Raw genomic sequence first — 56,195 nt, 5'->3', positions numbered from 1 at the left:
CCAGTCCCACCGCTGGAACCCGAAGATGCAGCCGTACATCTTCGGCACCCGCAACAACATCCACATCATCGACCTCGCCCAGACCGTGCCGGCGCTGCACCAGGCGCTGCAGGCGGTGAGCGACACCGTCGCCAAGGGCGGCCGCGTGCTGTTCGTCGGCACCAAGCGCCAGGCGGCCGACACGATCGCCGAGGCGGCCAAGCGCTCGGCCCAGTACTACGTCAACTCCCGCTGGCTGGGCGGCATGCTCACCAACTGGAAGACCATCTCGGGCTCGATCTCGCGCCTGCGCAAGGTCACCGAGACGCTGGAGACCGGCGGCCCGGGCCTGACCAAGAAGGAGCGCCTGATGCTCTCCCGTGAGAAGGAGAAGCTCGAGAAGGCGCTCGGCGGCATCAAGGACATGGGCGGCGTGCCGGACCTGCTGTTCGTGATCGACACCAACAAGGAGCAGCTGGCGATCAAGGAGGCGAACCGCCTCGGCATCCCGGTGGCCGCCATCGTCGACACCAACTGCAACCCGGACGGCATCAGCTACATCGTCCCGGCCAACGACGACGCCGGCCGCGCGATCGCGCTGTACTGCGACCTGATCGCCAAGGCCGCCATCGACGGCATCTCGCGCGCCCAGGGCTCGTCGGGCATGGATATCGGCGCCTCCGAGGAGCCGATGGCCGAGGAACTGCCGGCGAACGACGACGCGGCCGTCACGGTCGAGTCCGACGCCCTCGACCCGGCCGACGTGGCGATGCTCGCCGAGTCGACCGAGCACTTCGAGCTGCTCGCCGCCCCGCGCGGCGCGCCGGACGACCTGACCAAGCTCAACGGCGCCGGCCCGCAGATCGTGCAGAAGCTCAACGACGCCGGCATCTACCACTACTGGCAGCTCGCCGCGATGACCCCCGAGGACGTCGCCAAGGTCGATGCCGACCTGAAGCTCAACGGCCGCATCGACCGCGACTCGTGGGTCTCGCAGGCCCGCGGCTTCGTCGAGGCCGCCGCCGCGGCCTGATCCAACGGGGCTTCGCGGCGGCACCGTCATCGGGCCGTCGCGGATCCAGGCATACCGGGCCCGGCCGCTCACCCGCGCGCCGGGCCTCTCGCATCCAGACCACACGAAAGGGACCGCCATGGCCAACATCACCGCCGCGATGGTGAAGGAGCTCCGGGAGAAGACCGGCGCCGGCATGATGGACTGCAAGGGCGCGCTCAACGAGACGCAGGGCGACATCGAGGCCGCCGTCGACTGGCTGCGCAAGAAGGGTCTCGCCAAGGCCGCCAAGAAGGCCGGCCGCGTCGCCGCCGAGGGCCTCGTCGCCGTCGAGTCCGCCGGCCGCCACGCCGCCGTGGTCGAGGTGAACTCCGAGACCGACTTCGTCGCCCGCAACGACGCCTTCCAGGCTTTCGCCCGCGAGGCCGCCAAGATCGCGCTCAACACCGACGGCACGCTCGAGGGCCTCCAGGCCGCCCATTTCCCGGGCGCCACCGAGACCGTCTCGGAGAAGCTGCAGGCCCTGATCGCCACCATCGGCGAGAACATGAACCTGCGCCGGGTCACCAAGCTCGAGGTCAAGAAGGGCGTCATCGCCTCCTACGTGCACAACCAGATCTCCGAGGGCCTCGGCAAGATCGGCGTGCTCGTGGCGCTCGAGTCCGAGGGCGACGTCGACGCGCTCTCGGCACTGGGTCGCCAGATCGCCATGCACATCGCGGCGACCAACCCGGTGGCGCTGGACGCCTCGGGCGTCGACGCCGCCACGGTGGAGCGCGAGTCGAACATCCTGCGCGAGAAGAACGCCGGCAAGCCGGACCACGTGATGGCCAAGATCGTCGAGAGCGGCCTGAAGAGCTACTACAAGGAGGTCACCCTTTTGGAGCAGCCCTTCGTGCACGACGGCTCCAAGACGGTGAGCCAGGTCCTCAAGGAGGCCGGCTCCAAGGTCGGCGGCCCCGTGACCCTGACGGGCTTCGTCCGCTACGCGCTGGGCGACGGCATCGAGAAGGAAGAGGGTCCGGACTTCGCCACCGAGGTCGCCCAGCAGGCTGGCCGCGCCTGACACCGACCGCGAGCGCCCGGTTTGCCGGGCCGTCGTGAGATCAGCCCCGTCCGGCACGCGCCGGGCGGGGCTTCGCGTTTCCGGAGGCGCCCGATCGATCCGCGCAGGGTCGTGTCGCGCCGCACACCCCGCCGTGCGGCGCCGCGCTAAGTTCCGGGCATGCCTCTGAAGCCCTTCTCCTACCTCATGATCGGCGTGTTCGCCTCCGGCCTCGCCATGACCGTCTTCGGCGCCGTCGGCGTCCTGGCTGGCAGTTGAGAACGGGCGCCGGCGCGGCGGATCGCCGTCACGCCGGCGCCGCATCGACCGGGATTTCACCGTTCCGCACCCGAACCGCGAAGGCGGCGCAGACATCCTCCACGGCCGCGCGCCGTTCGCGCGGCGCAGGCCTTGTACCCACGATCCCCGCCGGATCCGGGCCGGGCCCCTCGACGGCGCTCGGGCGGTTGACGTAGAAGCCTCCCCGCTCACGCGATGCGGGATGGAGCCGGGGGCCCAGATGCCGGAGACGACGCCGTTTCGCCGTATCCTCGTGAAGCTGTCGGGTGAGGCGCTCGCCGCTCCCGACGGCTACTGGTTGCATCCGCCGACGCTGGCGGCGCTCGCCGAGGACATCGCCCGCACGATCGAGTCGGGCGCCGAGATTGCCATCGTGGTGGGCGGCGGCAACATGATCCGCGGCGCGCGGATCTCCGCGGCCGGCTGGATCGACCGGGCGACCGGGGATTCGCTCGGCATGATGGCCACGGTGATGAACTCGCTGGCCATCGAGACGGCGCTCAACGCCGCGGGCGTGCAGGCGCGGACCATGTCGGCGGTGTCGATGCCGACCATCTGCGAGACCTACGCCCGCCAGCCGGCCCTGCACCACCTGGACAAGGGCCAGGTCGTCGTCCTCGCCGGCGGCACCGGCAACCCGTTCTTCACCACCGACACCGCGGCGGTGCTGCGCGCCGCCGAGCTGCGCTGCGACGCGGTCCTCAAGGCGACGCAGGTGGACGGCGTCTACTCGGCGGATCCGAAGAAGGATCCGAGCGCCACGCGCTACGACCGCATCACCCACGACGAGGCGATCGCCCGCGACCTGAAGGTGATGGACACCGCCGCCTTCGCGCTGGCCCGGGAGAGCCGCCTGTCGATCGTGGTCGGCTCGCTCCACCCGCCGAGCTCGATCGCCGCGATCCTGTCGGGCGACGCGCCCTCGACCCTCGTGGCGCCCTGACGCGCGGCACGACCGGGCCGCGACCGTTTGCGGCCCTGAAAAAATTCGTCCATTGAGGCCGCGACTGCCCGCGCCGGGCTCAAGACCACGTCAGACGTCTCGGGACGACCCTCATGGCCACACCGGAATTCGATCTCAACGACATCAAGCGCCGCATGCAGGGCGCTGTGTCCTCGCTCTCGAAGGATCTCGGCTCGCTGCGCACCGGGCGCGCCACGCCGTCGCTCCTCGACCCGATCCAGGTCGACGCCTACGGCTCGATGATGCCGATGGCCCAGGTCGCCACCGTCAGCGTGCCGGAGCCGCGGCTCCTGTCGATCTCGGTCTGGGACCGCAGCATGGTCACGGCCGTCGAGAAGGCGATCCGCGAATCCGACCTCGGCCTCAACCCGCAGACCGAGGGGCAGACCATCCGGCTCCGCATCCCCGAGATGAACGAGCAGCGCCGCAAGGAGATGGTCAAGGTCGCCCACAAGTACACCGAGGAGGCCCGCGTCGCCGTGCGCCACGTGCGCCGGGACGGCCTCGACCATCTCAAGAAGCTCCTGAAGGACAGCGCCATCTCGGAGGATGACGAGAAGCGTCAGGCCACCGACGTGCAGAAGGCGACCGACCAGTACATCGCCGAGATCGACGGCGTGCTGGCGTCCAAGGAGAAGGAGATCATGCAGGTCTGAGGCGAAGGGCAGGACGCGCGTGACCTCCGCCGCCGCACCGGCCACGCGTCCCTCGGGACGGCGCGAGCTGTGGCTGCGCGTCGCCTCGGGCCTCGTGCTCGGCACCGGCGTGCTGGCCGCTCTGGTCTATGGCGGCTGGCCCTTCGCGGGGATCTGGCTCGCCGCCGGCATCGTCGGCTTCGCCGAGTGGATGGTGATGAGCCGCACCGAGCCCCGCGAGGTGCTGATCGCGCTGGGCGCTGCGACGCTCGGCGCCCTGCTGCTCTGCCAGCGCGGCGGCGCCCCGACGCCGGCCTGCCTCGCGGTCCTGCTGCTCGGCGCCGCGGCCTGCGCCACGGTGGCGCGGACCGGACGGGGCCGGCTCCGCGCCTTCCTCGGCGTGCTCGGCGCGGCGGCGATTGCGGCGGTGCCGGTGGCCCTGCGCGACGACCCCGCCATCGGCCTGGTCGGGCCGGCCTGGATGTTCGCGGTGGTCTGGTCCACCGACATCGCGGCCTACTTCGCCGGCCGGAAGATCGGCGGCCCCAAGCTGATGCCCCGGGTCTCGCCCAACAAGACGTGGTCGGGCGCCCTCGGCGGCCTCGTCGGCGCGGTCGCCGCCGGGACGCTGGTCCCGGTGGTCGCCGACCTCGCCGGGATGACCCTGCCCAGCGCCGCCTCTCTCCCGGTCGTGGCGGGCGTGAGCGCGCTCGCCTCGGTGCTGAGTCAGGCCGGCGACCTGATCGAATCCGGCCTGAAGCGCCATTACGGCGTCAAGGATTCGGGCAAGATCATCCCCGGCCATGGCGGCGTCATGGACCGGCTCGACGGATTCTTCGCGGTCGCCGTGCTGGCGGCCGTCTATCTCGCCCTGCGCGGCGGCGGTCTGATCACGTGACGATGAGGGAGTTGAACCCGTGACCCAGGTCGTCACCGTCTTCGGCGCCACCGGCTCGATCGGCCGCTCCACCGCCGACCTCCTGGCGCAGCACGCCGACCGGTTCCGCGTCGGCGCCCTGGTCGGCGGCAAGGATCCCGTCGCCCTGGCCAAGGTCGCCCGCGAGCTCAACGCCTCCTTCGCGGCGCTCGCCGACGAGGCCGCCGGCCCGGCGCTGGCCGAGGCCCTGTCGGGCTCCGGCATCCCGAGCGGGGCGGGGGAGGCGGCCGTCATGGAGGCCGCCGCCCGCGACGCCGACATCGTCGTCGCCGCCGTGAGCGGGGCGGCCGGGCTGAAATCGACCCACGCCGCCCTCCGGCTCGGCCGCAAGGTCGCGCTCGCCAACAAGGAGAGCCTGGTCTGCGCCGGCGACGCCTTCATGCGCGACGCCGCCCGCTACGGCGCCACGATCCTGCCGATGGATTCCGAGCACGACGCGCTGAGCCAGGCGCTGGCCGGCCGGCCGCTCGCCGACGTCCGCACCATGATGATCACGGCCTCGGGCGGCCCGTTCCGGACCTGGACCCGCGAGCGGATCGCCGCCGCCTCCGCGGCCGAGGCCGCCGCCCATCCGACCTGGTCGATGGGCATGAAGATCAACATCGATTCGGCGAGCCTGATGAACAAGGGGCTCGAGCTGATCGAGGCGCACCACCTGTTCGGCATCGAGCCCGAGCGCCTCGACGTGGTCGTGCACCCGCAATCGGTGATCCACGGCATGGTCTACTGGCTCGACGGGGCGGTGACCGCCGAGCTGGCGCTGCCCGACATGCGCGTGCCGATCTCGCACTGCCTCGGCCTCGGCGACCGGCTGACGATCGAGCGGGGCCGGCCCCTCGACCTCGTGAAGCTCGGTTCGCTGACCTTCGAGGCCGCGGACGAGGCGCGTTTTCCGTGCCTGCGGATCGCCCGCGCGGCCCTGGCCGCCGGCGGCGCGGCGCCCACCGTGATGAACGCCGCCAACGAGATCGCGGTGGCGGCCTTCATCGCCGGCCGGATCGGCTTCTACGGGATCAGCGATCTGGTCGAGCGCGCCTGCACCCACTTCGCCGGCCAGTACCGGGCCGCGCCCGCCGACGTCGACGAGGCGCTCGCCATCGACGCCCACGTGCGGATCTGGAGCGCCGAGGCCCTGCCGGAGCTGCGCGCCGCCGGCTGAACCCGGTCATTGCGAGCGCAGCGAAGCAATCCAGCGACGCCACGCTCGCAGAATGTCGCGCCGCTGGATTGCTTCGCTGCGCTCGCAGAGACGTTTCCCGCCTGAGCCGCGCCTCAGCGCGTGGGGCCGTACCCGGCCAGGAACACCCGCACCGCCTCGTCGACCTGATGGCGCATCTCGGCCTCGCCGGCGATGCCGCCCGCCGCGAACAGCAGGCGGGTCAGCAGACCCGCCTGGCAGAGATGCAGGAAGTGCCGGGCCGCGAGCTCGGTGTCGGCGATCGTCAGGCGTCCCGCCTGGACCTGCGCGTCGAGGTAGCGCGAGAGGCGCTCGACGCCGCAGGCCGGACCGGCTTGGTAGTAGACCTGCCCGAAGCGCGGAAACTTCTCGCTCGCGCCGATGACCATGCGGACCAGCGAGACGTGCGCCGGCCGGCACATCTCGGTCAGGAAGCTGCTTCCGAGCCGGGTCAGGACGCCCGGCACGTCGGGATCGTCCGCGTCCAGGGTGAACAGGGCCTCGGCGAGGCTGGCCTTCTCCTGGATGGTCAGCGCCTCGAACAGGTCCTCCTTGTTCTCGAAGTAGACGTAGAGCGTGCCCTTCGAGACCCCGGCCGCCCGCGCGATCTCGCCCATGCTGGCGCCGTCGAACCCCGCCGCCAGGAACACCGTCCGCGCGCCCTCGAGGATCTGCTGCCGCTTGTCGCCCTCGTGCTGGGCCTGACCCCGCTCCAACGCCGCACCCTGAGCCATGATCCCGCTCCGCACCGTGACACCGTCACGCTTGACCGAACCGTTCGGTCAAAATAACCTGCGGCTTCTTCGGGGGCGCGTCAAGCCGTGCCTCGTTATTGACCGAACGGTTCGGTCATTGATGTCGAGGCGCTGATATGTCCCTTCGCGAGGACGCCGATCGGCCGATTTCCGGTCTCGATGCCGCTATTGAGGCCCGAATCGAAGCCGGAGACGAGGCGCGCGCCGAGCGCACGGCGCCGGCCGCGCCGGCCCCCGCCGCGGCGTCCCTGCCGACGCCCGTGCCGGTCGAGGCGCCGCCCGCCCGCAAGCGCTCCGTGAAGCGGCTCGTCCTGCTCGGACTGCTGGCGGCCGCCCTGGGCGGCGGCGCGTATCAGGGATGGCAGTGGTGGACCGTCGGGCGGTTCTTCGTCTCGACCGACGACGCCTACGTCCAGGCCGACATCTCGGTCCTGGCGGCCAAGATCCCGGGTTATCTCCAGTCGGTGCCGGTCGTGAACGGCCTCGCCGTGAAGAGGGGCGACGTCATCGCCAAGCTCGACGACGGCGACTACCGCCTCGCGCTGCAGGCGGCGCAGGACAAGCTCGCCACCCAGGAGAGCACGATCGCGCGGATCGGCCGGCAGGCCGAGGCGGCGCAGGCCCAGGTCGCCCAGGCCGCCGCGCAGCTCGACGCGACCCGCGCCGACGCCATCCGCGCCCAGGCCGACTTCGCCCGGTCGACGCAGATGCAGGCGGATTACGTCGCCAAGTCGCGCATCGACCAGACCCGCGCCGACCGCGACCGCACCGAGGCCTCCGTGAAGGCCATGGAGGCCGGCCTCCTCGCGGCCCGCGCCAACGTGGACGTGCTCCAGGCGCAGAAGCGCGAGGCGGAGAGCCTCGCGGCGGAACTCCGCACCGCCGTCGACCGGGCCCGGCGCGACCTCGACTTCACGGCGATCCGCGCGCCCTTCGACGGGGTGGTCGGCAACAAGGCCGTCGAGGCCGGCGCCTATGTCGGGCCCGGCACGCGGATCGCCGCCCTGGTCCCGCTCCAGAGCGTCCGGATCGACGCGAACTTCAAGGAGACCCAGGTCGAGCGCATGCGTCCCGGCCAGCCGGTGACCGTGACGGTCGACGCCTATCCGGACCGCGAGATCCACGCCGTGGTGGAATCGTTCTCGCCGGCCTCCGGCTCGGTGTTCAGCCTGCTGCCGCCCGACAACGCCACCGGCAACTTCACCAAGATCGTCCAGCGCCTGCCCGTGCGGGTGCGCGTGCCCGAGGAGGTCGCCCGCGAGGGCCTGCTGCGGCCGGGCCTGTCGGCGGTGGTCCGGGTCGACACCCGCACCGGCGCCGACCGCTCCGTCCTCGACCGCGCCTCCGCGCCGCGGCCGGTCAGCACCGCCAGCCGCTGAGACCGGCGATGGCCGCCAGTGCCGCTCTCGCGCCCGGCGCGCCGATCCGCGCCGCCGAGCCGCCCCTCGACCGCCGCCGCATGGTGGCGTTCGTCTGCATGGTCTTCGGCATGTTCATGGCGATCCTGGACATCCAGATCGTCTCGGCCTCCCTGAACGAGATCCAGGCCGGGCTCTCGGCCTCCGGCGACGAGATCCCCTGGGTCCAGACCAGCTACCTGATCGCCGAGGTCATCTCGATCCCGCTCTCCGGCACCCTGTCGCGGGTGCTCTCGACGCGCTGGATGTTCGCCATCTCGGCGGGCGGCTTCACCCTAATGAGCCTGATGTGCGCCACCTCCTCGTCGATCGGCGAGATGATCGTCTGGCGGGCGCTCCAGGGCTTCATCGGCGGCGGCATGATCCCGACCGTCTTCGCCGCGGCCTTCACGATCTTCCCGCCCTCGAAGCGGACCATCGTCTCGCCGATGATCGGCCTCGTGGCGACGCTGGCGCCGACGATCGGGCCGACGGTGGGCGGCTACCTGACCGACCTGATGTCGTGGCACTGGCTGTTCCTCATCAACGTCGTGCCGGGCATCTTCGTGACGGTCTCGACCTGGATCCTGGTCGATTTCGACGAGCCCAATTACGGCCTGATCCGGTCGTTCGACTGGGCCGGCCTCGCCTTCATGGCCGGCTTCCTCGGCTGCCTCGAATACGTGCTGGAGGAGGGCCCCAACCACGACTGGCTGCAGGACGAGGCGGTCTTCGCCTGCGCAATCGTCTGCGGGACGTCGGCGCTGCTGTTCTTCTGGCGGGTCTTCACGGCGAAGCAGCCGATCGTCGATCTCAGGGCCTTCTCGGACCGGAACTTCGCCAGCGGCTGCGTGGCGAGTTTCGTGCTGGGCATCGGCCTCTACGGGCTGACCTACATCTACCCGGTCTACCTCGCCCGGGTGCGCGGCTACTCGGCGCTGATGATCGGCGAGACGATGTTCGTCTCCGGCCTGTGCATGTTCGCCACCGCGCCGATCGCCGGCCGGCTCTCGGGCAAGGTCGATCCCCGGATCATGATGGGGATCGGCTTCGTCGGCTTCGCCTGCGGCACGTGGATCGTCACGGGCCTCACCAAGGACTGGGACTTCTACGAGCTGCTCGTGCCGCAGATCCTGCGCGGCTGCTCGCTGATGCTCTGCATGATCCCGATCAACAACATCGCACTGGGCACGCTGCCGCCGGCGCGGATGAAGAACGCCTCAGGGCTGTTCAACCTGACCCGCAACCTCGGCGGCGCGGTCGGGCTCGCGCTGATCAACACGATCCTCAACGACCGCTGGGACCTGCACCTCGCCCGGCTGCACGAGCGCTTCACCTGGGCGAACACGGCCGCGCTGGAGCGGCTCGACGCGATGCAGCGCGGCTTCGACGCCTACGGCAGCGCCGCCTCCGACATGGCGCTGAAGGCGATGACCAACACGGTGCGGATCCAGGGCCTCGTCATGGCCTTCGAGGACGTGTTCCTGTCCCTCACCGTCCTGTTCCTCGCGATGGCCTGCGCGGTCCCCATGATCCGGCGGCCGAAGGCCGGCGCGGGCGGCGGCGGCGGCCACTGACGGGCGGTCCCCGACGGGCGGGACCGACCCCGCGCGATCGGCCGGTGCGGAATCGGACGGCGCGTGCGACCTTCCGCGGCCGGGCCGCAGGATTGCGTTGGCGGTCGGCACCGCCGATCTGCTAGACAGGGCGGATGGCCGGCCCGAGAAGCCGGCGCCGAGACGGCCAGGATACGGCTTATGGACTTCCTCAACGCGATGGGCGGAACCGCCGGCGGTTTCTTCGGCGCCGTGATCCCGTTCCTGTTCGTGCTCACCGTCGTGGTGTTCGTGCACGAGATGGGCCACTTCCTGGTCGGGCGCTGGTGCGGGGTCGGCGTGCACGCCTTCTCGCTCGGCTTCGGTCCCGAGCTGTTCGGGTTCAACGACCGGCGCGGCACCCGCTGGAAGGTCTGCGCGATCCCGCTCGGCGGCTACGTGAAGTTCCACGGCGACGTGAACGGCGCCAGCATGCCCGATCCCGAGGCGGTCGCCCGGATGAGCCCGCACGAGCGGGCGATCAGCTTCCCGACCCAGCCCGTGTCCAAGCGCGCCGCGATCGTCGCCGCGGGCCCGGTGGCCAACTTCATCCTGGCGATCCTGCTCTTCGCGGGCGCCATCTGGCTCGGCGGCCGCTACGAGCTGCCCGCCCGGGTCTCGTCGGTGGAGCCGAACAGCGTCGCCGCCCAGGCCGGCTTCCAGCCCGGCGACGTGATCACCGCGATCGACGGCGAGAAGATCGGCGACTTCAACGCCATGTACCGCACGGTGACCGGCAGCGCCGGGACGCCGCTGACCTTCACGGTCGAGCGCAACGACCAGCCCATCACTATCCAGGCGACGCCGGCCACCTTCGAGGAGAAGACGCCGTTCGGCCGCCACCGGATCGGCCGGCTCGGCATCCGCTCGCCCGCGGGCTCGGAGGCGCGGCTCGTGCAGTACGGGGCGCTCGACTCGCTCAATCTCGGCGTGAAGGAGACCTACTTCGTCGTCGAGCGCACCTTCTCGTATCTCGGCAAGCTGGTGACCGGGCGGGAATCCGCCGACCAGCTCTCGGGTCCGATCGGCATCGCCCGCGTCTCCGGCGAGGTCGCCAAGACCGGCGGCGTCGGCGGCCTGGTCGGGCTGATCGCCCTGCTCTCCGTCTCGATCGGCCTGCTCAACCTGTTCCCGGTGCCGCTGCTCGATGGCGGCCACCTGCTGTTCTACGCCTTCGAGGTGGTGCGCGGCCGCCCGCTGAGCGAGCGGGCCCAGGAGATCGGCTTCCGCATCGGCCTCGCCCTCGTGCTGATGCTGATGCTGTTCGCCGCCTGGAACGACATCCTCAACCTCGGCGCCTCCTGGCGGAACACCTGATCCGGGGCCGGCGGGGATCCGAGGATCGCCGCCGGATCTCCACCGGAAACGCTGCCCCAATCCCGCCGCGATCTCGCCCGGACACCGCCCGGATGACGCCGCGCCGACGCGCCGAAACAGGGTTAACGGAACGTTCGCGCGACCGCGAGCGGCGCGAAAAAGGGCCGGTCGCTCAGGCGTTTACGGCGCGTTCACCATGATCCGCGGTTTGCCCGTAAGCTGACCGCACCGTTAAGTGGCGCGAAGGCCACGACCCCCCAAAATCCCCTGACGATGGCCTCCCGCGCGTTTGCTTGGCAGGGGAATCCCGCTAAGAGCTACGCTTGGACCGAAGCCACGCTTGGACCAGGTGACGGGACGGCCGATCAACGGTCGCCCGTGACGGGCTAACCCCCGCGACCAGAACAGAAACGGGCGATTGCATGATGTCGTTGACGGGGAAGCCCCGACGTAAGTCGGTGCGGAAAACCATCGTCCTAGTCACTGCCGGTCTGGGTGTCGTCCTGAGCGGGGCTGCCCAGGCGCAGCAGATCGTCGTCCAGGGCAACCAGCGCGTCGATGCCGACACGATCCGGTCCTACGTGACCGGGACGGCGTCCGGCTCCGCCGAGGAGGCCCGCCGCAACCTGCTCGCTAGCGGGATGTTCTCCGACGTGAAGGTCGCCCAGTCGGGTGGCCGCACGGTGGTGACCGTCCGCGAGAACAACCTGATCAACCGCGTGGTCTTCGAGGGCAACAAGAAGATCGAGAAGGCCACCCTGGAAGGGGTGGTCGAGGCCAAGTCCCGCGGGCCCTACAGCGAGGCGATCATCAACGCCGACCTCGCGCGCATCCGCGACGTCTACAAGCGCTTCGGCCGCGGCACCGCCAAGGTGACCTACCGGACCGTCGACCTGCCCAACGGCCGCGTCGACGTGATCTACCAGATCGACGAGGGCGACAAGACCGGCATCCTCTCGATCAACTTCGTCGGCAACAACGCCTACTCGGAACGGACGCTGAAGGGGCTGATGAGCTCCTCGGAGATGAACTTCCTGTCGTTCATCAAGACCTCCGACGTCTACGATCCCGACCGCATCACCAACGACCTCGACCAGGTCCGCCGCTACTACCTGAAGAACGGCTACGCCGACTTCCAGGTGGTCAGCGCCGACGCGCGCTACGTCGAGGGCGACAAGTCCGGCTACGTCATCACCATCACGGTGAGCGAGGGCGAGCAGTACCGGGTCGGCGCCGTCCAGGTGGATTCCCGCCTGCCGGGCCTCGACACCGCGAAGCTCGACAGCGACATCGCCACCTCCGTGGGCGACGTCTACAACGCCGACGACGTCGAGAAGACGCTCAACAACGTCACCCGCCAGGTCAACCGCGCCGGCTACCCGTTCGCGCAGGTCCGCCCGACCGGCCAGCGCGACCCGGCGAGCCACCAGGTCTCCCTGGGCTTCGTGGTCGAGGACGGCCCGCACGTCTACGTCGAGCGCATCAACATCCGCGGCAACACCCGCACCCGCGACTACGTCATCCGCCGCGAGCTCGATATCGCGGAGGGCGATGCCTACAACCGCGTGCTGACCGACCGCGCCGAGCGGCGCCTGAACGGCCTGGGCTTCTTCAAGAAGGTCCGCTTCTCGAACGAGCCGGGCTCGGCCCCGGACCGGGTGGTCATCAACATCGACGTCGAGGATCAGCCCACGGGCTCGTTCTCGGTGGCGGGCGGCTACTCCACCCAGGACGGCATCATCGGCGAGGTCTCGGTCTCCGAGTCGAACTTCCTCGGTCGCGGCCAGTACGTCCGCCTCGCCGGCACGGGCGGCCAGTACTCGCGCGGCGTCGACTTCTCCTTCACCGAGCCGTACTTCCTCGGCTACCGCCTCGCGGCGGGCTTCGATGCCTTCTACAAGTACTCCGACCTGACCCGGTACTCGCGCTACGAGACCACGGTGTACGGCGGTCAGCTGCGCCTCGGCCTGCCGATCACCGAGGAGTTCGGCATCACGCTGCGCTACTCGCTGTACAACACCGAGCTGAAGGTGCCGAACACCCTCAAGCGGCCGTACAACGACTGCTCGATCCCGATCCCCGGCTACACCGCCACCTACGCGGCGGGCACGATCGACCCGAACACCGGCCGCAACATCGGCGGCCAGTCGATCTACCCGAACTGCGCGTATGACGGCGAGGCCTCGATCGCCATTAAGGGCTCGCAAGGCAACACGCTGACCTCGCTGGCCGGCCTGACGCTCGCCTACTCGACCCTCGACGTGATCGGCGCGCCCCGCAACGGTCTCTACGCCGAGCTGAAGCCCGACGTCGCGGGCCTGGGCGGCGACTCCAAGTTCTTCCGCGTGACCGCCGACGCGCGGTACTACAAGGAGATCTTCGAGGACGTGGTCGGCTTCATCCGCTTCCAGGGCGGCCACATCTCGTCGCTCAACAACGACCCGCTGCGGGTGACCGACCAGTTCTTCCTCGGCCCGTCGCTGGTCCGCGGCTTCGCGCCGAACGGCATCGGTCCGCGCGACGTCGGCATCGCCGACGCCCGCTCGAACGCCATCGGCGGCTCGACCTACGTCGGCGGCACCCTCGAAGTGCAGTTCCCGCTGCCCCTCGTTCCGCGGGATCTGGGCCTGAAAGGCGCGCTCTTCGCCGATGCCGGCACGCTGTTCGGCTATCACGGCCAGCGGAACTTCAACGTGAACGGCGACGCCTTCATCAACGGCATCTCGCCGACGACCGGGAAGTGCAACTTCAACGCCTTCACGATCGGCGTGGAGCCGGAATGCGTGAACGTCCGCGACACGGCGGCGATCCGCTCCTCGATCGGCGCGTCCATCCTGTGGAACTCGCCGCTCGGCCCGATCCGGTTCGACTACGCCTACGCTCTGTCCAAGGACGAGGGTCAGAAGGTGTTCGTCCCGATCCTCGGCAAGTTCGGCCATATCGGCGCGGATCAGGTCCAGGCCTTCCGCTTCTCCGGCGGCTCGCGCTTCTGATAAAAAACACGCGCGCCGGCCGGATTCTCCCGGCCGGCGCGTTGTCGGACATGACAGATCCCGTCTTCTTCACCGCCGCCACCGGCCTCACCCTGGCCGAGATCGCGGCCGCCGCCGGCCTCGGCCTCCCCGAGGGAGCGGATCCGGATCGCCGGTTCAGCGGCGCGGCCTCCCTGGAGAGTGCCGGTCCGGACCACCTCGCCTACATGGACAACGCCCGCTACGGCGACGCCCTCGCGGCGACGCGTGCGGGCGTGTGCCTCATCTCGCCCCGCTTCGCGGCGCGCTGCCCCGCCGGAACCGTCGCCCTCGTCAGCCGCGATCCCTACCGCGCCTACGCGGCCCTGCTCGGCCGCCTGCACCCGGACGCGCTGCGTCCCGGTTCCCAGTTCGCGGTCCGCGGCGTCGCCTCCGGCGCCCACGTCCATCCCGAGGCCCGGCTCGAGGACGGGGTCACGGTCGATCCCGGCGCGGTGATCGGGCCGGGAGCCGAGATCGGCGCCGGCACGGTGATCGGGCCGAACGCCGTCATCGGGCCGGGCGTCCGGATCGGGCGCGACTGCGCGATCGGCGCGGGCACGACCCTCAGCCACGCCCTCCTCGGCAACCGGGTGATCCTGCATCCGGGGGCCCGGCTCGGACAGGACGGGTTCGGCTTCGCCATGGGCGCCACCCACCTCAAGGTGCCGCAAGTCGGGCGGGTCATCGTGCAGGACGACGTCGAGATCGGTGCCAACACCACGGTCGACCGGGGCGCCTCGCGCGACACGGTGATCGGGGAGGGCACCAAGATCGACAACCTCGTGCAGATCGCCCACAACGTCGTGATCGGGCGCCACTGCGTCATCGTGTCGGGGGTCGGCATCTCGGGCTCGACCACGCTGGAGGATTACGTCGTCCTCGGCGGGCAGGTCGGCGTCGTCGGCCACCTGCGCATCGGTCGCGGCGCGCAGATCGCCGGCTCGTCCAACGTCAACCGCGACGTGCCGCCGGGCAGCCGCTGGGGCGGGACGCCCGCCAAGCCGGTGCGGGCTTGGTTCCGCGAGCTGACGACGCTCGCGCGGCTCGCGGAACGCTCGGGCAAGGAGCCCGCCGGAGACGACGCCTGACCGGGAAGGCCTTGCGCTTCCGGCGATTTCTTCCGAATAGGGCGGTCGGCGCCCCGGTGGCGGCCGGATTGCGGGCCGCCGATGGCGGCAAGTCGAGGTGCGGATTTCGATGAGTGAGGCGGCGCGCGAGACCGGCAGCGAGCTGGGCATAGCCGATATCCAGACGCTGCTGGAGCTGCTGCCGCACCGCTACCCGTTCCTGATGGTCGACCGCATCGTCGAGATCGACCGGGACGAATCCTGCGTCGGCATCAAGAACGTCACGGCCAACGAGCCGCAGTTCATGGGCCACTTCCCCGACATGCCGGTCTTCCCGGGCGTGCTCCTGATCGAGGGTATGGCGCAGACGGCGGGGGCGATCTGCTGCCGCCACATCCGGGCGGACGGGCGGAACACCAAGCAGGTGTTCTTCATGACCATCGACAAGTGCAAGTTCCGCAAGCCCGTCACCCCCGGCGACCAGGTGCGCTTCCACATGACGAAGCTGAACCAGCGCCGGACCATGTGGTGGTTCCGCGGCGAGGCCCGGGTCGACGGCACGCTGGTCGCGGAGGCCGAGATCAGTGCCATGCTGGTGACGGAGTGACCGCCCCCGTCATCCACCCGAGCGCGGTGATCGAGTCCGGCGCCCGCATCGGCGAAGGGGCGCGGATCGGCCCCTTCTGCCATGTCGGGCCCGAGGTCATGCTCGGCGCGGACTGCGAACTCATCAGCCACGTGGTCCTGGCGGGCCGCACCGCGATCGGCCCCCGCACCCGGATCTTCCCCTTCGCGTCCATCGGCCACCAGCCGCAGGACCTGAAGTACCGGGGCGAGGCCTCGACCCTGACGATCGGCGCCGACTGCCTGATCCGCGAGGGCGTCACCATGAACCCGGGCACCAGCGGCGGCGGCCTGGAGACCGTGGTCGGCGACCACTGCACCTTCCTGGCCAACTCGCATGTCGGCCACGATTGCCGGGTCGGCGCCCACGTGATCTTCTCCAACAACGTCATGCTGGCGGGCCATTGCAGCGTCGGCGACTACGCGATCCTGGGCGGCGGCGCCGCCGTGATCCAGTTCGCGCGGGTCGGCGCGCACGCCTTCGTGGGTGGCCTGTCGGGCCTGGAGAACGACTGCATCCCCTACGGCATGGTGCTCGGCAACCGGGCCTACCTGTCGGGGCTCAACATCATCGGGCTGCAGCGCCGCGGCTTCGCCCGCGAGGACATCCACGCGCTGCGGCGCGCCTACCGCCTGCTCTTCGCCCCCGAGGGCACGCTGATGGAGCGGGTGGAGGACGTGGCCGCGACCTTCGAGTCCCACGCGGCGGTCGCCGAGATCCTCGACTTCATCCGCCTCGGCGGCAAGCGCTCGATCTGCACGCCGCGCGAGGTTCCGACCCCGATCAGCGCCGCCTAAGCGGCCGTGACCGAGGCCGATCCCGCCCCCGCCCCAGAGGGGGCCCTGGTCCTGATCGCGGGGGCGGGGCGCCTGCCGGAGCTCGTCGCCGAGTCGCTCCGCCGGGCGCGCCGGCCCTTCCGGGTGATCGCGCTGCGCGGCTTCACCGGCCCGGCCCTGCGCGCCGGCGCCGACGCCACGGTCGACCTCCTCGATCTCGCGGCCACCCTGAAGCTGCTGCGGCTCTGGGGGCCGGCGACCGTGGTGCCGGCGGGCGGCGTCTCCCGCCCGAGCCCGGCCGCGATCCTCAACGCGGGCGCCGCCCTGCGCAACCGCGAGGCCCTGCGGGCGATCGCCGGCGGCGGGGACGACCGCCTGCTGCGGGCGGCGGTCACGCTGGTCGAGGAGGCGGGCCACCGGGTCGTCGGCGTCCACGAGGCCGCGCCGGACCTGCTCTGCCCGGACGGCCCGCTCGGGCGCCGGGCCCCGGACGCGGAGGCGGCCGCCTCGATCCGCACCGGGCGCGGCGTCCTCGACGCCCTCTCGCCCTACGATCTGGGGCAGGCGGTCGTCCTGGCCGGCGACCGGATCCTCGCCGTGGAGGGGCCGGAGGGCACGGACCGCATGCTGGCCCGGGCCCGGGCCCTGGGGCGGCGCCCCTTCGGGTTCGGCCGGGCGATGCCCGCGACCGTGCTGGTGAAGGCCCCGAAGGTCGGCCAGGACCGCCGCATCGATCTCCCGGCCGTCGGCGCCCGCACCGTGCGCAACGCGGCCCGGGCGGGCTGCGCCGGGCTCGCCCTGGAGGCCGGCGGGACCCTGGTCATCGACCGGGCGGCGACGGCCGCGGAGGCCGACCGCCTAGGCCTGTTCGTGGTCGGGTACGGAGGGGCATCGTGACCGGTCGGGCCCCGACGATCTGGCTCGTGGCCGGCGAGGATTCCGGCGACCAGCTCGGCGCCAAGCTGATGCGCGCCCTGCGCGAGGCCGCGCCCGACACCGTCTTCGGCGGCGTCGGTGGCGAGGCCATGGTGGAGGCGGGGTTCGCGTCCCTGTTCCCCCTCGATGACGTGGCGGTGATGGGCTACCTGCCGGTCCTCGCCCGGGCCCGGACCCTGCTCCGCCGCATCCGCGAGACCGTCGAGGCGACGATTCGCGCGCGGCCCGACGTGCTGGTGATCATCGACAGCCCGGGCTTCACCCACGCGGTGGCGCGGCGCGTGCGCAGGGCGGCCCCCGGCATCCCGATCATCGACTACGTGTCCCCGAGCGTCTGGGCGTGGCGGCCGTGGCGGGCGAAGGGCATGCGGCCGTTCATCGACCACGTGCTGGCCCTGCTCCCCTTCGAGCCCGACGCGCATCTGCGGCTCGGCGGCCCGCCCTGCACCTATGTCGGGCATCCGCTGATCGAGCGCCTCCCGGAGCTGCGGCCCGGCGCGGCCGAGCGGGGGCGGCGCGAGGCCGTGCCCTACAGCCTCGTGGTCCTGCCGGGCTCCCGCCGGTCCGAGATCGAGCGGCTGATGCCGGTCTTCGGTGCGGCGCTGACCCGCGTCGCCGAGGGCCTGGCGGTCGAGGCGGTGCTGCCCGCCGTGACCCGGCACCGGGCCCTGATCGAGCGGCTGTCGGCCGGGTGGCCGGTGCCGGTCCGCATCGTCACCGGCGAGGCGCCGAAATACGCGGCCTTCCGGGAGGCCCGGGCGGCGCTCGCCGCCTCCGGCACGGTCACGCTGGAGCTGGCGCTCGCGGGCGTCCCGATGGTCGTGGCCTACAAGGTCTCGCGGGCGGAGGAGTTCATCGCCCGCCGGCTGATCCAGGTCCCGAGCATCGTGCTGCCGAACCTGATCCTCGCCGAGAACGCGATGCCGGAATTCGTCCAGGCCGACTGCACCCCGGAGCGCCTCGCCGGCGCCCTGCGGCCGCTCCTGGCCGGCGGTCACGAGCGCGACGTCCAACTCGCCGCCCTCGGCCGCATCGACGGGCGGATGCGGCTCGCCGCGGCGGACACGCCGAGCCGGGCCGCGGCGCGGATCGTCCTGCGCGCGGCCGGGGGGCAGGGAGCGGATCCGGCGGCGTGACGGCGCCGCTCAGCCGGCGCGGCGGCCGCAGCGGATATAGGTCGAGGTCCCGCGGCTGCTCGACCAGGTCAGGTGCTCGCCGTCGACCTGCAAGCGGACCTGCGACGACCAGTGGCGGCCGCGATCGCTGCACTCGGCGGCCGTGACCCAGGCGCCGCCGCTCCGCCGCACGTCGTGGAACAGGCACAGCGTGCGGCCGGCGCGGGCGCGGTCCTGCGTGATCGTGGCCGGGATGTAGCCGCGGCGGCGCGAGCGCGCTCCGCAAGCCTCGGGCGTCGGGCCCCAGACACCGACATACTCGGCGGCGGGCACGGCGGCGGCCGGAGCGGCGCCCGGGGCCGGGCGGGCATTCGCCGTGGTCGCGGGCGGCGCCGCGGCACTCTGCGGGGCCGCCGGCGCCGGCGAGGCCGCCATGGCGGTCTGGCCGGGCGGCTCGGCCGGGGCGGTGAGCGGGTCGGGCTCGTCGAGCATCACGACGCGGCGCGCGGGGCGCGGCGCGGCGGACCCCGCCGCGGACGGGCTCGCTTCCGGCGGGGACGGGCGGAACGGCAGGTCCTCGGTGAGGTAGGCGGCGCTGTAGGCGAACAGGCCCACCCAGCCGAGGATGAGGAGGGTCGGCAAGGCGAAGCGACGCCAGGAGCCGGAACGCGCCCCGTCGCCCGGATCCGCCAGAACGACCGCCCCCATGGTCCGCCCCCCTCTCGTCCGCTCAGCGGCCGAAGATGCCCTTCAGGAACTGCGCCGTGCGGTTGCGCTTGCGCTTGCGCTCCAGCTCCGACGCGTCCCTGAGCCACGCCACCTGGACCACGCGCCGCTCGCCCTCGAAGGGCTCGTGGCCGTGCCAGGAATTGTCCGCCCGCAGGAACGCGAACATCGTGCCCATGGTCGGCGGGACCTCCACCGCGAAGGGCTCGTAGTTGCGGCCGTCGTAGAGCACCCGCAGGCGGCCGGCCGCCGGGGCGTCCCAGGCGTCGTTCATGTAGACGAGCAGGGTGAGCACCTTCGACGGGCCGTCGGTGTGGATCGAGCCGTATTTCAGCTGGCTGCGGCGCATGATGGTCGTCAGGCGCGGGCAGGAGACGAGGTCGATGCCGAACTTCTCGCCGAGGATCTTCGAGAAGGCGTCGCTCTCCAGCTCGTCGATCAGCGCCTTGAACCGGCCCTTCAGGGTGACCTCGTCGACCGTGAGGTAGCCGGGCTTGGCGATGTCCGGGAAGTCGCGCCGGATGTCGTCGATCGCGTCGGGATTCAGGACGTTGCTGCCGAGCGTGTAGGCGTAGGGCTCGCGGGAGACGGGCGCGGCGCGCACGGCGGAGATGTCGAGGATCGAGAGAGCGGACATCGCTGGGTCCCTTGGCTCCGGCGCCGGTCGGCCGGCACGCGGGGCGCCGGAGACGCGTGCCGGGGGGCCGGTCCAGCCGTCGTGCCGGGGTCGCCCGCGCAGGCGTCCACGACCACAAATCTACAGCTGCTTCCGGCGATCCCGGAATCTCCTAATCCGCCGATTGCGGCGGTCCGACGGCGAAAGCGGCCCGGTGGCGCATTCCGGTGACAGTCTCGGGCGGCCCGCTTGTGCAGGATGGCGCCAGACCCGCGGGCTTTCTTCCCGGGTGCGTACCGGAACCCGTGCCCGATGAGGCCGTTGGCCCTCGCTCTGCTGTTCGCCCACCTCGCCGCCGTCGCGGCCGGGGTCGAGGCCCGTGCGCAGTCGCGGCCGCCGCGCGGCTCGATGACGGCCCGCATGACCTGCTCCGAGGCGATGGCCCTGGTGAAGAACGAGGGCGACGTGATCATCGCCGCCGGAGCGGCGCCGGAGCGGTTCGTCAGCAATCCCGGCCAGTGCAGCGGCGCGGAGATCGCCGAGCTGCGCTTCGCCCCGACGCGCGACAACCCGCAATGCCCGATCGGCTACCATTGCCGCGAGCCCGGCTTCGAGGAGTGGAACTGGTAGCCGCGGTGCCCGCGTAAATCGCCGCACCGCCGGAACGTGACCAAAGTTTCACGCGACAGCGCGGGCCGAGTGCCACTATCTGGCCATCTGCCGGGGCCAAGGCCGCCGGCGGCGCCCCGGGCGGGCGCGCACGGATGGGGGATCGACGGTGGCAGCACTCAGGACCGGACTGGGCATCCAGGCCGTGCTCACGGCCCTGGCCGCGCTGATCCTGCTGGCGCTTCCCGGAATCCCGAGCCCGCCGCTCTACGTCTCCCTCGCCGGCTTCGCCATGGCGGGCATCCTGATCGCCTCGAACGGCATCTCGGCCTACCTGAAAGTCTTCGTCTCGGTCTACGGCGTCGGCTACCTGCTGCTCGCCGGATCGAAGACGATCGCCGCCATGGGGCTGCTGCCGCCGGTGATCGCCGCGCTGCTCCCGCCGGCCTTCGCCGCCACCGGCGCGGTGGTCTTCGCCGCCATCGTGCTCGGCATCTCGCATCTCGAGCCGATCCGCGCGATCACCAACATCGCCGACCCGTACTTCGCCAATCGCGACAAGCCGACCAAGGAGATCGGCTTGTTCCGCTGGTTCGGCACCACCGAGGGCCGGATCGGCCGCAACCTCGTGGCGCTGTCGATCTTCGTGAATTTCGCCGACGTGGCGCTGACGCTGCGGTTTAATTTCTTCTACCGCGACATCTACAACTCGCTCCAGGAATACGACGCGAACGCGTTCTGGTACCAGCTGCTCTGGGTGTTCGTGCCGCTGGCCACGCTGAACATCGCCATCGGCATGTTCGACCTGTTCGTCGATTCCTCGCTGCTCATCCGCTGGCGCACGTGGCTGACCCACAGCCTGTACGAGCGCTGGCTCGGCAACGGCACGCATTACCGGATCCCGTTCACCGACGAGGAGGCGGACAACCCGGACCAGCGCATCCAGGCCGACGTCAACAGCTTCATCGTGCAGACCACGACGCTGTCGATCCGGCTCCTCAGCCAGGCCGCGCAGCTCGTGTCGTTCATCGTGATCCTCTGGACCTTGTCGCGCGACTTCGTCGTGCCGTTCACCGACACGGTGATCCCGGGCTTCCTGGTCTGGCTGGTGATCGCCTACGCGGTGGTCGGCACGTGGCTCACCCACCTGATCGGCCGGCCGCTCATCGGGCTGGACTTCCGGCAGGAGCAGGTCGAGGCGAATTTCCGCTTCGCGCTGGCCCGGAACCGCATCTACTCCGAGCAGATCGCCCTGCTGCGCGGCGAGCGGGCGGAAGCCTCGCGGCTCTCGAGCCTGTTCCACAGCGTGATCGACAACTACGTCGGGATCATCTTCCGCCGCATCAAGCTGATCGCCTTCACGTTCAGCTACCGGCAGGCGAGCGTCATCTTCCCGATGGTGCTGGCGGCCCCGTCCTTCTTCGCCAAGAAGATCACGCTGGGCGCGCTCCAGCAGACGTCCCAGGCCTTCAGCCAGGTGCAGAGCTCGCTGTCGTTCTTCGTGGACTCGTACACGACGCTGGCCGCCTACAAGGCCAATACCATCCGTCTCGGCTCGTTCCGAAGGGCCATGACGAAGGCCGAGGCGCTGGAGGCGGCGGGCTACGGCCTCGTCCAGGGGAACGAGAGCACCGGCGACGTCACCGCGCGCGGCCTCGTCCTCGCCCTGCCGAACGGGAAGCCGATCGTCACCGCCGACGCGCTGACCCTGCCGCGCGGCGGCGCGACCCTGGTCACGGGTCCCTCCGGCTCCGGCAAGTCGACCCTGTTCCGGGCGATCGCGGGGATCTGGCCGTTCGGCAAGGGCCGGGTCGACGTGCCCGCCGGGCAGTCGGCCCTGCTGCTGCCGCAGCGGCCCTACATTCCGCAGGGGACCCTGCGCGGCGCCGTTGTCTACCCGAACACCACCGACCAGTTCTCGGACGCGGCGATCCGGGACGCCCTGACGGCCGCGCAGCTCCCCCACCTCGTCGACCATCTCGACGAGAGCGACACCTGGGAGCGGCGGCTGTCGGGTGGCGAGCAGCAGCGGCTCGCCATCGCCCGCGCGCTGCTGGCCAAGCCCGAATGGCTGTTCCTCGACGAGGCGACGGCCTCCCTCGACGAGCCCTCCGAGGCCGCCCTCTACCGGATGCTGCGCGAGCAGCTCCCCGGCACGACGATCGTGTCGATCGGCCACCGCTCGACGCTGGACGCCTTCCACGACCGGCGCATCGCGCTCGAGCCGGAAAGCGGTGTCTTCGTCCCGCGGGTGCAGAGGCAGCCGCTGCCGGCGGAGTGAGGGGCTGCAACAGCTCCCACCTCTCTGCGGGCGGGGCCGCGCCCTCTCCGTCATCACGAGCGCAGCGAAGTGACCAGGGCAGCGCGACATCCTGGAGATGTGGCGCGACCCTGGATTGCTTCGCTTCGCTCGCAAGGACGTCGGTTGCGGGGCTTACGCCTTGCGCAACCCCGCGGCGGCCCGGGCCGCCCGCTCGATCGCCGCCGGATCCGGCGTGCCGGGCTTCACCACCCAGCTGCCGCCGACGCAGAGCACGGACGGGATCGACAGCCAGTCCGGGGCGCTCAGCTCGGTGATCCCGCCCGTCGGGCAGAACCGCACCGCGCCGAACACCGCCGCGTGCGCCTTCAGCGCCTTGATCCCGCCCGCGGCCTCCGCCGGGAAGAACTTGAACCGGTCGAGCCCGTGGTCGAGGCCGCGCATGATGTCGGCCGCCGTCGCGACGCCGGGCAGGTAGGGCACGCCGTTGGCCTTGGCGGCGTCGGTCAGTGGCTCGGTGAGGCCCGGCGAGACGATGAACTCGGCCCCCGCCGCCAGGGCCTTCTCGAGATCGCGCGGGTTGAGCACCGTCCCGGCGCCCACCACCGCGCCCTCGACCCGGGTCATCTCCCGGATGACGTCGAGGGCGGCCGGGGTCCGCAGGGTGACCTCCAGGGCGGTCAGGCCGCCCTTCACCAGGGCCTCGGCGATGGGCCGCGCCTGCGCCGCGTCGTCGATCACCAGGACCGGAATGACGGGCACGGAGCGCATCAGCGCGTCGATGCTGGTCAGATCGTTCATGGTCGGCAACTCCCTCTCGGTTTCAGAGGCCGGCGGCGGCGAGCATCGCCGAGGCGCCCCGCTCCGCCGTGTCGGCCCCCTGGCGCATGAACGCGAACAGCTCCCGCCCGGTGCCCTGCGCCGGCTCCGGCGCCTCGGCCTCGGGGCGGCCCGCGAGTTCCGCCTCGTCGACCAGCACCTCCAGCAGGCCGTCGGCCGCGCTGAGGCGGACGACGTCGCCGTCGCGGATCCGCCCGATCGGGCCGCCGCCGAGCGCCTCGGGGCTCAGGTGGATGGCGGCCGGCACCTTGCCGGACGCGCCAGACATCCGCCCGTCCGTCACCAGGGCGACCTTGTGGCCGCGGTCCTGCAGCACGCCGAGCGGCGGCGTGAGCTTGTGGAGCTCTGGCATGCCGTTCGCCTTCGGGCCCTGGAACCGGACCACGACCACGACGTCGCGCTCCAGCTCACCGGCCTTGAACGCCTTCAGCACCTCGTCCTGGTCGGAGAAGACCCGGGCCGGGGCCTCGATGGTGCGGCGATGCTCCTCGACGGCGCTGGTCTTGAACGTCGCCCGGCCGAGATTGCCCTTCACGAGCCGCATGCCGCCGTCGGGCTGGAACGGGTTGCCGGGCCGGCGCAGCATCGTGTCGTCGAGGCTCTCCGGCACGGCGTCCTCGAAGACCAACTCCTCGCCGTCGAGCTTCGGGTCGCGGGCGTGGTCGCGCAGCGTCTGGCCCGACACGGTCAGGATGTCGTCGTGCAGGAGGCCCGCGTCGAGCAGGGCCGCCATCACGAAGCTCATGCCGCCCGCGGCGTGGAAGTGGTTCACGTCGCCGGCGCCGTTCGGGTAGACGCGGGCGATCAGCGGCACGGCGCTGGACAGGCGGTCGATATCCTCCCAGTCGATGACGATGCCGGCCGCGCGCGCGATGGCCGGCAGGTGGATCGCGTGGTTGGTGGATCCGCCCGTTGCGAGCAGGCCGACCGCGGCGTTGACGATCGCCTTCTCGTCGACGCAGAGGCCCAGCGGCCGGTAGTCGTTGCCGGCGCCGCCGATCTCGGTGAGCCGATGGATCGCCGCCCGGGTCACGGCCTGGCGCAGCTTGGTGCCGGGGTTGATGAAGGACGCGCCCGGCATGTGCAGGCCCATCATGTCCATCATCATCTGGTTGGAGTTGGCCGTGCCGTAGAACGTGCAGGTCCCGGCCGCGTGGTAGGAGGCAGACTCGGATTCGAGCAGCTCCGCCCGGCCGACCTTGCCCTCGGCGTAGAGCTGGCGGATCCGCTGCTTCTCCTTGTTGGCGAGGCCCGACGGCATGGGCCCGGCCGGGATCAGGATCGTCGGCAGGTGGCCGAAGCGGAGCGCCCCGATCAGCAGGCCCGGCACGATCTTGTCGCAGATGCCGAGCAGCGCCGCGCCGTCGAACATGCCGTGGCTCAGCGCGACCGCGGTCGAGAGCGCGATCGTGTCCCGGGAGAACAGCGACAGCTCCATGCCGCTCTGCCCCTGCGTGACGCCGTCGCACATAGCCGGCGTGCCGCCCGCGACCTGCGCGGTGGCGCCGCGCTCCCGGGCGAACAGCTTGATCTGCTCCGGGTAGCGCCCGTACGGCTGATGGGCCGAGAGCATGTCGTTGTAGGCGGTGACGATGCCGATGTTCATCACCGTCCGCTCGTCGCGGATCGCCGCCTTGTCCTCGCCGGAAGCCGCGAAGCCGTGGGCGAGGTTGCCGCAGGCGAGCTTCCCGCGCCGGACCCCCGCCTCGCGCTCGCGGGCTATCAGGTCGAGATAGGCGCGCCGGGTCTCGCGGGAGCGCGCCACGACGCGCTCGGTGACCGCCGCGACCTCGGGATGAAGCTCGGTCATGCTCGTTCCTCCAGGCTCGGTGCCGACGGGCGCGCGGCCGAGGCCGCGAGTCGGGATCGGCCGCGCGCCCGCGTCGGTGGCCGGTATCTAAGGGGTGCGCCGCGGGATGTAACCCGGGGCGCGCGCCGGCGACGCCGCGATGGCCGCCCGCCGACTCAGGAAACCCCGCGTCCAGGGCAGCGAACGCTCACGCTCTCGATCGATGCCACTCACATCGTCATCACGAGCGAAGCGAAGTGACCCAGGGCAGGGCGACCCTCGAGTGCTTCGCTGCACTCGCGAAGACGGTGCGCTCACGCCTCTGCCTGGACGCCCGGCGGCAGCACGTCTCGAAGCGCTCCTTCGAGGCCTGCCTCAGGATGGGGTCGAACCTCAGAGACCCAGCACGTCCCTGGCCTCAATACTCCCAGAAGATGCGCTGCAGCTCCTTGGTGTCGCTGGTCTTGGTGAGCGCCACGGCGGCGAGGATCTTAGCCTTGGCGGGATTGAGGTCGTGGGCGACCACCCAGTCGTACTTGTCGTCGGGCTGCTCGGCGTTGCGCAGGACGAAGCCGTCCGGCACCCGCGACGAGCGGATCACGATGGCGCCCTTGGAGCGGATGTCCTTGAGCTTGTCGACGAGGTAGCCGGGGACCGAGCCGTTGCCGGTGCCGGCGTTGACGATCGCCTTGGCGCCGGCCTGGAGCTCGGCGTCGTAGACGCCCGGGATCATGTTGCCCGAGCCGTAGACGATGCCGACCAGCGGCAGGCTGTCGATCTGGTCGATGTCGAACTCGGAGCTCATGTTGTGCCGCTTCGTCAGCGAGCGGAAGAAGTAGGTCTTGCCCTCGACCACCATGCCGAGCGGTCCCCACTGGCTGTAGAAGGCGCTGGGCACGATGTTGGTCCGCTTGTTCACGTCGCGGCCGCATTGGATGTAGTCGTTCATCGTCACGGTGACGCCCTGTCCGATCGCCTCCTTGCTGGCGGCGACCGTGACGGCGTCGAGCAGGTTGAGGGCGCCGTCGGCCGAGATCGCCGTGCCCGGCCGCATCGAGCCGACCACCACGATCGGCTTGTCGCTCTTCACCACGAGGTCGAGGAAGAACGCCGTCTCCTCCAGCGTGTCGGTCCCGTGCGTGACCACGACGCCGTCGACGTCGTCCTGCTTCAGGAGCTGGGACACGCGCTTGCCGAGCTGGACCAGCTGGGCGTCGGTGAAGCTCTCGGAGGCGATCTGGAAGACCTGCTCGCCGCGGACGTTCGCGATGGTGTTCACCTGCGGCACGGCGGCGATCAGCTTGTCGACCGGCACCTTGGCGGCCGTGTAGGTGGCGCTGTTGGCGGCATCGGCGCCGGCGCCCGCGATCGTCCCGCCGGTGGCGAGGATCACGACGTTCGGCTTCTTCGCCGCGGCGGCCGTGCCGGCCTCGGGCATCTCGCGGGCGACGAGGGGCGCCGCCCCGAATCCGCTGGCCAGGGCCAGGGCGAAGACCGCTCCGCGCAGGGGAAGAGCCGCGCCGCTTCGGCAGGAGAACATCGGAGATCCTCGATGGTTGACGGGAGAGCGAGTCGGACTCGACGCGGGGATGGTAGCCGCGCCCCGGCCCGAGGCAAGGATCATGCAGGGCGCCGACGTGCAGGGCGCGACGGATCGTTACGCAAGCTCGGGCGTTGATGGGGGTTGCTGTCCGCTCGGAGATAGATCCCATGCTGCATCTCGCCGGCCTGCTCGAGGAACTCGAGCGGAGCGAGCCCGCGCGGGCCGCGATGTCGATCCTCGAGACCTCTCTCGCGCGCCGCTCGACAGAAGAGCAGGGCGCGTTCTGGCGCGCCGTCGACATCTACTACGTCTCGCGGAAGGCCCCGCCGGAGGCGACCGTGCCGGGCCAACTCGGACCGGGCAAATCCGTGGCGAGCCAGGCCGCGCCGGAGCTGGCCGCGGCGTCCTGAGCCCGGCCTCCGGATCCAATCGCGGCGCTCAGGCGCTCGCCGGCACGGCCGGCGGCATGCCGGCGCCGCTTTCGGGCTCGCTGCCCGCGCGCACCGCCTCGCGGGTCTCGGGCATCAGCGCGAAGTAGAGGACGAAGCCGAGCGCCGCGATGGCCGCCAGCGCCAGGAAGGCGGTGGAGTAACCCGCCGACACGATGATCACGCCGGCCAGCGTCGCGCTCAGGGAGGCGCCGATGCCCTGGGCCGTCGCCACGGCGCCCTGGGCCGCGTTGAACCGGCCGCCGCCGCGGGTCAGGTCGGCGACCACGATCGGGAACAGCGCGCCGTAGACGCCGGCCCCGATGCCGTCGAGGAGCTGGACGCCCACCAGCCAGAACGGGTTGTCCGACAGCGTGTAGAGGACACCGCGCAGCGCCAGGATGCCGAAGGCGGTGAGGAAGATCGGCTTGCGGCCGATCACGTCGGCCTTCGCGCCCACGAAGATCGCCACCGGCACCATCACGCACTGCGCCGCCACGATGCAGACCGCGATCAGCGATGTCGCGTGGTCCTTGCCCGAGATGTGCGTCAGGAGCTGTCCCACCGAGGTCAGCATCGCCGCGTTGGCGAGGTGGAAGATCGCGCAGAGTACCGCGAAGATCAGCAGCGCCCGGTTCTGCAGCAGGGTGGCGAGGCCGGAGGGCTTCTCCTGAGCCTGCTCCTCCGCCTCGGTCATGCCGCGGGCGAGGTCGTTGTCGATGGCGTCGGCTGGCACCATCAGCATGGCGCCGATCGACAGCGCCGCCAGGATGCCCATCAGCCAGAACACGACCACCGGCCCGAAGAAGTAGGCGAGCCCGCCCGCGAGAGCGGCCGAGACCGCGTTGCCGGCGTGGTTGAAGCCCTCGTTGCGGCCGATCCGCTTGGCGAACATCTTCGGCCCGACGAGGCCGAGCGTGATCGCGGCCAGCGCCGGCGGGAAGATCGTCCCGGCGACGTGGGCGATCGATTGGGTGGCGGTGACGAGGTAGAAGTTCGTGATGAACGGCAGGACGAGGCAGCTGGCCGTCACCGCGATGGCGCCGCCGATCACCACCGCGCGCTTGTGGTTGGTGGCGTCGATCAGCGCGCCGGCGGGCGTCTGCGCCACGAGGCCGAGGATGCCCGCGATGGTCATCACGAGGCCGGTCGTGGCCTCGTTCCAGCCCTGGTCGGGGCCGCGCACGGCGATCAGGTAGATGGCGAGGTAGGGGCCGAGGCCGTCGCGCACGTCGGCGAGGAAGAAGTTGAGCGCGTCGAGGCCGCGCAGGGCCTTGGCCGAGGGTGTCCGGCCGCCGGCGCCGCGGGCGCCCGTCTCGATGCTGTTCATCCTGCCGCGATCCCCCGACCGACGGACGGCGCGGCCCCGATCCGGGCCGTGCCGTCGCACGCGGGGCTCGACGCCCGCGCGCGCCATCGGTTCCCGCGCGGCGCGGGCCTCACGCGGGATGTGAACGGTTCTCCGGCCCGCACGGGCCTCAGGCCGTGTCGGTGCCGGCCGAAGCGTCGGGATTCCCGACAGCGTCTGTCGTCTCTTCCGACAGATCGGTGCCCGGCGCGCCGAGGCCGTAGCGCTCGATCTTGGCGTAGAGGAGCTGCCGCTGGATGCCGAGCCGGCGGGCGGCCCGGGCACGGTTGCCGTCGGCCTCGCGGAGCGCGGCCGCGATCATGGTGCGCTCCAGGCGAGCCACGGCCCCGGGCAGGTCGCCGGCGAGCCAGTCGGCCGCGCCGTCCTCGCCGCGGCGGTCCAGTCGCGCGGCCGGCAGATCGATGGCGTCTGCCGCGATCACGCCGCCGCGCACCAGCATGGCGGCGCGCTCCACGACGTTGCGCAGCTCGCGGACATTGCCGGGCCACTCGTAGGCGAGCAGGCGCGAGGCGGCCCCGCCGCTCAGGCGCTTGCCCGAAGGGACCAGGAAGTGCTCGGCGAGCGGCACGATGTCGGCCAGGCGCTCGCGCAGGGGCGGCAGGGGGATCGGAACGACGTTCAGCCGGTAGTACAGGTCGGCGCGGAACCCGCCCGCGGCGACGAGCGCCGGCAGGTCGCGATGCGTCGCCGCCACGAGGCGGACATCGACCCGGGCAGGGCGGCCCCCCAGCGGGGTCACGACGCCGTCCTGGATCACCCGCAGGATCTTCGCCTGCATCGCGGCCGGCATGTCGCCGATCTCGTCCAGGAACAGGGTGCCGCCCTGGGCCTCGTGGAAGGCGCCCGCGCGGTCGGCGGTCGCGGCCGCGAAGGCGCCCCGGACGTGGCCGAACAGCTCGCTCTCCAGAGCCTCGGCCGGGATCGCCGCGCAGTTCACCGGAACGAACGGCCGCGCGCGCCGCCGCGAGAAGGCGTGCAGGGCCCGTGCGACCTCCTCCTTGCCGGTGCCGGTCTCGCCCTGGACCAGGATCGTGGACGCGTTGTCGGCGACGAGACCGATGGTCTTCTGGACCTTCCGCATGCCCGCGCTCGACCCGATCAGGACCGGGTGGTCCGGCGGCGGCGCGGCGCCGCCGGGATCGGAGCGGGCGTCGCGCAGCATCGCGTCGAGGACGGCGGCGAGGTCGGCCCGGCCGATCGGCTTGGTCAGGTGGTCGTGCGCCCCGAGGCGCATCGCCTCGATCGTGTTGGCCGGGCTCGCGAAGGCCGTCAGGACCGTCACGGGCGGCGGCTCCGGCAGGGCCCGGATCCGCTCCAGGGTGGCCATGCCGTCGAGGTCTCCGGGCATGCGCAGGTCGAGGAGCACCGCCGCCACCGGACCCTCGCCCAGCCGCGCCAGCGCCTCCGACCCGGAGGCGACCGGGAGCGCGGTGTGCCCGAGATCGGTCACCGTCTCGGCGAGCCCGTCGCGCAGGGCTCTGTCGTCGTCGACGATCAGGATGGTTGCCATGGCAGATCCAGGACAAAGGTGGTCTCCGGCGCGCCCTCGACCAGCCTCGCCTCGCCCCGATGCGCCACGGCGATCTCGCGCACGATCGCGAGCCCCAGACCGGTCCCGTCGGGCCGGCCGGTGACGAAGGGCTCGAACAGGCTGGCGCGGATCGCCGGGTCGACCCCGGCGCCGGTATCGGCGACGCTGAGGCGCAGCCGCAGCGCGCCGTCGACCGTCACGCGCTCGGCGCCGAGGCGGACCCGCCCGCCCGGCGGCGCGTGCTGCAGGGCGTTCAGCAGCAGGTTGTCGACGGCGCGGGCGACCTGCGCCCGGTCGAGATGCGGGTGGTCCGCGGCGGGCAGCCCGTCGGCCTCGACCGCGATCCGGACCGCGCGCGCGCGCGCCAGGTCCTCGTGCAGGCCCGCGCACTCGGCCAGGAGCGGTGCCACGGGTGTGGGCATCCGGTTGAGCGGCCGCGCCTGCGTCAGGTTGAGGAGGTCGCGCAGCAGCGTGTCGACCCGGGCGATCTGGCCGAGAACGGTCTCGAGGGCGACGGCGGCGCGGTGCGGATCGCCGCTGACCAGGGCGTTCTCGGCCTTCAGCCGCATCGCCGCGATGGGGTTGCGGATCTCGTGGGCGATGCTCGCCGCCAGACGGCCGACGGCGGCGAGGCGCTCGGTCGCCACGATCCGGGCCTGGGCCTCCCGCAGCCGCCCGCCGGCGGCGTTGAGGGCGTCGACCAGCCGGTCGAGCTCGCGCTCGCCGGTGCGGTCGAGATGGGGCAGGTCCTGGCCGTCCGGACGCGGCGCGGCGAGCGCGGCCTCGAGCCGGGCGATCCGCCCCGAGAACCCGTACAGGAACCAGCTCAGGAACGCGGCCGATCCGAGTACCGTGGCGGCGAGGAAGCCCAGGCCCGCGAGAAAGCGCGTGTAGGTGGGGCCGTCGTTCACGTGCGCGCGCGTCATCGACCACGCGGTCAGGCCGGCCTCCGGCCCGTGCAGCGGGCAGGCCTGGAGCATGAGAACCTGGGTCCGGCTCGGCCGCCGCTCCGAGGCCGCGTGGTCGACCCGCAGGGCCTGCGCGTTCAGCGCCGCGATGGCGTCGCGCTCGGCCGCCGGAAAGTCGGTCTTCGGCCCGGATCCCTCGTAGGTCGGATAGGCGTAGGCCACCGACCCGCGCGCGGCGCTCCAGATTCCGCCCTCGAGGCCCGGGAAGCGCGCCAAAGCGGCCGAGACGGTGCCGACGAGGTCGGCCTCCCCGACGCCCCTCCCGCGCGCACGCACGAGGGCGGCGTACCGGTCGATGATGTCGCGGCAGGCCCGCCCGACCGCGAGATCGGCCTGCGCCACCTGGACGCCCGTCGACTGGTCGTAGACGCCGAGCATCAGGTAGGCGGTGGCGGCCGCGGAGGCGACCAGCAGGACCCAGAGCGCGAGCAGCCGGGCGCGCAGGCTGTAGGCCGTCACGGCGGTGTTCGACCCGGCATGGCGCTGGCTCCTGCGGCGGCGTCGCGCGCCCGGACCCCGTTCCTAAGCCATTGCCCGGTCCCCGACCACGCGGAGACTGCGCGGGTCCCACGGTGCCGGCGCGACGCGCGCTTACGGCCCCGGGCCGGGCCCGGGACCGCCGGGAGAGGGGCGCCGCGTCCGGCACCCCGCTCGGACGTACGATCGATCAGTCGTCGGCGCGCGCGCTCACTTGCGGTTCGTGATGAGGCTGTCGACGTTCTTGTTGGCTTCCTTATTCTCCTTCCGCTGCATCACCACTTCGTGCTTGGTGTCCTTCATCGACATCTCGTCACGCTTGCCCTGGGGCATCTCCTTCAGGGCCGCCAGGGCCGGCGTGACCGACCAGAGACAGGCCAGGCAAAGAGCAGCGCGCGCCGTAGTCTTGAACATGATGCCTCCTCCACTCAATCGACATTGCAGGACGTCTTGGCGATGCCGCCGGTTCCTCATGCGCGGATCACGGGCGTGCGATCCGTCGCGCGGATGGTCTTGTCTCAGGGCTGGCCCGACGGGTTGATCGGCAGGGCGTCGCTTCCGAGCTGCACGCAGGTCAGCATCGCCACGTAGGACGGGGTGCCGCCGATCTGGCTCTCCGTCGCGCAGGTCCGGCGCTCGGCCACGTCGAACGTCGCCCAGCGCTTGATCAGGGTGCGCCGGGCGGCGGCCTCGTCGGACAGGCAGCCGCGGTAGCTCGCCCGGTCGACGGCGGTCGATCCCGCCCGGTGCTCCGGCGCGCAGATCGCCCGGATGTTGAAGTCCGGAACCCCCGCCGTCCGGGCGGAGGCCGCCAGGGTCCCGCCGAGGAGCAGTTCGAGTCCCAGGATGGTCGAGATCCAGAATCGCCGCACGCGACCCTCCCTCCTGTGCGCCGACCGGGCCGCGCCCGAGATCCGTCAGACGCGGCCGTCGTCGGCGTTCGGTCACTTGCTGGTCTTGGCACCCGCCGTCGTGCCGGTGGCCTGCGGCGCGCCCTTGTCGGCCGTGGCGGCGGCCGCCTTCTGGGGCACCGCGATCGCGTCGATCACGTCGAAGCGCATGTTGTCCTGGGCCGTCTTCAGGGCGGCGTTGGCCTCGTAATACTTGCCCTGGTTGATCAGCGTCGCGGCCTGATCGACGTCGGCGATGGTCTTGTTCAGGGGCAGGACCGCCATGGTGAAGTTGACGTCGACATGGGCGAGCTTGAGCTTCTCCAGGGCCCCCTTCTGGTCGCCCTGAGCGAGGTTCTTGTTCGCCTCGGTCACCGCGGAGGCCTTGGCGGGCGTGGCCACGAAGTCGTCGCCGAGAGTCAGCTGCGCGTCGACCGGGACCCAGGCCACCTGCTCCTTGGAGGCCGTCTTGGTATCGGCCTTGGTATCGGCCTTGGCGCTCGGCGCAGTCGCCTTGTGGGCGGCCATGTCGGCCGGCGACTTGAGGTCGGCCTCGGCCTTGGTGAAGACCGCGTCGTCGGTCTTGGCCTTGGCGAAGGCGGCCTGCGCCTTGGCGATCATGTCCTTGGCCTGGCCGGGATTGGCCTCGAAGATCGCGAGGCGGGTGAGCTGGAGATCCCTGAAGCCCTGTGCGCCGTCCTTCGAGAGCTTGCCGACATCCTTGTCGACCGCCGCCTGGCTCGCGCTGATCTGCGTGCCGTTGGTCTGGGCGGCCTGCTCCGCCGCGTAGGCGGTTCCACCGAGGATTGTGGTGAGCACGAGAGCCGCAGCCATAGATTTGCGATAGGACATAGTAATATCTCCCTCTAGTGCCGGAGATAAGGCCTTCATCTGCATTGGCCTCATTCATTCCGTGTTCAGATAATAGATCAGCCACCATTTGGTCGCATGACCGGAAGATTAAAGAACGGCAATGCGCCGCCGGGCGTGGCGGGTCTCAGCGCGGCAGGAAGCGGCCGGCGCGCGCGTCGAGCAGCGCCACCAGCGCCGGCGCCATGAAGTCGTGCACGTCGGGGATGTCGAGGCAGACGAGGCGGGTCCCGCGCAGGGCGGCCCCGAAGCGGCGCATCAGCTTGCGCCGGTGCGCGCGCTCCATGACGACGACGATCTCCGCCCAGGCGAGATGATCGGCGTCCACCGGCTCGTCGGCGTCGGGCGACACCCCCGCGCTGGCGGTCTCGATGCCGGGCAGCCGCGCGAAGATCTGTTCCGCGGTCGGGCTGCGGGCGCGCGCCCGGCCGCAGACGAACAGGATCCTCACGCGCTCTCCGCGAGGTCGGCTTGCCGCTCGAACAGGGCGCGGTACGCCCCGTTCGGGCGGCGCAGCAGGGCGGCGTGAGGCCCGTCCTCGACGATGCGACCGCGGTCGAAGACGAGGATCCGGTCGAGGGCCCGCACCGTGGACAGGCGGTGGGCGATGACGATGGCGGTTCGCCCGCGCATCAGCCGCGCCATGGCCTCCTGCACCAGAGCTTCCGACTCGGAATCCAGGCTCGAGGTCGCCTCGTCGAGGATCAGGATCGGCGCGTCCGCCAGGAAGGCGCGGGCGAGCGCCACCCGCTGGCGCTCGCCGCCCGACAGCTTGACCCCGCGCTCGCCCACCAGCGTCGCGTAGCCCTTCGGCAGCCGCGCGATGAAGTCGTGCGCGTTGGCGAGGCGCGCCGCCCGCTCGATCTCCTGCGCCGAGGCGCCGGGCCGGGCGTAGGCGATGTTCTCGGCCAGGGAGCGGTGGAACAGCACCGGCTCCTGGGGCACGATGGCGACCTGCGCGCGCAGGCTCGCCTGGCTCGCCGACGCCACGTCCTGCCCGTCGATCGTCACGCGCCCGCCCGACACGTCGTAGAGCCGCTGGATCAGCTTGACGAAGGTCGTCTTGCCGGAGCCCGAGCGCCCGACCAGCCCGACGCGCTGGCCGGCCGGAATCGTCACGGTCAGCCCGTCGTAGAGGGGCCGCGTGTGGTCGCCGTAGTGGAAGCGCACGGTCTCGAACCGGATCGCCCCGCCCGCGACCGCGAGCGGGACCGCGCCGGGCCGGTCGGCGACGCCGACGGGTTCGGCCTCCAGGGCGACCAGCTCCTCCATCTCGTTGATGGCCCGCTGCAGGTGGTTGATGTGGCCGCCGATGTCGCGGAGGTAGCCGTGCACCACGAAGGTCGCGGTCAGGACGTAGGCGACGTCGCCCGGGCTCGCCCGCTCCCGCCACCACAGCCACAGGGCGATGGCGACGATGGCGGTGCGCAGGACGAGTAGAAGCCCGAGCTGGCCGGTGCCGCCCCAGGTGACGATCATCCACGTGCGCCGGGTCCGCCGCTGCCACTTCGCCAGCAGGCGGCCGAGCCGCGCCTCCTCCCGCGCCTCGGCGCCGAAGGCCTTGACGACGGCGTTGTTGCCGATCGCGTCGCTGAGCGCGCCGCCGAGGCGGGTGTCGAGGGCGTTCGAGAGCGCGGCCGCGGGCGCGATGACGCGGGTCGCGAGCAGGGCGGTCGCGCCGACATAGGCGCCGGCGCCGATCGCGACCGTCGCGCCGAGGGCCGGCCAGTGCAGGCCGAGGACCAGGGCCGTGCCCACGAGGACGACGAGCGCGGGCAGGAGCGACAGCAGCAGCGTGTCGTTGAGCCCGTCGATCGCCCACATGCCGCGGGAGATCTTCCGGACGGTGGAGCCCGAGAAGGTGTTGGCGTGCCACTCGGTCGAGAAGCGCTGGACCCGGGCGAAGCCGTTGCCGACGATGTCGCTCATGGTGCGCAGGGAGAGCGGCACCACGAGGCTCCAGGCGACGTGCCGCAGCAGCGCGGTGGCGAGGCCGAGCCCGGTCATCGCCAGGAAGGCCGGCCAGGCCGCGTCCAGCGCCGCGCGTCGGTCGGTCCCGGAGAGCGCGTCGACCAAGCGGCCCGCGAAGAGCGGCAGCAGCACCTCCGCCAGGGTGGCGAGCGTGATCGCGCCGGTGAGACCGGCGACGAGGGGCCAGCGCCTGCGCCAGCTGCGGACGACGAAGGCCAGGACGCGACGGACCGCGTCCGCCTTCCGGGGAGACGACAGAGACATGCGAGTGCCCGACGCGGGCGAGCGTCGGCTCCGGGTGACGCCGCGTCCCATCGCGAACGATGCGCGCCGGCGAGATCAGGCAGGATCGGGTTCAGAGGCGCCGGGCGGCAGGGCCGGGCGAGAGCGGGAAGCGGCTAGCCGACCCGCGCGGGGGCGCCGACGAATCCTGCTCGGAGGGTGGCAAACACAGCGATCATGCAGCTCCCTCCCTGGTGCGAGCGCGACAGGAGCACGAGGCTAGGAGAGCCCGAACTGATTCGCAACGCCCATCGCGAAGCTTCGGTCAGCCGCGACGGCCGATCCATGCGCCCGGGTCAACCCTGCGAAGCCTGGGGAACGGTCACGCTTCGTTGAAAAGCTGACGCAACGCGGTGTAAACACTTCGCTGCAAACTGGGCCGTTGTGCGGCGCCTCGGTTGCGCGCCTCTCTCGGATCGCTGTCGCGGATCCGTATCTGGAGACCGACGGTGTCGCACTCCCTGGTGAACCGGGACGCGCTCGAGGAACTGACGGCCGTGATCGGCACGGAAAAGCTCGTCCGCATCCTCGACCGGTTCGTCGTCAGCCTGACCACCGCCTTCGAGGGACCGGATCGCGCGAACGACGATTACGGCCGCGAGGCGCACACGCTGGTCTCGATGTCCGGCATGCTCGGCTGCGCCGAGCTGTCCCGGGCCTGCCGCGGCCTCGAGGAATCGGCCCTGGCGGGCGACGATCTGACCCGTTCGCTGGTCGACCTGAGGACCCTGCGCGACCGGACCGTCGCGGCCCTGCGGGACCTGCAGGCGGAGACCCGGCTGAGCGCCTAGGGCCACGCAGCCGCGTCGGGATCAGGCGACCATCACCGCGTCGAGGGGCGCCTCGAAGGTCAGCACCGCGCCCTCGCGCGGGTAGCTCATGTGGGCGGTCCCGCCGAAGCTGTGGGCGAGGCTGCGGGCGATGAGCCGCGTGCCGAACCCCGTGCGGGTCGGCGGCGTGACCGGTGGTCCGCCGCTCTCCTCCCAGCGGAACCGGAGGGTCTGGCCGCCCTCTGCCTCGGCCACGTTCCACGTGATGCAGACCCAGCCGGCGGCCACCGACAGCGCGCCGTACTTGGCCGCGTTGGTTCCGAGCTCGTGCAGCATCAGCGCCAGGGTCATGCCGTGGCGCGGTCCGAGCGTCAGCTCGGGACCGGCGATGCGGAACCGGCCCGCGACGCCGTCCCCGTGGAGCGACACGGCGCCCTCGACCAGACCACTCAGGGAGGCCCGGGTGAACGAGCCCTGGAGCAGCACGTCGTGCGCCTTCGCGAGCGCCAGGAGCCGCGCGGCCAGCGCCTCGCCGGCTGCCTCCAGCGACGGCGCGTTGCGCATGGTCTGCGTCGCGACGGCCTGAACCATGGCCATGGTGTTCTTCATCCGATGGGCGAGTTCCTGCATCAGCAGCGTCTGGCGCGCCTCGGACAGCTTCTGGTCGGTGATGTCGCGCGACACCGCCAGGATCCGCTCGGGCCGGTCCGGCGCCGCGCCGATCGGCGTGACGGCCACGTCCCACCAGCGGAGCGCGCCGCCGGATTCCGACTGGGCCTGGAACCGGCTCGGGCGGCCGATCCGGGCCCGATCGAGCGCCTCGGCCACCGCCTCCCGGTCCTCGGGGCGCGTCCAGGCGTCGATCCAGGGCCGGCCGATCGCGTCAGCCTCGTCCCCGGCGGCGGACAGGGCCGGACCGTCCTCGCTGGCGGTGATCAGGCGCCCGTCGCGGTCCAGCAGTTCCAGGTAATCGTTCGGGGCCTGCGGCAGGCCGATCGCGCGCGCGCGGCCGGAGGGGCGCGGCCTCGCCTCGAGCTCGAGTCCGGCCGGTTCGCGGGGCGACGGCCCGCGGGGCGCCTCGACCCGCTCGGCCGCCATGCGACCGGCCTCGACGCGGCTCGCCGTCTCGATGATTCGGCCGAGCCGCCGGCTCCGCTGCCGCTCCCAGTCGGCCTGGGCGGTCGCCTGGCTGAGCAGGCTGCGCAGGCGGATGTTCTCCGCCTCGAGCGTCTCGACGCGGCGCTCCGCCCCGTCGATCCGCGGCCGTACGATGTCCACTTCCATCGCCCGCCCCCCTCGTCATCCCGACGGGGCGCCCGTGCGCGGCGCGCCGTCGGAGCTCCCCGACCGCGCGGCGCGGCAACGGATGTCGATGGCAGGGCCGCACCGGCGGTTCAGACCGCTTCTGGTGCCGGTTCCCCGCCCGCAGCCGAGCGAATCGTTGGATGTCTCACGCTAGCATGGCGCGCAGGATAATCAAATCAGCTCGGTATTCGCCTGCGGATGAAAACTTATGTTGGAGCCCTGTGCGGGTGCGAAGACGGTTACTTGTTTCGCATCAGCAGCACGAGCCAGCCGATCCCGAGGATAAAAATTATCAATCCGATCGAGACGAAGACGGGTGTGCCGAGATCGATGAGGCGGGGCGCGAGCTGCGTGGCGAAGGCCGCCACCACCAGGGCCACGGCGACCCGCGCGGCCGCGCGCTCGATGCCGCGGGTGACCTTGTCGAGGCCCTTCACCTCGATCTCGACGGTGACGCGGCCCTGCTTCAGCCGCACCAGCATCAGGTGGATCAGGGTCGGCAGCTCCGAGGCGGCGCCGTACAGGCCGACGCCCAGGGCCTCGGCCTTCTGCTTGAGGGCGGAGAGCGAGAACTGCGTCTGCATGCTCGCCCGGACCGTGGGGCCCGCGGCGGCGAACAGGTCGAAATTCGGGTCGAGGTGGCGCATCACGCCGTCGGCGGTGACCAGCCCCTTGAACAGGATGGCCAGGTCGGTCGGCATCGCGAGGTCGTTCTCGCGGGCCATGTTCATGAAGTCGGTCAGCACCAGTCCGAGATTCAGCGGGATCGACGAGTGGCTCTCCACGAAGGACTGGGCCGAGACCTGGAGGCGGGTGAGGTCCGGGTTGCTGGTGCCGGTCCAGTCGAGGAGCACGGCCATGAGGCCGTCGGCGTCCTGCTTGAGCATGGCGCCGATCAGCACGAGCAGCTGCGAGCGCCGCCGCTGCGACAGCCGCCCGATGATGCCGAAATCGATGAAGCCGATCTTGTTGCCGGGCAGGGCCAGCATGTTGCCGGGATGCGGGTCGGCGTGGAACACGCCCTCGATCAGCGCCATCTGCAGGAACGCGTCGGTTCCCTTCTGGGCGAGCAGCTTCTTGTCGATGCCCGCCGCGCGCAGGGCCGCCTCGTCGTTGGGCGGGATGCCGTGGATGAAGTCCTGCACCAGCACCCGCTCGGAGCAGTACTCCCAGTGGATCTTCGGGAAGACGATGTCGTCGCGGTCCTCGAAGATCTGGGCCAGCAGCTCGCAGTTGCGCGCCTCGTTGAGCAGGTCGAGCTCGCCGTTGAGGCCCTCCGCCAAGTGGCGCATCTGCTCCCGCGGCTGGTAGCGGGCCATGTCGGGCCACTCGTTCTCGACGATGCGGGCACCGTGCGCCATGAGGCGCAGATCCGCCTCGATGATCTTGCGCAGATTCGGCCGCAGCACCTTGACGATGACGTCCTCGCCCGAGTGCAGTCGCGCCCGGTAGACCTGGGCGATCGACGCCGAGGCGATCGGGTTGGTGTCGAACTCGGCGAACACCTCCATGGGCGAGGCGCCGAGATCGAGCTCGAGCTGCGGGCCGATCTGCTCCCACGTCACCGGCACGACCTGGCTGTGGAGCTTCTGCAGCTCCTCGGTCCAGGCCGGCGATAGGAGGTCCGGCCGGCTCGCCAGCACCTGCCCGAACTTGATGAAGGTCGGCCCGAGCGCCTCGATCGCCCGGCGCAGCCGCTCCGGCTCGGACAGGCGCGTGACGTCGACCCGGGGCTGGCGGCGCGGCAGGAGCGGCAGGTAGCGCAGGCCGAGCCGGTCCACGACGCGGGTGACGCCGAAGCCGATGAGGATCGTCGCGATCTCCGACAGCCGCTGGCGGTCGCGGGCGGCAACGAAGGCTGTCTTCAGCATGAATGGAGCGATCCGGTCGGACGGGATTGGGCGTCCGGACAGCACGAGCATAAGGACTTTTTTGCGGTCGCGAACCCCGGTCCCACCCCGCTGCTTCAACTTAAGCGGCGCAGAGCGGGGCCGGAATGCGCGCGGTCGGGGGCGTCGGCCGCCGTCAGTAGGCCGGCTCCAGCCCGCTGGTCCGGTAGGCCTCGGCCGCCTGCGGCGTCGTCAGCCCGGCGAGGAACCGGGCCGCGCCGTCCCGGTCCGCCGCGCCGCGCAGGATCGCCGCCGCGAAGGTGGTCATCTCCTGCACCGGGTCGGGGAGGGGGCCGACCACCTCGATGCCGGGCACGACCATCAGCTCGCTGATCTGCTGGACGGCGATGTCGGCCTCCCCGGAGACCAGCTTCTCGGCCGTGAAGCCCTGCGGGATGATCGTCGCCCGGGCGTTCACCGCGTCGGCGAGGCCGAGCCGCGGCAGCAGGCCGGCGAAGTAGATCCCGCTGGCGCCGGTCCGCGAGTAGGCCACCGACCGCGCCTCCACCAGGGTGCGCTTCAGCGCCTCGACGGTCGCGATGTCCGGATGCGGAGCCCCGGCCTTGACGGCGATGCCGTAGCGCGAGCGCACCACGTCGACCCGGCTCTCCGGCTCGACGCGGTCCTCGGCGACGAGCCGATCCATGGCGTCCGACAGGACGAGCACCGCGTCGGCGGTCTCGCCCTCGGCGAGGGACTTCATGATGACCGTGGTCGGCGCCCAGTGGATCGCCGTCCGGCCCCCCGCGGCCTCGAAGGCCGGGACGACGTGGGCGTCGAAGGCGCCGCGCACCACCAGGGCGCATTTGAGGCGTGTCTCGGGTCGCTCGCTCGGCATGGTGTGTCCAGTCTCTCGTCTCGGGAGGAGCGGTCGGGTGGCCGCGCCGAAGAAGCGGTCCGTCACCGCGGCGGCGCGGCGCGGGAATAGTCGATCGCCGTGAACCCGCCGCCCTGGTAGCGCTCCACCACCGGGTTGCCGCTGGTCTTCCCCTCCAGCGCCGCCGCGTGGGCATCGGCGCTGTCCTGCGGCGTCCAGCCGATGACGGCACGACCGTCCTTCCGCCACCAGGTCATGCGGCTGTTGTTCGAGGCGCCCCAGATCACCACCGAGCCCGTCGGGCCAAGGTCCGGGGCCAGGGTGGCGCGGGTGATCAGCCGGGTCAGGTCGGCGTAGGACAGCCACGTGGCGAGCATCCGCGCGTCGGTCGGCTCCGGGAAGCACGAGCCGATCCGCAGGAAGACGCTCTCGACCCCGTGCTTGTCGCGGTAGAGGCCGCCCATCAGCTCGCCGTAGGCCTTGGACAGGCCGTAATAGCCGTCGGGCGCGAGGCCGCAATCGTCGTCCAGCACCTCGGACCGCGGGTGGAAGCCAATCGCGTGGTTCGACGAGGCGAAGATCATCCGGGCGCCCTCGCGCCGGGCCGCCTCGTAGGCGTGGTAGAGGCCGCGGATGTTCGGGCCGATCACGGTCTCGAACGGGTGCTCCACCGAGATCCCCCCGAAATGGAGGATCGTGCCGCAGCCCTCCGCCAGCCGGAGGATCGCCGGCCCGTCCTCCAGGTCGGCGACCTGGAACCGCGCCCCCTCCGGCAACGGGTCGGGGAAGGGGACGCGGTCCGTGAGCCGGAGCGTCCAGCCCTGCGCGCCGAGCGCGCGGGTCAGGACGCGCCCGAGGGCGCCGGAGGCTCCGGTCAGGAGGACGGGTTTGGGCGGGACGGTCTCGGCGCTCATGGGACGCTGCTCCAGATTCCGGCGGACTTGATCGGACAGCCTCGGTCAGACGGGCTTGGCCGCGGCGAGGGGGCCGGCTTCCGCCGGGTTGCGCGGCCGCCGCACGAAGATCGCCATCGCGACGACGCCGGCCGCCGCGATCAGGGCGGCGATCACGAAGGCGCTGGCGTAGCCCCCGAGATACTGCACGGCCAGTCCCGTGGCAGTCGGCCCGATGATGCCCGAGATGTTGCTCAGGAGGTGGATGAAGCCGCTGACGCCGCCGACCCGGGCCTCGGGCACCAGCTCGTGGATCGTCGCCCAGCAGGATTGCACCGAGCTGGTCAGCATCAGCACGGCGAGCGCGATCAGCGCGACCGCCATGGCGGTGCTGGTCGCGGCGTTGACCATGATCAGGGCCACCCCCGCGATGGCGAGCGGCACGATCGTGGTGATCTTCCGCGCGGCGAGCTTGTCGCCCATGCGCGTGTAGACGAAGTCCGCCACCACGCCCCCGCCGACGTAGCCGACGAAGCCGCAGGCCCAGGGGATCGACGCCACGAGCGCCATCTCCTTCACCGGCATGTGCAGCGCGTCGGTGAGGTAGCTCGGGAGCCACGAGAGGAAGATGTAGAGGGTGTAGTTCACCGCGAACATGCCGAGCCCGAGCGACAGGGTGCTCGGCAGGAACAGGTACTCCTTCAGCGAGCGGGCATGGTCGGAGGGCGCGAGGTGCGTGACCGCCCGGCTGCGCTCCACGAGGGCGATCTCCTCCGGATGGACCCGCGGGTTGTCCTGCGGCCGGTCGGTCATCAGCATCCGCCACGCCACGACCCAGAGCAGGCCGACGGCGCCGATGGCCACGAACGCCACGCGCCAGCCGTACTGGATCGCCAGCAGGCCGACGACCGGCGCCGCGATGGCGCTGCCCACCGTCTGGCCCGAGAAGGTGAAGCCGATGGTCCGGGCGGTCTCCTCGCGGGGGAACCACGTGGTGATGGTGCGGTTCGTGGTGGAGTTCATCGGCCCCTCGGCGAAGCCGAACAGGGCGCGGACGATGAACATCTGGGCGAAGCCGGTCACCGCCCCTGTGAGCATGCACAGGACCGACCAGGAGGCCGCCGCCCAGCTGTAGACGCTGCGCGGCCCGTAGCGGTCGGCAAGCTGCCCGCCCACGAAGGCGAACAGCGCGTAACCGAAGAAGAACGTGCTGAAGATCACCCCCAGCTCCGAGGGCGACAGGTTCAGGTCCTGCTTGACGAAGGGCGCGGCGACGCCGAGCGCCGCTCGGTCCATGTAGTTGATGATACCGGCGATGAACAGCAGGAACGCGATCAGGAACCTGTAACGCTTGGCGAACATGGGCATCCTCCAGAATATTTATGATTTTCTTTTCTTGTTTGCTTGGTGCGGCCCGGCGGTCAGAGGTCACGGCTCGACCGCCGCCGGTTCCGCCTCTCTTGCCCCTTCGAGGGGCATGGTCGGGCCCGCGCGCGGCGCGGGCCTGAACGCGTCGGCGCCTCCTACAGGAACGCGATCGTGCAGGGACTGAGGCTCGGGCGCGAACCGGTCCGAGTGAGGTCTCCGCTCTCGGGATCGATGGCGAAGGCGACGAGGCAGTCGCCCTGCTCGTTGGCGACGAGCAGGTGGCCTCCGTCCGGTGCCAGGACCATGAAGCGCGGGTCGCGGCCGCCGGAGGACGTCCAGCCCGCGGGTTCGAGGCGCCCGGCCGGGTCCGCCCGGAACCGCGCGATCCCGTCCTGTCCGCGGTTCGACGCGTAGACGAATCGTCCGTCGGGCGTGACCGCGATGGCCGCGGCGGTGCTCGCGCCGAAGAAGTCCGGCGGCAGGGTCGAGACGAGGTGCAGGGGCGTCAGCGCTCCGGCGTCCGCGTCCCACCGGCAGGTGGCGACGCTCGAGTCGAGCTCGTTGACCAGGAAGGCGAGCGGCTCATGCGGGTGGAACGCGATGTGGCGCGGGCCGGCGCCGGGACGCATGGCGGTTTCCGAGACGATGGCGAGCCGCTCACCCGCGAGCTTCAGGACGAAGACGCGGTCGAGGCCCTTGTCGGGGACGATGACGTGGCGACCGTCGGGTGACAGGACCACGTGGTGCGGGTGGGCGCAGGCCTGCTCGGTCCGGTGCGGGCCCGGCTCGCCCGGTAGCGGCAGCACTTGGCACGCGGGCTCCAGGCCGCCATCGGCGCGCACCGGCATGAGGGCGACCGATCCGCTGGCGTAGTTGGCCACGATCAGGAACCGACCGCCGGGGTCGATGGCCTGATGCACGCTGTTGGTGCCGCCGGTGGCGGCGCTGCCGAGTCCACGCAGGGTGCCGTCGGGCTCCAGCGCGAAGGCGCTCGCCACCGCGCCGTCGCCCTGGACCGTGTAGAGGATCGCGCGCGCCGGGTCGGTCACCAGGAAAGACGGGTTCGTCAGGCTCTCGACCCGGCCGAGATGCGTCCAGTCGCCGAGGTCGCGACCGGTCCGATAGATGTCGATGCCCCGGCCGCGCGCCCGGCGCCGCTCGGTGGTGAAGCAGCCCACGAAGGCGAGGCCGCGGGGGGCGGGGTCGGTCATGCGGAGCATCCGGATCGGGGACGGGGCTGCGGGGGCAGCCGGCGGGATCGACGGTGCGGGGATGCCGGTCGCCCGGGCGCGGCGGCCCCGGCGCCCCGGGCGGCTGTCCCGCTGCCGCTCGCCGGCGCGCCGCGCGTGTCCGGGAAGCCGAGCACGGTCGATCCTCCCGCCATCGGCTCAGGCCCGCCGCGGGGTGCGGCGCAGGAAGTCGGGATTGAGTTCGGACAGGCGGTTAACCCCGATCAGCGCCATGTCGCGGTTGAGCTCCTCCTTGAGGATCCGCATCGCGTGCTCGACCCCCGCGGCGCCCCCGAGCGCCGCGGCGAACATGAAGGGCCGGCCGAGCAGGACGAAGTCGGCGCCCAGCGCCAGCGCCTTCATCACGTCGGTGCCCCGGCGGATGCCGCTGTCGACGATGATCTTCAGCCCGCCCTTCCGGGCGGCGATCTCCGGCAGCACGTCGAGGGGGGCGACGGCGTAGTCGAGCTGGCGGCCGCCGTGGGTCGAGAGGATCACGCCGTCGGCGCCGCACTCCCGCGCGATGTCGACGTCCTCCGGCGCCAGTAGGCCCTTCACCAGCAGGTTGCCGGACCAGCGCTTGCGGATCGCCTCCAGGTTCTTCCACGAGAGCTGGTCGCGGGCGATGGTGTTGCGCACCGCGCCCTGGGACATCATCGGCGGCCCGCGCTCGGCCTCGGTGTTCTCGAAGTGCGGGGCCCCGTGCTTGAGGAATGTCCGGGCGACGGTCCCGAGCAGCCAGCGCGGATGGGTGGCGCTCTGCCACGCCACCTTCGGCGTGACCTTGATCGGCATGGAGAAGCCGCTGCGGATGTTGTGCTCGCGGTTGCCGAGGGTCGGCGTGTCGGCGGTCACCACGAAGGTCCGGTAGCCGGTGGCCTCGACCCGGTCGAGGAGGCGGTCAATCCGGTTCTGGTCGCCCGGCAGGTAGCCCTGGAACCAGGCCTGCGGGTTCTGGGCGTGGACGTCCTCCAGCCTGATCAGCGAGGAGGCGCTCAGGCACATCGGCAGGTTCATCCGCCGGGCCGCCTCGGCGAGCACGAGGTCGCCCCGGTAGGCGATGAAGGCGGCCCCGCCCAGCGGCCCGATCCCGAACGGCGCAGCGTAGGTCTGGCCGAACAGCGTGGTGGCGGTGTCCCGCGCCGAGGTGTCCCGCATCAGGCGGGGGACGAGGGCGTAGTCGGCGTAGGCGCCGCGGCTCTGCGCCAGGGCCGAGCCGGTCTCGACCCCGCCGGCCACGTACTGGAAGATCATCGGCGGCAGGAGCTTGCGGGCGTGCCGCTCGAAATCGTCGAGGGCCAGCAGGTCGCGGAACCGGTAGGGCGTGACCGCGTCGCTGCGCTTCAGGCTGGTGACGATGGCCTGCGGGGCCGCGATGCCCGGCGCCGCGGCGTCCGCGCCGCCGACGGTCGGCGCGGCGCGCTCTGGGGCTCCCAGTCCGGAGGCCGGCCGGTCGAGCGTCGCCATCGGATCCTCCTGTGGGCCGCCCGATCGAGCGGCTCCTTGAAAGCGCTTTCAGATAGCCAGCGGCCGGGTAGGGTGTCAATATACTGCCGGTTCGGCCCGCTTCTGCTGGCCGGGCATCGCCGCGTCGCGTATCCGGGGCCGACGCGCTGCCCCGCGGGGCCGTTCGGGATGGGAGATCGATCTCAGTGCTGGACCTGCCGGAGGAGATCCTCGAGCCGCCGACGCGCAGCCCGGTGGCCCGGGACGTCGCCCGCCGCGCCGGCGTCTCGACCGCGACGGTGTCCCGGGTGCTGAACGGCTCCGCCGGCGTCCGGGCCGACAAGCGCGCGGCGGTGATGCGGGCCGCGCAGGATCTCGGCTTCGTCGCCAACGGGGCGGCCCGGGCGCTCTCGACGCGCCGCTTCATGGCGGTCGGCGCGGTCGTGCCGAACATCGAGAACGAGGCCTTCGTGCGCGTCCTGTCGAGTTTCCAGGACCGGCTGCGGCAGGCGGGCTACACCCTGGTCGCGGCCAATGCCGGCTACGACCTGGAGGACGAGCTCCGCGAGGCGACCTTCCTGCTGGAGCGCGGCGTCGACGGACTGATGCTGGTCGGCGACATCCACCACCCGGACCTCCACGCCCGGATCGCCCGCGCCGGCATCCCGATGGTGCAGACCTTCAGTCTGTCCCGCGAGCGCCCCTGCGTGGGCTTCGACAACGCTGCCTCGGCGGCCCGGGCGGCCAACTACCTGATGGATCTCGGCCATCGCCGGATCGGGGTGATCTCGGGCCTGCGCAAGGACAACGACCGCGGCGGCGCCCGGGTGACGGGCATCGCGGCGGCGCTCGCGGCCCGCGGCCTGCGGCTCGCCCCGGAGCACGACATCGAGATCTCCTACGGGATCGGCGGCGGCCGCGACGGGTTCCGCCAGATGCTGGCCGGCGGCCCGCCCCCGACCGCGATCATCTGCGGCACCGACCAGATCGCCTTCGGGGCGATGATCGAGGCGCGGGCAAGGGGGCTCTCCATTCCCGGCGACCTGTCGGTGATCGGCCACAACGATTCCGACTTCGCGCCCTTCCTCGACCCGGCGCTGACGACGATCCGCATCCACTCCGCCGAGATTGGCCACGCCGCCGGCGACCACCTGATCGCCCGGATCCAGGGGCGGCCGATGGTCCGTCTCACCGAGATCGACGCCGAGCTGATCCTGCGCGCCAGCACGGCTCCGCCGCGGCGTGCCGACGCCTGACCTGCGCTATCTTGCCACCCAGTTGAAATCGCTTACAACATGCGGACCGGCCCCGTCCGGCTCCGTAGACTCTCCGGAACACAGCATGGCTCCCCGCATCGTCCTCCTGCACGCGACGCCGGTCGCCATGGCGCCGATCCAGGCCGCCTTCGCCGAGCGCTGGCCGGAGGCCGAGACCGTCAACCTGCTCGACGACGGCCTGTCCCTCGATCGGGCGAAGGAGCCGGGCGCGATCTCGGAGACGATGATCGAGCGCTTCGTGCGGTTCGGCCGCTACGGCCACGACATGGGCGCCGACGGCATCCTGATCACCTGCTCGGCCTTCGGTCCGGCGATCGACCGGCTGATCGAGACCGTGCCGGTGCCGGTGCTCAAGCCCAACGAGGCGATGTTCCGCGCGGCGATCGCGCAGGGCGCGCGCATCGGCATGCTGGCGACCTTCGGCCCCTCGGTCGGCACGATGACGGACGAGTTCGAGGAGTTCGTCGCCGAGTCCGGGCGCCCGGCGAGCCTCCGGACGGTCCTGGTGGACGACGCGATGGCGCGGCTGCGCGCCGGCGACGCCGAGACCCACAACCGGCTGATCGCCGAGCGGGCGCCGGACCTGCGCGACTGCGACGCGATCATGCTCGCGCATTTCTCCACCTCGCGCGCGGCCGAGGCCGTGCGGAAGGCCGTCGACGTCCCGGTTCTGACCGCGCCCCACGCGGCGGTGGATCGGATGCGGGCGATGATCGAGACCGGCGGGAGCGCCTGACCCATGAAGCTCGGTGCCTACAAGGATCGTCTCAGCGGCCATTGCGGCTTCCTGTTCACGGAGCTGCCGCTGGCCGAGCGCTTCGCGGCCGCGGCCCGTGCCGGGTTCCGCGCGGTCGAGCATCCCAACCTCTTCGCGACGCCGGCCCGGGAGGTCGCGGGCTGGCTGGAGCGGGCGGGCGTGCCGCTGGTCCAGACCGGCTTCCCGGCAGGGGACGCCGCCAAGGGCGAGAAGGGCTTCGCGGCGCTGCCCGACCGGATCGATTACTTCCGCTCCACGATCGAGCCGACCCTGGACTACGTCGCGCAGCTCGGCTGCCGGATGGTCCACCCGATGGCGGGCGTCCGGCCCGCGGGAGTCGAGCGGGCGCGGCTCTGGGACACCTATCTCGACAACCTCGCCTTCGCGGCCGACGCCGCCGGCGCGCGCGGCATGACGGTGATCGTCGAGCCGATTGGTCCCGGCTCGATCGCCGACTACGCGATCGACGACCCGCTGCTGGCGGTCGAGGCGATCCGGACGATCGGCCGCGACAACGTCAAGCTGCTGTTCGACGCCTATCACTGCGTGTGCCTCGGCCACGATCCGGCGGCGCTGATCCGCGCGCACGCGCCGCTCATCGCCCATGTCCAGATCGCCGACGATCCCGGGCGGCACGAGCCGGGGACCGGCACGATCGCCTTCGACCCGATCTTCGCCGCCCTGGAGGAGGTCGGCTATTCCGGCTTCGTCGGCTGCGAGTACCATCCCGCGGCCGGCACCGAGGCGGGGCTCGGCTGGATGCGGGCGGCAGCGGCGTAGCGCCGGGGCCTCAGAACCGGGCGGCGACGCCGCCGATGATCGTGCGGGGCTGCCCCGGCGTCGCGTAGCGGTTCTGGAACGCGCGGTCGTAGAACGTCGCGTCGAACACGTTGTCGACGTTGAGGTAGATCCGCACGCCCGGCGCGATCTGGTAGTACGAGATCAGGTTGACCAGCGTGTATTGCGGCAGGTTGAAGGTCGCGAGTGCCGTCCCCGCGGCGCGTCGGCCGACGAAGTCGAGGCCGCCGCCCAGGCCGAGCCCCTTCAGGTCGCCGCTCTGGAACTCGTAGACGGTCTGGAACGCGAGGCTGTTGGCGGGCACGTTGGCGATGCGCGTGCCGACCGGCAGGGTGTTGTCGCGGGCGACGGCCGCGTCGACGCGCGTGTAGGTCCCGATCACGCGCCAGCCCGGGGCCAGGTAGCCGGCGGCGGTCAGGTCGAAGCCGCGGCTGCGCACCGTGCCGGTGGCCACGCTGAAGTTCGGGTCGACCGGATCGGTGCTGAGGACGTTGGAGCGCCGGATCTCGAACAGGGCGGCGGTGGCGTCGAGGCGCCCGTCGAGGAGGCTGACCTTCGCGCCGGCCTCGTAGCCCTCGCCCTCCTCGAACGCGAAGGGCCGGCCGCTGCGATCCGTGCCGATATTGGGCCGGAACGAGCGCGCGTAGTTGCCGTAGAGCGCGACCGTGTCGGTCAGGTCGTAGAGCAGGCCGAAGCGCGGCGTCGCCACCAGACCCTGCAGGCTGGTGATGCTCTTCGTGAGGTTGTTCGTCGAGACCAGCCCGAGGTCCTCGACCCGGACGCCCAGGAGAGCGTGGAGGCGGGGCGTGAGGTCGATCTGGTCCTGCACGTAGCCGGCGTAGCTCTCGGTCTTCTGTAGGAAGTTCGTGACCCGCGCGGTGATCGGCGGCAGCGGCTGGCCGTAGCGCGGCGCCAGCAGGTCGAGGAGGAACGGGTTCGTCGCGACGTTCGAGCGGTTGAACACCTCCCGGTAGCGGTAGCTGTCGTATTCCAGCCCGAGCAGGAGCGTGTGGCGGAACGGGCCGGTCTCGAACTTCCCCGCGAGATTCGCCTGCAGGTCGAGGTCGGACCACGTCAGGTCCCGCCATTCCAGGGTTCGCCGCTGGGTCCGGCCATCCGGCAGCAGGCCGATGGCGCCGACGCCGTAGCCCGACAGGTTCCCGCCGAGCACCTGGGCGCCGACGTTCAGCACCCAGTCCTGGTCGAACCGGTGCTCGACGCGCAGCTGGCCGAGGGCGTTGTCGACATGGGCCGGCGGCAGGCCCGGCTCGCCGATGAAGCGGCTGCGCGGCAGGGCGCGCACGTTGCCCCCCAGCGGGACGATGCCGCGGTCGAAGGTCTGCGCCGTGCTGACGAAGTCGCCCTCCAGGGTGACGGTCGTGTCCGTCGTCGGCTTCCAGGCGATGACCGGGGCGAGGGCGTAGCGGTCGCTGGTGACGAAGTCCCGGAAGCTGCCGTTGTCCTCGACGGCGCCGGTGACGCGGGCCAGCACCTGCCCGCTCTCGTCGAGGGCGCCGGTGGCGTCGAAGGTGCTCCGCTTGGCGCCGAAGCTGCCGTACTGCGTGCCGACCGTGAGGGAGCGCGCCGCCAGCGGCTGCTTGGTCACGATGTTGAAGGTGCCGCCGGGATCGCCGCGGCCGTACAGGAAGGCCGAGGGGCCCTTGAGGACCTCGATGCGCTCGATGGAGACGATGTCGGGGCTGTTGGGGTAGCCGCGGTTGATCGGGAACCCGTTGCGGTAATACTCGCCGGTCGCCACGCCGCGGATCGTGAACTCGGTCAGGCCGAGACCGCCGAAATTGTTGCCGCGGCCGACGCCCGCGAGGTCGAGGGCGCTGTCGATCCGCGTCGCCGCCGCGTCCTCCAGCACCGCCTGCGGCACCGCCACGATGGTCTGCGGCACCTCGCGGACGGGCGTGTCGGTCCGCGTGGCGCTCACCGCCCGCGTGGCCCGGTAACCGTCGACGCGGGACGTCCCGTCGCCGGTCCCCGCCACCGACAGCTCCTCCAGCTGGACTTCCTGGGAACTGTCAACGGCAAGTTGAGCCCAGCCCGGAGACGGGAGCAATACCGGAGTGAGGAAGAGGGAGATTCTGGCTGCGCGCCCGGAAACGCCGCGCGAAGCCCGCGTGCAAGACCTTGCACAGTTACGCCGTACCACGATGTCGACCATTCTGTTTCGAGTGGCGCCAGATACGGTGTGGAAACATTCACGGTCAAGCTCGATCGTCGGCGGAACATCCAGGCTAGATTTTGAATAACTATAATCTATGCGGGATCGACGGTCCGCCCACACGGGGCGCGCGAAGACCCCGTCGCCGCCCGTTCGACCGGTGAGGGAAGGGGAAGATCGCTCCGGCGCACGGGCTCTCAACACGCCGGGTCGCGGGGCATCTGCACAGACGACGCCTTTCACGTCGTCCGAGCGATCGTGACCGGTTCGCGCGCCGCCCAGACAGGGCGGAGCGGGACCTGTTCCCGGTCAGGCGCCGCCGAGCAGCCGCGCCCGGCGCTCGAGGACCGTGGGCCAGACCTCGGGATTGACGAGCCGCGGCGGCGTCTCGCCCCGGAGCAGGCCGACGATCTGCTCGGCCCCCCAGGCGGCCACGTTGCGCCGCGCCTCGTGGGTGACGCCGGCGGTGTGGTAGGTCGCCACCACGGTGTCGAGCTGCAGCAGGGCCGCGTCGAGGGACGGCGGTTCCGGCGACCAGACATCGAGGCCGGCGCCGGCGAGATGGCCGGCGGTGAGCGCGGCGGCGAGCGCCGCCTCGTCGTGGACCCCGCCCCGGGCGGTGGTGATGAACAGCGCCCCCGGCTTCATCGCCGCGAAGGACGCGGCGTCGAAGCTGCCCCGGGTGGTGTCGTCGAGGGGGCAGTGCAGGGATACGATGTCGGACTCGGCGAGCAGCCGCGCCCGGTCCACCGGCTCCGCGCCGCGGGCCCGGATCTCCGCGTCCGAGAGCAGGGGATCGTGGGCGAGGACCCGCATGTCGAAGCCGCGGGCCAGCTTGGCGACCTCCCGGCCGGTATGACCGATCCCGATGAGGCCCAGGGTCGCGCCGCCGATCTCGTGGCCCATCAGCGATTCGCGGGTGAAGCCGCGCGCGGTCCGGAGCAGGCGGTCGGAGACGCAGATCTTGCGCGAGACGGCGAGCATCAGGCCGATCGCCAGTTCCGCCACCGAGCGGGCATTGCCGCCCACTTGGTTCACCACCGCGACGCCGGCCCGGGTGCAGGCGGCGGCGTCCACCGTGTCGAAGCCCGCCCCGGCCGACGAGACCGCGAGCAGGTTGGGGCATTCGGCGAGCAGCGCGTCGGTCACGTGCCAGCGGCGCGGCAACTCGTCCCGCGCCGGCGAGACGTGGAGGACGTGGACCCGCGCCAGCAGCGCCGCGAGCGCGTCGTCCGGTCCCTGCAGGTCGCCGACCTGAAGGTCGATGTCGGGCTCGGCCCCCAGGCGCGCGTCGAAGACCGGATTGATCCAGACGTTGAATCGGCAGACGCGCTTGGGGGCCGACACCCGGTTCAGCCCTTCACCACCGCGTCGATCGCGTCGATGACGTGGTCGATGTTGTGGGTGTTGACGGCGGCGACGCAGATCCGGCCCGTCTCCAGGGCGTAGACCTCGTGGTCCTCGCGCAGGCGGGCGGCCTCGGCGGGGCTCAGGCCCGTGTAGGAGAACATGCCCTTCTGCGCCTTGATGGCGTCGAAGCCGCGCTCCGGGTGGCGCTGCTGCAGGCTGTCGGCCATCCGCTCGCGCATGGCGCGGATCCGGTCGCGCATCTCGCCGAGTTCCCGCTCCCAGTCGGCGCGCAGCTCCGGGTCGGTGAGCACGATCTCGACGATCGCCGCGCCGTGGGTGTGCGGGTTCGAGTAGCTCGCCCGGACGAGGCGCTTGGCGAAGGCCTCGACCTTGGCCTTCGCGGCCGGGTTCTCGGCCACGATGGTGAGCGCGCCGACGCGCTCGCCGTAGAGCGAGAACGACTTCGAGAACGAGGAGGCGACCAGGAATTCCTGGCCGGACTCGGCGAACAGGCGCACCGGCTCGGCGTCGGCGTCGAGGCCGTTGCCGAAGCCCTGGTAGGCGATGTCGAGGAACGGGATCAGGCCGCGCTCGGCCATCAGGGGCACGAGGTCCCGCCACTCGTCGAGGCCGAGATCGGCGCCGGTCGGGTTGTGGCAGCAGGCGTGCAGCACCACGATCGAGCCCTTCGGCAGATCCTGGAGATAGGCCTTCATGGCCGGGTAGTCGGCGCCGCCGGTCTCGGCCGAGAAGTAGGGATAGTCGACCACGGTGAAGCCGGCCTGGCCGAACAGCGCCTTGTGATTCTCCCAGCTCGGGTTGCTCACCGCCACGGTGGCGTTCGGGTAGAGCTTGGCCAGCAGGTCGGCGCCGGTCTTCAGCGCGCCGGTGCCGCCGATGCTCTGGAGCGTCGCGGCCCGGTTCTGGGACAGGATCGGCGCGCCCTTGCCGAACAGGAGCTCCTGGACCGCGTCGCGGAACGGCTTGGTGCCCTCGATCGGCCGGTAGGTCTTCGGCAGGCCCTTCTCGATCCAGCGCTTCTCGGCGGTCTGCACGGCGCGCAGGCGCGGCACCTTGCCGTCCGCGTCCGTGTACACGCCGACCACGAGGTTGAGCTTCTTGGGGCTCGGGTCGGCGTTGAAGGCCTCGAACAGGCGCATGATCGGGTCGAGCGGCGCGTCCTGGATGCCGGCGAACAGCGAGGTCATGATCGTCAATCGTCCCAGAGGGTCTCGGCCGGCGACGCGTGGAAGGGCGCCGGCACGCCCGGCGACGGGCCGGGCCGACGCCCTTATTCCGCACATCGCGCCCGCCCGCCAGCGCTTCCGCGCGCATCAGCATCCCGATCCGCTCAACGATCTGCGCGACGCTGCGCCCGACGATAGGCCGGGCGATCCCTGTCCGGTGCCCTTCCGGTCGGGGCGCCGACGGTCCTAGAGTGCCGCCATGATCCGTCGCCTCGTCCCGTTCCTCGCCCTTCTCCTGGCCGCCGCCCCGGCCGTCGCGCAGGCACCGGTGCGGATCGGCCTGTCGGCGCCGCTGACCGGTCCGGATTCCGCCTTCGGCCAGGGGCTCCGGCAGGGCGCCGAGCAGGCGGTGGCCGATCTCAACCGCGTCGCGGGCGGCCGCCCGCGCTGGGTCCTCGTCCCGGCCGACGACGGCGGCGACGCGCGGCAGGCCGTCGCCGTCGCGAAGAAGTTCGCCGCCGACGGCGTGCGCCTCGTCGTCGGACCGCTCGAATCCGGGGCGGTCGCGGCCGCGGCGCCCGTCTACGAGGAGGCGGGCGCGGTCATGGTCGCGCCCGCGGCGTCATACGGACCGCTGACCGGCCGGGGTCTGTGGAACCTGTTCCGCCTCGGACCGAGCGACGCCCAGCAGGGTCGGGCGGCCGGGGCCTACCTGGCGAAGGCCTTCGCGGGACGCCGGGTCGGGATCCTCAGCGACCGCTCGACCTTCGGCCGCGGCCTCGCCGACGCGGTGGCGGCGCGGCTGAAGGAGGCCGGCATGCCGGAGGTGATGTTCGACGGCTTCCCCCGGGGCAACCGCGACCTCGCGGACCTCGTCGCGCGGCTGAAGGCGGCGCGCCTCGACGCGGTGTATTTCGGCGGCCTCGCGCCCGAGGCCGTGACCCTGCTCCGCGCCATGCGCGAGGCCGGCCTCGGCGCGACCCTGGTGGCGAGCGACGGCATCCTCGACCCCGCCTTCGCCGCGGTCGACGGCGACGGGGAGGGGACGGTCATGACCCTGGTTCCCGATCCGCCGCGCCTGCCCGAGATCCGCGGCGCTCGCCCGGTGCCGCGCTCGCCCGAGGCGGAGAGCGTCGCGGCCAACGCCTACGTGGCCGTGGAGCTCCTGGCGCAGGCGACCGAGCGCACCCGCGCCGCCGACCCGAGGACCGGCCGCATCGCGGACGGCCACAAGGTGGCCGAGTCCGTGCGGACGGGGCCGTCCCGGACGCTGCTCGGATCGGTGGCCTTCGACGCGCGGGGCGACCGCGCCGCAGCACCGATCGCCCTGCGGATCTGGCGCCGGACGCCGGACGGTCGCCTCGACTACGCCGGCAACGACGCCGAGCCCTGAGAGCCGGCAAATCGTGTCGATGACGGAACGTGTTCGGTGTCCGTGACTTGCGGCCGGTTCCCGCGGGGACTACATGCGGGCGGTGCTGCTGAGCTGGCGCGGGCGGTCCCCCGGATCGGATCCGCGCCCTGCGGCGTTTCCCGAGCTCGATGACAGCCGAACACGCATTGCCGGAACGCCTGCTGCCGGACGGTCCGACTGGAGAAGGTGCATGGCGAAAGAAGAATTGATGCAGTTCGATGGTCTCGTGATCGAGATCCTGCCGGATGCGCGCTACCGCGTGCAGCTCGACCAGGGCCACGAGATCGTGGCCTACACGGCCGGCAAGATGAAGAAGAACCGCATCAAGACGCTGGCGGGCGACCGGGTGACGGTCGAGATGTCGCCCTACGACCTCGAGAAGGGCCGCCTCGTGTTCCGCCACAAGGACGAGCGCTCGTCCGGACCCCGCCCGCCGGTGCGCGGCGGTCAGTTCCGCCGCCGTTGACGACCGGGCGCGCGCGCCGGGCTTCCCCGGCCGCGCCCGCCTACCTGCTCTTGACCGTCACAGCGCTGCTCTGGGCCGGCAACGCCGTCACCAGCCGCTGGGCGCCCGGTCACGTGTCGCCCCAGGTCATCACGACGCTCCGATGGGCGGTCGCCTGCCTGGTGCTCATGCCCTTCGCCGCGCGCCGGCTCGCCGCCGCGTGGCCGCTCCTGCGGCCGCACTGGCTGCGCATCCTGCTGATGGGCGGCCTCGGCTACACGGCCTTCAACTGCCTGTTCTACGCGGCCGGTGTGCATACCGGCGCGATCAACCTCGCCCTGTTCCAGGGGGCGATCCCCGTGCTGGTGATCGTCCTGAACCGGGTGGCCTACCGGGTGCCGGTCACGCCGGGGCAGGTCCTGGGCGTGGCGCTGACCCTGGTCGGCGCCGGCCTCGCCGCCACGCACGGCGACCTGTCGGTGCTCACGACCCTCGCGTTCAACCGCGGCGACGTGCTCGTCTTCGGCGCCTGCCTGCTCTACGCGGGCTACACGATCTTCCTGCCGACGCGCCCGAAGGTGCCGGCCCTGGTGTTCTTCGCCGCGATGGCGGTCGCGGCCTTCGTCACCTCGCTGCCGCCGCTCGCCGTCGAGTGGGCGACGGGCCACGCCGTCTGGCCCAACCGCGAGGGCTGGCTGATGGTCGCCTTCGTGGGCCTCGGGCCGTCGCTGCTGGCGCAGCTCTTCTTCATGCGCGGCGTCGAGATCATCGGCCCGAACCGCGCCGGCCTGTTCGTCAACCTCGTGCCGATCTTCGGCGCGATCCTCGCCGTCCTGCTGGTCGGCGAGCCGTTCGGCGCGACGGAAGGGGTCGCCCTGGCCCTGGTGTTGGCCGGGATCGCCTGCGCCGAGCGCCTGAAACCGGCGCCCGCCGCAGAGGCCACTCCGGAAGCCGCCTACTCGCAGACGCGGACGCGGCGGATGTAGACGTCGCCGTAGGCATCGTAGGTCCGGCGGCGCTCGAAGTGGCAGACCGGGCCGTAATCCTCCTCGACGTAGACCGGCGGCGGGGCGCGGTAGACCGGGCGGCCCGGGTAGTAGCCGTTGTTGGCCGACGCGATGGCGCCGCCGACGGCCAGGCCGCCGAGCACGCCGAGGGCTGCCGCGCCGCCGGCGCCGATGCCGTCGCGGGCCTGGGCGGCCGGCGCGAGCGTGGCGAGGCTCCCGACGACAAGGCTCGTCGCGAGAAGGTACTTCATGACA

The 56,195-nt window shown here is 71.7% G+C and carries 50 protein-coding genes (1 of these 50 only partly in view); 25 read left to right on the top strand and 25 right to left on the bottom strand.

The window, feature by feature from the left end; translation table 11 throughout:
* From ACQKQD_RS22835 to dxr, 6 genes are all read left to right on the top strand, one after another.
* Positions 1–1,012, top strand: the 3' portion of a protein-coding gene (locus ACQKQD_RS22835; RefSeq protein ID WP_020092974.1) for a 30S ribosomal protein S2. It extends 56 nt beyond the left edge of the window; the window shows 1,012 of its 1,068 coding nt (coding positions 57–1,068); its start codon lies beyond the left edge, outside the window; the stop codon is at positions 1,010–1,012.
* Positions 1,013–1,130: 118 nt separating this feature from the next.
* Positions 1,131–2,057: a translation elongation factor Ts gene (gene tsf, locus ACQKQD_RS22830; protein WP_042676079.1), complete on the top strand. Its 927-nt coding sequence runs from the start codon at positions 1,131–1,133 to the stop codon at positions 2,055–2,057.
* A 499-nt stretch (positions 2,058–2,556) separates the two neighbouring features.
* Positions 2,557–3,279 (top strand): UMP kinase, encoded by a 723-nt coding sequence (pyrH, locus tag ACQKQD_RS22825; RefSeq protein WP_026604897.1) that lies wholly within the window; start codon positions 2,557–2,559, stop codon positions 3,277–3,279.
* A 113-nt stretch (positions 3,280–3,392) separates the two neighbouring features.
* Positions 3,393–3,956, top strand: a complete 564-nt coding sequence (frr, locus tag ACQKQD_RS22820; RefSeq protein ID WP_020092978.1) for a ribosome recycling factor — start codon at positions 3,393–3,395, stop codon at positions 3,954–3,956.
* Between the two features lie 19 nt (positions 3,957–3,975).
* Entirely contained in the window at positions 3,976–4,833 is an 858-nt protein-coding gene (locus ACQKQD_RS22815; RefSeq protein WP_427509638.1) for a phosphatidate cytidylyltransferase, read from the top strand.
* Positions 4,834–4,852: 19 nt separating this feature from the next.
* Positions 4,853–6,031: a 1-deoxy-D-xylulose-5-phosphate reductoisomerase gene (gene dxr, locus ACQKQD_RS22810; protein ID WP_091680444.1), complete on the top strand. Its 1,179-nt coding sequence runs from the start codon at positions 4,853–4,855 to the stop codon at positions 6,029–6,031.
* A gap of 113 nt (positions 6,032–6,144) precedes the next feature.
* Here dxr and ACQKQD_RS22805 read toward each other — a convergent pair whose 3' ends face one another.
* Entirely contained in the window at positions 6,145–6,783 is a 639-nt protein-coding gene (locus ACQKQD_RS22805; RefSeq protein ID WP_427509637.1) for a TetR/AcrR family transcriptional regulator, read from the bottom strand.
* A gap of 137 nt (positions 6,784–6,920) precedes the next feature.
* Between ACQKQD_RS22805 and ACQKQD_RS22800 the strand changes: the two genes are divergently transcribed.
* From ACQKQD_RS22800 to lpxB, 9 genes are all read left to right on the top strand, one after another.
* A complete protein-coding gene (locus tag ACQKQD_RS22800; RefSeq protein WP_427509636.1) occupies positions 6,921–8,183 on the top strand; it encodes an HlyD family secretion protein in 1,263 nt (420 codons plus the stop codon).
* 8 nt (positions 8,184–8,191) lie between these two features.
* Positions 8,192–9,778, top strand: a complete 1,587-nt coding sequence (locus ACQKQD_RS22795; protein ID WP_091680447.1) for a DHA2 family efflux MFS transporter permease subunit — start codon at positions 8,192–8,194, stop codon at positions 9,776–9,778.
* Positions 9,779–9,958: 180 nt separating this feature from the next.
* The gene (locus ACQKQD_RS22790) at positions 9,959–11,113 is read left to right on the top strand and encodes a M50 family metallopeptidase (RefSeq protein WP_020092984.1); all 1,155 of its coding nucleotides are present in this window, start codon (positions 9,959–9,961) and stop codon (positions 11,111–11,113) included.
* A gap of 422 nt (positions 11,114–11,535) precedes the next feature.
* A complete protein-coding gene (gene bamA, locus ACQKQD_RS22785; RefSeq protein WP_026604899.1) occupies positions 11,536–14,106 on the top strand; it encodes an outer membrane protein assembly factor BamA in 2,571 nt (856 codons plus the stop codon).
* A gap of 50 nt (positions 14,107–14,156) precedes the next feature.
* Complete coding sequence (gene lpxD / locus ACQKQD_RS22780) at positions 14,157–15,215, top strand: UDP-3-O-(3-hydroxymyristoyl)glucosamine N-acyltransferase (protein WP_020092986.1); 1,059 nt, start codon at positions 14,157–14,159, stop codon at positions 15,213–15,215.
* A gap of 109 nt (positions 15,216–15,324) precedes the next feature.
* Complete coding sequence (gene fabZ, locus ACQKQD_RS22775; RefSeq protein ID WP_020092987.1) at positions 15,325–15,801, top strand: 3-hydroxyacyl-ACP dehydratase FabZ; 477 nt, start codon at positions 15,325–15,327, stop codon at positions 15,799–15,801.
* Positions 15,798–16,616: an acyl-ACP--UDP-N-acetylglucosamine O-acyltransferase gene (lpxA, locus tag ACQKQD_RS22770; RefSeq protein WP_427509635.1), complete on the top strand. Its 819-nt coding sequence runs from the start codon at positions 15,798–15,800 to the stop codon at positions 16,614–16,616. The genes fabZ and lpxA overlap by 4 nt, the downstream gene beginning before the upstream one ends.
* A gap of 6 nt (positions 16,617–16,622) precedes the next feature.
* A complete protein-coding gene (locus ACQKQD_RS22765) occupies positions 16,623–17,492 on the top strand; it encodes an LpxI family protein (protein WP_427509634.1) in 870 nt (289 codons plus the stop codon).
* The gene (gene lpxB, locus ACQKQD_RS22760; protein ID WP_427509633.1) at positions 17,489–18,667 is read left to right on the top strand and encodes a lipid-A-disaccharide synthase; all 1,179 of its coding nucleotides are present in this window, start codon (positions 17,489–17,491) and stop codon (positions 18,665–18,667) included. The genes ACQKQD_RS22765 and lpxB overlap by 4 nt, the downstream gene beginning before the upstream one ends.
* A 9-nt stretch (positions 18,668–18,676) precedes the next feature.
* Here the strand turns inward: lpxB and ACQKQD_RS22755 are convergent, their stop codons facing one another.
* Positions 18,677–19,354, bottom strand: a complete 678-nt coding sequence (locus tag ACQKQD_RS22755; RefSeq protein ID WP_427509632.1) for a peptidase inhibitor family I36 protein — start codon at positions 19,352–19,354, stop codon at positions 18,677–18,679.
* Positions 19,355–19,376: 22 nt separating this feature from the next.
* Positions 19,377–20,009 carry a 2OG-Fe(II) oxygenase gene (locus ACQKQD_RS22750; RefSeq protein WP_056533055.1) on the bottom strand — a complete coding sequence of 211 codons (633 nt, stop codon included), beginning with the start codon at positions 20,007–20,009 and terminating at the stop codon, positions 19,377–19,379.
* Positions 20,010–20,300: 291 nt separating this feature from the next.
* Between ACQKQD_RS22750 and ACQKQD_RS22745 the strand changes: the two genes are divergently transcribed.
* Positions 20,301–20,618 (top strand): hypothetical protein, encoded by a 318-nt coding sequence (locus tag ACQKQD_RS22745; protein ID WP_026604902.1) that lies wholly within the window; start codon positions 20,301–20,303, stop codon positions 20,616–20,618.
* 148 nt (positions 20,619–20,766) lie between these two features.
* A complete protein-coding gene (locus ACQKQD_RS22740) occupies positions 20,767–22,878 on the top strand; it encodes an ABC transporter ATP-binding protein/permease (RefSeq protein WP_427509631.1) in 2,112 nt (703 codons plus the stop codon).
* Positions 22,879–23,031: 153 nt separating this feature from the next.
* Here the strand turns inward: ACQKQD_RS22740 and eda are convergent, their stop codons facing one another.
* The 3 genes from eda to ACQKQD_RS22725 form a co-directional block, all read right to left on the bottom strand.
* Positions 23,032–23,658 carry a bifunctional 4-hydroxy-2-oxoglutarate aldolase/2-dehydro-3-deoxy-phosphogluconate aldolase gene (gene eda, locus ACQKQD_RS22735; RefSeq protein ID WP_020092994.1) on the bottom strand — a complete coding sequence of 209 codons (627 nt, stop codon included), beginning with the start codon at positions 23,656–23,658 and terminating at the stop codon, positions 23,032–23,034.
* A 22-nt stretch (positions 23,659–23,680) separates the two neighbouring features.
* Positions 23,681–25,507 (bottom strand): phosphogluconate dehydratase, encoded by a 1,827-nt coding sequence (gene edd / locus ACQKQD_RS22730; RefSeq protein WP_427509630.1) that lies wholly within the window; start codon positions 25,505–25,507, stop codon positions 23,681–23,683.
* A gap of 397 nt (positions 25,508–25,904) precedes the next feature.
* On the bottom strand, positions 25,905–27,026 hold the full coding sequence (locus ACQKQD_RS22725; protein WP_100251831.1) for an asparaginase: 1,122 nt from the start codon (positions 27,024–27,026) through the stop codon (positions 25,905–25,907).
* Positions 27,027–27,196: 170 nt separating this feature from the next.
* Here ACQKQD_RS22725 and ACQKQD_RS22720 point away from each other — a divergent pair, with 170 nt between their 5' ends.
* A complete protein-coding gene (locus tag ACQKQD_RS22720) occupies positions 27,197–27,439 on the top strand; it encodes a hypothetical protein (RefSeq protein WP_042674329.1) in 243 nt (80 codons plus the stop codon).
* A gap of 28 nt (positions 27,440–27,467) precedes the next feature.
* On the opposite strand, the gene ACQKQD_RS22715 is transcribed toward ACQKQD_RS22720, so the two are convergent.
* The 8 genes from ACQKQD_RS22715 to ACQKQD_RS22680 all read right to left on the bottom strand — a co-directional run bounded on the left by ACQKQD_RS22715 (position 27,468) and on the right by ACQKQD_RS22680 (position 35,797).
* The gene (locus ACQKQD_RS22715) at positions 27,468–28,787 is read right to left on the bottom strand and encodes an MFS transporter (protein ID WP_091680460.1); all 1,320 of its coding nucleotides are present in this window, start codon (positions 28,785–28,787) and stop codon (positions 27,468–27,470) included.
* 148 nt (positions 28,788–28,935) lie between these two features.
* The gene (locus ACQKQD_RS22710; RefSeq protein WP_427509629.1) at positions 28,936–30,336 is read right to left on the bottom strand and encodes a sigma-54-dependent transcriptional regulator; all 1,401 of its coding nucleotides are present in this window, start codon (positions 30,334–30,336) and stop codon (positions 28,936–28,938) included.
* Positions 30,321–31,784 carry a sensor histidine kinase gene (locus tag ACQKQD_RS22705; protein ID WP_427509628.1) on the bottom strand — a complete coding sequence of 488 codons (1,464 nt, stop codon included), beginning with the start codon at positions 31,782–31,784 and terminating at the stop codon, positions 30,321–30,323. Before ACQKQD_RS22705 ends, ACQKQD_RS22710 begins: the two co-directional genes overlap by 16 nt.
* A gap of 228 nt (positions 31,785–32,012) precedes the next feature.
* Positions 32,013–32,216: a hypothetical protein gene (locus ACQKQD_RS22700; protein WP_427509627.1), complete on the bottom strand. Its 204-nt coding sequence runs from the start codon at positions 32,214–32,216 to the stop codon at positions 32,013–32,015.
* Between the two features lie 104 nt (positions 32,217–32,320).
* A complete protein-coding gene (locus ACQKQD_RS22695) occupies positions 32,321–32,674 on the bottom strand; it encodes a hypothetical protein (protein ID WP_056533079.1) in 354 nt (117 codons plus the stop codon).
* Between the two features lie 72 nt (positions 32,675–32,746).
* Positions 32,747–33,544 carry a YfdX family protein gene (locus ACQKQD_RS22690; RefSeq protein ID WP_091927194.1) on the bottom strand — a complete coding sequence of 266 codons (798 nt, stop codon included), beginning with the start codon at positions 33,542–33,544 and terminating at the stop codon, positions 32,747–32,749.
* Between the two features lie 145 nt (positions 33,545–33,689).
* The gene (locus tag ACQKQD_RS22685) at positions 33,690–34,013 is read right to left on the bottom strand and encodes a low molecular weight protein tyrosine phosphatase family protein (protein ID WP_020093004.1); all 324 of its coding nucleotides are present in this window, start codon (positions 34,011–34,013) and stop codon (positions 33,690–33,692) included.
* A complete protein-coding gene (locus ACQKQD_RS22680) occupies positions 34,010–35,797 on the bottom strand; it encodes an ABC transporter ATP-binding protein (protein WP_427509626.1) in 1,788 nt (595 codons plus the stop codon). The genes ACQKQD_RS22685 and ACQKQD_RS22680 overlap by 4 nt, the downstream gene beginning before the upstream one ends.
* Before the next feature lie 467 nt (positions 35,798–36,264).
* Here ACQKQD_RS22680 and ACQKQD_RS22675 point away from each other — a divergent pair, with 467 nt between their 5' ends.
* The gene (locus ACQKQD_RS22675; RefSeq protein ID WP_100251839.1) at positions 36,265–36,606 is read left to right on the top strand and encodes an Hpt domain-containing protein; all 342 of its coding nucleotides are present in this window, start codon (positions 36,265–36,267) and stop codon (positions 36,604–36,606) included.
* 21 nt (positions 36,607–36,627) lie between these two features.
* Here the strand turns inward: ACQKQD_RS22675 and ACQKQD_RS22670 are convergent, their stop codons facing one another.
* The 7 genes from ACQKQD_RS22670 to ACQKQD_RS22640 all read right to left on the bottom strand — a co-directional run bounded on the left by ACQKQD_RS22670 (position 36,628) and on the right by ACQKQD_RS22640 (position 45,553).
* Positions 36,628–37,869, bottom strand: a complete 1,242-nt coding sequence (locus ACQKQD_RS22670; RefSeq protein WP_427509625.1) for a sensor histidine kinase — start codon at positions 37,867–37,869, stop codon at positions 36,628–36,630.
* A 260-nt stretch (positions 37,870–38,129) separates the two neighbouring features.
* Positions 38,130–39,761 carry an ABC1 kinase family protein gene (locus ACQKQD_RS22665; protein ID WP_020093008.1) on the bottom strand — a complete coding sequence of 544 codons (1,632 nt, stop codon included), beginning with the start codon at positions 39,759–39,761 and terminating at the stop codon, positions 38,130–38,132.
* Between the two features lie 154 nt (positions 39,762–39,915).
* Positions 39,916–40,617 (bottom strand): substrate-binding domain-containing protein, encoded by a 702-nt coding sequence (locus ACQKQD_RS22660; protein ID WP_427509624.1) that lies wholly within the window; start codon positions 40,615–40,617, stop codon positions 39,916–39,918.
* A 62-nt stretch (positions 40,618–40,679) separates the two neighbouring features.
* Positions 40,680–41,510, bottom strand: a complete 831-nt coding sequence (locus tag ACQKQD_RS22655) for an NAD-dependent epimerase/dehydratase family protein (RefSeq protein ID WP_427509623.1) — start codon at positions 41,508–41,510, stop codon at positions 40,680–40,682.
* A gap of 45 nt (positions 41,511–41,555) precedes the next feature.
* Positions 41,556–42,851 carry an MFS transporter gene (locus ACQKQD_RS22650; RefSeq protein WP_091680479.1) on the bottom strand — a complete coding sequence of 432 codons (1,296 nt, stop codon included), beginning with the start codon at positions 42,849–42,851 and terminating at the stop codon, positions 41,556–41,558.
* Between the two features lie 161 nt (positions 42,852–43,012).
* Positions 43,013–44,068 carry a lactonase family protein gene (locus ACQKQD_RS22645; RefSeq protein ID WP_427509622.1) on the bottom strand — a complete coding sequence of 352 codons (1,056 nt, stop codon included), beginning with the start codon at positions 44,066–44,068 and terminating at the stop codon, positions 43,013–43,015.
* Between the two features lie 177 nt (positions 44,069–44,245).
* On the bottom strand, positions 44,246–45,553 hold the full coding sequence (locus ACQKQD_RS22640) for an alpha-hydroxy acid oxidase (RefSeq protein ID WP_427509621.1): 1,308 nt from the start codon (positions 45,551–45,553) through the stop codon (positions 44,246–44,248).
* Positions 45,554–45,738: 185 nt separating this feature from the next.
* Between ACQKQD_RS22640 and ACQKQD_RS22635 the strand changes: the two genes are divergently transcribed.
* From ACQKQD_RS22635 to ACQKQD_RS22625, 3 genes are all read left to right on the top strand, one after another.
* A complete protein-coding gene (locus ACQKQD_RS22635) occupies positions 45,739–46,788 on the top strand; it encodes a LacI family DNA-binding transcriptional regulator (RefSeq protein ID WP_020093014.1) in 1,050 nt (349 codons plus the stop codon).
* Positions 46,789–46,873: 85 nt separating this feature from the next.
* A complete protein-coding gene (locus tag ACQKQD_RS22630) occupies positions 46,874–47,545 on the top strand; it encodes an aspartate/glutamate racemase family protein (protein WP_427509620.1) in 672 nt (223 codons plus the stop codon).
* A 3-nt stretch (positions 47,546–47,548) separates the two neighbouring features.
* Positions 47,549–48,346 (top strand): hydroxypyruvate isomerase family protein, encoded by a 798-nt coding sequence (locus ACQKQD_RS22625; protein WP_427509619.1) that lies wholly within the window; start codon positions 47,549–47,551, stop codon positions 48,344–48,346.
* Between the two features lie 10 nt (positions 48,347–48,356).
* Here the strand turns inward: ACQKQD_RS22625 and ACQKQD_RS22620 are convergent, their stop codons facing one another.
* The 3 genes from ACQKQD_RS22620 to ACQKQD_RS22610 all read right to left on the bottom strand — a co-directional run bounded on the left by ACQKQD_RS22620 (position 48,357) and on the right by ACQKQD_RS22610 (position 53,095).
* On the bottom strand, positions 48,357–50,360 hold the full coding sequence (locus ACQKQD_RS22620; RefSeq protein WP_091927182.1) for a TonB-dependent siderophore receptor: 2,004 nt from the start codon (positions 50,358–50,360) through the stop codon (positions 48,357–48,359).
* A 486-nt stretch (positions 50,361–50,846) separates the two neighbouring features.
* The gene (locus ACQKQD_RS22615) at positions 50,847–51,884 is read right to left on the bottom strand and encodes a hydroxyacid dehydrogenase (protein WP_091927181.1); all 1,038 of its coding nucleotides are present in this window, start codon (positions 51,882–51,884) and stop codon (positions 50,847–50,849) included.
* Positions 51,885–51,889: 5 nt separating this feature from the next.
* Complete coding sequence (locus ACQKQD_RS22610) at positions 51,890–53,095, bottom strand: amino acid aminotransferase (protein WP_427509618.1); 1,206 nt, start codon at positions 53,093–53,095, stop codon at positions 51,890–51,892.
* 238 nt (positions 53,096–53,333) lie between these two features.
* On the opposite strand from ACQKQD_RS22610, the gene ACQKQD_RS22605 reads away from it, so the two are divergent.
* From ACQKQD_RS22605 to ACQKQD_RS22595, 3 genes are all read left to right on the top strand, one after another.
* Positions 53,334–54,467: a branched-chain amino acid ABC transporter substrate-binding protein gene (locus ACQKQD_RS22605; protein ID WP_427509617.1), complete on the top strand. Its 1,134-nt coding sequence runs from the start codon at positions 53,334–53,336 to the stop codon at positions 54,465–54,467.
* A 211-nt stretch (positions 54,468–54,678) separates the two neighbouring features.
* Complete coding sequence (gene infA, locus ACQKQD_RS22600) at positions 54,679–54,954, top strand: translation initiation factor IF-1 (RefSeq protein WP_012320343.1); 276 nt, start codon at positions 54,679–54,681, stop codon at positions 54,952–54,954.
* A complete protein-coding gene (locus ACQKQD_RS22595) occupies positions 54,951–55,919 on the top strand; it encodes a DMT family transporter (protein ID WP_427509616.1) in 969 nt (322 codons plus the stop codon). Before infA ends, ACQKQD_RS22595 begins: the two co-directional genes overlap by 4 nt.
* Here the strand turns inward: ACQKQD_RS22595 and ACQKQD_RS22590 are convergent.
* Entirely contained in the window at positions 55,889–56,191 is a 303-nt protein-coding gene (locus ACQKQD_RS22590) for a hypothetical protein (protein ID WP_012320341.1), read from the bottom strand. The genes ACQKQD_RS22595 and ACQKQD_RS22590 overlap by 31 nt on opposite strands.
* Between the last annotated feature and the right edge of the window lie 4 nt (positions 56,192–56,195).

Origin of the sequence: Methylobacterium sp. NPDC080182 (assembly GCF_050281105.1) — a bacterium.
GTDB lineage: Bacteria > Pseudomonadota > Alphaproteobacteria > Rhizobiales > Beijerinckiaceae > Methylobacterium.
This window is presented reverse-complemented; position numbering and strand designations above follow the sequence as displayed.

Bases quoted from the DNA above. Each gene is read 5' to 3' on its own strand.
- tsf (WP_042676079.1), top strand. From the start codon at position 1,131: ATGGCCAACATCACCGCCGCGATGGTGAAGGAGCTCCGGGAGAAGACC.
- pyrH (WP_026604897.1), top strand. From the start codon at position 2,557: ATGCCGGAGACGACGCCGTTTCGCCGTATCCTCGTGAAGCTGTCGGGT.
- frr (WP_020092978.1), top strand. From the start codon at position 3,393: ATGGCCACACCGGAATTCGATCTCAACGACATCAAGCGCCGCATGCAG.
- ACQKQD_RS22805 (WP_427509637.1), bottom strand. From the start codon at position 6,783: ATGGCTCAGGGTGCGGCGTTGGAGCGGGGTCAGGCCCAGCACGAGGGC.
- ACQKQD_RS22800 (WP_427509636.1), top strand. From the start codon at position 6,921: ATGTCCCTTCGCGAGGACGCCGATCGGCCGATTTCCGGTCTCGATGCC.
- ACQKQD_RS22795 (WP_091680447.1), top strand. From the start codon at position 8,192: ATGGCCGCCAGTGCCGCTCTCGCGCCCGGCGCGCCGATCCGCGCCGCC.
- ACQKQD_RS22790 (WP_020092984.1), top strand. From the start codon at position 9,959: ATGGACTTCCTCAACGCGATGGGCGGAACCGCCGGCGGTTTCTTCGGC.
- bamA (WP_026604899.1), top strand. From the start codon at position 11,536: ATGATGTCGTTGACGGGGAAGCCCCGACGTAAGTCGGTGCGGAAAACC.
- lpxD (WP_020092986.1), top strand. From the start codon at position 14,157: ATGACAGATCCCGTCTTCTTCACCGCCGCCACCGGCCTCACCCTGGCC.
- fabZ (WP_020092987.1), top strand. From the start codon at position 15,325: ATGAGTGAGGCGGCGCGCGAGACCGGCAGCGAGCTGGGCATAGCCGAT.
- ACQKQD_RS22755 (WP_427509632.1), bottom strand. From the start codon at position 19,354: ATGGGGGCGGTCGTTCTGGCGGATCCGGGCGACGGGGCGCGTTCCGGC.
- ACQKQD_RS22750 (WP_056533055.1), bottom strand. From the start codon at position 20,009: ATGTCCGCTCTCTCGATCCTCGACATCTCCGCCGTGCGCGCCGCGCCC.
- ACQKQD_RS22745 (WP_026604902.1), top strand. From the start codon at position 20,301: ATGAGGCCGTTGGCCCTCGCTCTGCTGTTCGCCCACCTCGCCGCCGTC.
- eda (WP_020092994.1), bottom strand. From the start codon at position 23,658: ATGAACGATCTGACCAGCATCGACGCGCTGATGCGCTCCGTGCCCGTC.
- edd (WP_427509630.1), bottom strand. From the start codon at position 25,507: ATGACCGAGCTTCATCCCGAGGTCGCGGCGGTCACCGAGCGCGTCGTG.
- ACQKQD_RS22725 (WP_100251831.1), bottom strand. From the start codon at position 27,026: ATGTTCTCCTGCCGAAGCGGCGCGGCTCTTCCCCTGCGCGGAGCGGTC.
- ACQKQD_RS22720 (WP_042674329.1), top strand. From the start codon at position 27,197: ATGCTGCATCTCGCCGGCCTGCTCGAGGAACTCGAGCGGAGCGAGCCC.
- ACQKQD_RS22715 (WP_091680460.1), bottom strand. From the start codon at position 28,787: ATGAACAGCATCGAGACGGGCGCCCGCGGCGCCGGCGGCCGGACACCC.
- ACQKQD_RS22710 (WP_427509629.1), bottom strand. From the start codon at position 30,336: ATGGCAACCATCCTGATCGTCGACGACGACAGAGCCCTGCGCGACGGG.
- ACQKQD_RS22700 (WP_427509627.1), bottom strand. From the start codon at position 32,216: ATGTTCAAGACTACGGCGCGCGCTGCTCTTTGCCTGGCCTGTCTCTGG.
- ACQKQD_RS22690 (WP_091927194.1), bottom strand. From the start codon at position 33,544: ATGTCCTATCGCAAATCTATGGCTGCGGCTCTCGTGCTCACCACAATC.
- ACQKQD_RS22680 (WP_427509626.1), bottom strand. From the start codon at position 35,797: ATGTCTCTGTCGTCTCCCCGGAAGGCGGACGCGGTCCGTCGCGTCCTG.
- ACQKQD_RS22670 (WP_427509625.1), bottom strand. From the start codon at position 37,869: ATGGAAGTGGACATCGTACGGCCGCGGATCGACGGGGCGGAGCGCCGC.
- ACQKQD_RS22665 (WP_020093008.1), bottom strand. From the start codon at position 39,761: ATGCTGAAGACAGCCTTCGTTGCCGCCCGCGACCGCCAGCGGCTGTCG.
- ACQKQD_RS22660 (WP_427509624.1), bottom strand. From the start codon at position 40,617: ATGCCGAGCGAGCGACCCGAGACACGCCTCAAATGCGCCCTGGTGGTG.
- ACQKQD_RS22655 (WP_427509623.1), bottom strand. From the start codon at position 41,510: ATGAGCGCCGAGACCGTCCCGCCCAAACCCGTCCTCCTGACCGGAGCC.
- ACQKQD_RS22650 (WP_091680479.1), bottom strand. From the start codon at position 42,851: ATGTTCGCCAAGCGTTACAGGTTCCTGATCGCGTTCCTGCTGTTCATC.
- ACQKQD_RS22645 (WP_427509622.1), bottom strand. From the start codon at position 44,068: ATGACCGACCCCGCCCCCCGCGGCCTCGCCTTCGTGGGCTGCTTCACC.
- ACQKQD_RS22640 (WP_427509621.1), bottom strand. From the start codon at position 45,553: ATGGCGACGCTCGACCGGCCGGCCTCCGGACTGGGAGCCCCAGAGCGC.
- ACQKQD_RS22630 (WP_427509620.1), top strand. From the start codon at position 46,874: ATGGCTCCCCGCATCGTCCTCCTGCACGCGACGCCGGTCGCCATGGCG.
- ACQKQD_RS22625 (WP_427509619.1), top strand. From the start codon at position 47,549: ATGAAGCTCGGTGCCTACAAGGATCGTCTCAGCGGCCATTGCGGCTTC.
- ACQKQD_RS22610 (WP_427509618.1), bottom strand. From the start codon at position 53,095: ATGACCTCGCTGTTCGCCGGCATCCAGGACGCGCCGCTCGACCCGATC.
- ACQKQD_RS22605 (WP_427509617.1), top strand. From the start codon at position 53,334: ATGATCCGTCGCCTCGTCCCGTTCCTCGCCCTTCTCCTGGCCGCCGCC.
- infA (WP_012320343.1), top strand. From the start codon at position 54,679: ATGGCGAAAGAAGAATTGATGCAGTTCGATGGTCTCGTGATCGAGATC.
- ACQKQD_RS22590 (WP_012320341.1), bottom strand. From the start codon at position 56,191: ATGAAGTACCTTCTCGCGACGAGCCTTGTCGTCGGGAGCCTCGCCACG.